Source organism: Bradyrhizobium sp. 157 (genome assembly GCF_023073815.1).
Lineage (GTDB): Bacteria > Pseudomonadota > Alphaproteobacteria > Rhizobiales > Xanthobacteraceae > Bradyrhizobium.
In genome coordinates this window covers 1-54,825 of the sequence record NZ_JADPKF010000044.1, presented here as the reverse complement: position 1 = coordinate 54,825, position 54,825 = coordinate 1, and the positions used below count along the sequence as shown (strand labels likewise).

The following is a 54,825-nucleotide window of genomic DNA, read 5'->3' as shown; positions in this document are numbered from 1 at the left end:
GGGTCATGGCAGCCTCTTGCGGCATCGTGTTTGACGACTGTCTCGTCTTCCGGGCCGGCAGGCTCTTGCCGAAGCCCTTGCGGCTATCTACCTCTCGCGAGGGCTTTTTCACAAGAGGCAGAACCGCCATGTTGGACGCCGCCGTCAAGGCGCTTTCGCAGATACTGTCGCCGCCGATGCGCACCATCCTGTGGCGCTCGATCGGGCTGGCGCTGGTGCTGATTACGGTACTGGCGATCGGCTTGCAGCGCGCATTGAGCTGGTTTGCTGAGTACGGCGAAGTCTGGGCCGAGGCGATGCTCGGCCCGGGCTTCCACACGACGCTCAACATCCTTTCCTGGATCATCTCGATCGCGGCCGGCCTTGGCGTCGTGCTCGGCGGGATCTTCTTGATGCCGGCGGTCACCTCGCTGATCGCGAGCGTGTTTGTCGATGACGTCGCCGAGCATGTCGAGCGCAAGCATTATCCAGCCGAGCGTCCCGGCGACGCGCTGCCGCTCGGCGTCGCGATCCCCGAGGGCATCAAGACCGCGCTGCTCACCATTCTGGTCTATCTGATCGCCCTGCCCTTCGTGCTGTTCGCAGGCGCAGGTTTTCTCATTTTCTTCATCGCCACCGCCTGGCTTTTGGGCCGCGAATATTTCGAACTCGCCGCGATGCGCTTCCGCTCGCCGGCGGAAGCCAAGGCGATGCGCAAGGACCATGCGGCGACCGTGTTCACCGCGGGCCTGTTCATCGCCGCCTTCGTGTCGATCCCGATCGTCAATCTGGCGACGCCGCTATTCGGCATGGCCTTCATGGTCCACATGCACAAACGCCTGTCCGGCCCACGCCCCGAACTGATCGAACCGGCGCGGAAGATGCCGGTGGCTTAAAGGGTCCAAGTCCATCATTGCGAGCGAAGCGAAGCAATCCACGTCTCCGCGCGGGGATAGATGGATTGCTTCGCTTCGCTCGCAATGACGCTTGGCTCACACCGTCTTTTCCGGCCACCGACACAGATCGTTGATCAAGCAGACCTCGCAGCGCGGCTTGCGGGCGAGGCAGGTATAGCGCCCGTGCAGGATCAGCCAGTGATGGGCGTGCCGCATGAATTCCGGCGGAATCACCTTTTCCAGCCCGAGCTCGACTTCGAGCGGCGTGTTGCCGGACGCGAGCCCGGTACGATTGCCAACGCGGAACACATGCGTATCGACTGCCATGGTGTGTTCGCCATAGGCCATGTTGAGCACGACATTGGCGGTCTTGCGCCCGGCGCCGGGAAGCGACTCGATTTCAGCGCGGGTGCGCGGCACCTCGCCGCCGAATTCATCGATCAGCTTTTGCGATAGCGCGATGACGTTTTTCGCCTTGTTGCGATAGAGCCCGATGGTCCTGATGTAGTCGCGCACCTTGTCTTCGCCGAGCGCCAGCATCTTCTCCGGCGTATCGGCCACTGCAAACAGCGCGCGCGTCGCCTTGTTGACGCCGGCGTCGGTCGCCTGCGCCGATAGCACCACCGCCACCAGCAGCGTGTAGGGGTTGAGATGTTCGAGCTCGCCCTTCGGCTCCGGATTGGCCTTGCGAAATCGGCTGAAGGCTTCGTGGATCTCGGCCGGCGTCCAGGGTTTCGGCTTCGGTGCCCTTTTCGTCCGCGCCGGCAACGTCTTGGCGGCCTTCTTCGCCGGTCTATTCGGCACCGATGGAACACGGGCTTTTTTGGCGCCGGAAGCGCGGATGATTTTGGCCATGATCGGGGATATACTGATACGCGATGACCGCAGGCAACGACTTTGATCCGGCGCTTGACCAGCCGACACTGTTTTCGGCGCGGGTGACGCCGCATCGCTCGCTGAACCGCACCGGGTTTTTGGTGCTGATGATTTTCATCAGCGGCGTGAGCTTTGTCGCCGGCATCGCATTTTTGCTGATGGGCGCCTGGCCAGTGGTCGGTTTTTTCGGCCTTGATTTGCTGGTGATCTACTGGGCGTTCCGGATCAATTTTCGCAGCGCTGATGCCACCGAGGACATCATGGTGACGCCAACGGAGTTGCGCGTCCGGCGGGTCAGCCATCGCGGCCATCTGATGGAATGGTCGTGCAATCCGCTTTGGGTGCAGTTAGAGCAGACCGGCGACCCGGAATTCGGCATCGAGCGGCTTTACCTGGTCTCTCGCGGCCGCCGGATGTCGATCGGCCAAGTTCTGGGACCCGACGAAAAAGCTAGCTTTGCCAAAGCCTTATTGGCCGCGCTACAGGTCGCCAAGCGCGGGCCGACCTATAATCCGGTGGCTTGAGGTGCTTGTCGGAAATCGGGTGGTTTGGAGGCCGCATGCGCCCTAAATCAGACCCCATGATGATATCAGCCATACATGACCAGCGCCTGGCCAAGCCGGGCCACCAGAGCGCCGCGCTGCGCGATTACGATTCGGTGCGCCGCGCCATCGCGTTCATCTCGGAGCATTGGCGCACGCAGCCGACCATTGAGGCGATGGCGGATGCCGCCGCCGTGACGCCGGACGAACTGCACCATCTATTCCGCCGCTGGGCCGGACTGACGCCGAAGGCGTTTATGCAGGCGCTTACTCTGGACCATGCGAAGGGCTTGTTGCGCGATTCCGCGAGCGTGCTTGATGCGGCGCTCGACTCGGGGTTGTCTGGCCCGGGGCGGCTGCATGATCTCTTCGTCACCCATGAAGCGATGTCTCCGGGCGAGTGGAAGAATGGCGGCGCCGGCATGACGCTGAGTTACGGGTTCCATGCTTCGCCGTTCGGCACGGCCATCGTGATCGCGAGCGAGCGAGGCCTTGCGGGGCTCGCCTTCGCGGATCCCGGCGACGAGCCGACAGCGTTCGCCGACATGAAGCGGCGCTGGCCGAATGCGACCTATGTCGAGGACCATGACGGCACCGTCGGCCTCGCGCAACGCATCTTCGATACGCGGCTGTGGCGGCCGGATCAGCCGCTGCGCGTGGTGCTGATCGGCACCGATTTCGAGGTGCGGGTGTGGGAGACGCTATTGAAGATCCCGATGGGCCGCGCGGTCTGTTATTCCGACATCGCCACCAAGATCAAAAGCCCGAAAGCCTCGCGCGCGGTCGGCGCAGCGGTCGGCCGCAACCCGGTATCGTTCGTGGTGCCCTGCCATCGCGCCCTCGGCAAAGGCGGCGCGCTCACCGGGTATCACTGGGGCATCACCCGCAAGCAGGCGATGCTCGGCTGGGAAGCGGGGCAAGTCGGATTGCATTAGCGATCAAGGCGCACCCAAGCCAATTCCCGTCACCCTGAGGAGGCTGCAAGGCGGCCGTCTCGAAGGGCGACGGGCCCGGCCGCTCATCCTTCGAGGCTCGCTAGTGCTCGCACCTCAGGATGACGGGTCGAAGTGTGCTCACGCCGCCAGATCGAGCTTCGACGCGACCGTCGAATCGGCATTGAGCCGGTAGATCACCGGCGCGCCGGTTGCGAGTTCGCGCTTCAATATCTGCTCGGGCGTCAACTTCTCCAGCACCATGATCAGCGCGCGCAGCGAGTTGCCGTGGGCGGCGACCAGCGTGCGCTCGCCTCGCAGCACGCCAGGCAGAATCTCCTGCACGTAGTACGGCAGCGCGCGCGCCAGCGTGTCCTTGAGGCTTTCGCCGCCGGGCGGCGGCACGTCATAAGAGCGGCGCCAGATCAAGACCTGCTCCTCACCCCATTTCTTGCGGGCGTCATCCTTGTTGAGTCCCGAGAGGTCGCCGTAGTCGCGTTCGTTAAGCGCCAGATCGCATTTGGTCGGCAATCCGGTCTGGCCGATCTCCGCCAGCGCCAGGTCGAGCGTGCGCTGCGCCCGCTTCAGCACCGAGGTAAAGGCGACATCGAACGTCAGTCCCTGCGCCTTCAGCTTGCGGCCGGCGTCTTTTGCCTCGGAGATACCGAGTTCGGAGAGATCAGGATCCTTCCAGCCGGTGAACAGGTTCTTCAAATTCCAGTCGCTCTGGCCGTGCCGCACGAGCACGAGAAGACGATCGCTCATTCCAGATTTCCGTTTTTCGATGGTTAGAAGTCGGCCAACCCGAGCACGTCGGCCATCGTGTAGAAGCCGGGCCCCTTGCCCCGCGCCCACAGCGCCGCCTTGACGGCGCCCTGCGCAAACATGGTCCGGTCCTCGGCGCGGTGGGTCAGTTCGATCCGCTCCATGGGCCCTGCGAAGATCACAGAATGATCGCCGGTGACGGTGCCGCCGCGTAGCGAAGCGAAGCCGATGTCGCCCGGCCGCCGCGCGCCGGTATGCCCGTCGCGGCCGCGCGCGGAGCGGGCGTGCAGATCGACGCCGCGGCCGGCGGCGGCGGCTTCACCGAGCAGGAAGGCCGTGCCCGATGGCGCGTCGATCTTGGCCTTGTGGTGCATCTCGACGATTTCGATGTCAAAACTTTCGTCCAACGACTGCGCGACACGCTTGACCAGCGCGGCGAGCAGATTGATGCCGAGGCTCATATTACCGGACTGCACCACCACCGCACGCGAGGTGACGCTCTTGATGACCGCCATGTCTGATGCCGACAGGCCGGTGGTTCCGACGATGTGCACCAAGCCGCGTTCGGCGGCGATCGCGACATTGGCGATGGTGGCGGCGGGCACGGTGAAATCCAGAATGCCGTCGGCATTAGCGGACAATTTCCAGAGGTCCGCCGACAACTCGACGCCATTGGCCGGCAGGCCGGCGAGCACGCCGGCATCCTTGCCCAGAAGTTCCGAGCCCGGCGCTTCCAGCGCCCCGACCAGGACCGCACCCGGCGTTTCCGAAATGACGCGCACCAGCGCACGGCCCATCCGGCCGCCGGCCCCCGCAACGATCAATCGCATATCGGCCATGGCTTTTACCTCTGCACGCCCTATAGCGGGACGAGGCCGTTCCGGCAACCAATCAGAGCCCCATCGGCCGTCATGGCCGGGTCAAGCCAGCCATGACCGAGAAAGATGCTTCCCCGCCGCGCTCAGGGCTGCGGGCCGTCATAGCCCTCGATGACGATGAGGTCCGCAATCGAGTGCGGCTGCCGCACCTTGATGTTGGCCTGGTAGTCCGGCGAATTGTAGCAGGCCAGCGCCTTCTCATAGCTGTCGAATTCGATCACGACATTGCGCGAGCGGCATTGGCCTTCGACCGCGGTGAACTTGCCGCCGCGCACGATGAAGCGCCCGCCGAATTTCTGGAAGATGGCCGGGTTGGCCGCCATATAGGGTTTGTAGCCCTCATCATTGTGAACGTCGACGCGTCCGATCCAGTATCCTTTGGCCATCTCAATCTCCTTCTTGTTGTTACGTGATCGCCTGCTCGATTTCCGTCTGAATGGCATCCGCAGCAAGCCTGGGATCGGCGGCTTCCGTGATCGGCCGTCCGACCACCAGATAGTCTGCACCCGCGGCAATCGCCCTGGCCGGCGTCATGATGCGCTTCTGGTCGCCGGTCGCAGCGCCCGCCGGGCGAATACCCGGCGTCACCAGATGCATCTGGTGACCGACGATCTTGCGCAACGCGGCTGCCTCTTCCGGCGAGCTGACGAGGCCATCGACGCCGAGCACCTGCGCCTGCTGGGCGCGCGCTTCCACCAGGTCGGAAACGTTGAGACGATAGCCGGCGGCATGCAGGTCGCCGTCGTCATAAGAGGTCAGCACGGTGACGGCAAGAATTTTCAAGCCTGATCCCGCGCGCGCCTCGACCGCGGCCTTCATGGTCTGCGGATAGGCGTGCACGGTGAGGAACGTCGCGCCCAATTTTGCCACGCTCTCCACGCCGCGCGCCACCGTATTGCCGATGTCGTGCAGCTTGAGATCGACAAAAACCTTCTTGCCTGACTTTGCCAGTTGCTGCGCCAGCGGCAATCCGCCGGCATAGGCGAGCTGATAGCCGATCTTGTAGAAACTCACGCTGTCGCCGAGCCGCGCGATCAACGCTTCCGCTTCAGTCACCCCGGGCAGGTCGAGCGCGACGATCAGCCGATCCTTCGGCGCGATACTGGCTGGCTGCATGTCACCTCACATCATGCGTTGGGAAACGTCGATCAACTGCCGCACCAGCGCTTTCAGCCCCTCGGCATCAGCAGCATTCTTCAGGCGGTCCATCTCGTCATAGGCATCGTCGGCGAACGCCAGCGCGAGCTGGTTCGGTATCACGGTTGCATGACACGCCGACAGGATCAGCCGCAGCGCGGCCAGCGCGCGGGCGCCGCCGAGCCGGTTGCCGGAGGCCGACGCAATCGCAAACACCCGATCGCGAAACACCTGGCTGCGGGTCTCGTGTGCGTCCTGCACCCGGCTTACCCAGTCGATGGTGTTTTTCACCAGTGCCGGCACCGAGGAATTGTATTCCGGCGTGACGATCAGCACGCCATGATGGGCTGCCATCATTCGCTTCAGGTTGACCGCGTGTTTCGGCACGCCCGATTTCGCCTGCAGGTCGCCGTCATAGATCGGCAGCGGAAAGTCGGCGAGCGAGATCCGCGTTACGTCGGCGCCGGCCAGCGCCAGTTCATGCGCGGCGACGGCCGCCAGCCTCGCATTGAGCGAGCCTGACCGTAGCGATCCCGGGATCACGAGGATTTTCAGCGCGGACATATCTTAGAAATCGCACTCGGGTCTAACCGGCCGCGCGAGAGCAGGCGGCTTAGCCCTTGCGATACACCCAGACCCGGGCGGGCGGAAGGTTCATCCAGATCCGCTCGGAAGCTTCTGTGGACACGCCCGGCAGCGATTTCGGGATCGGCGGCGCGACCGAATAGGTGAACTGCACGAAGGGTGCGCCGGGCGCGAGCGCCATGAAGGCGTCGCGGATCAGTTTCAGGCGCGTCAGCATCGGTTTGGTCACGAGCGGCAGGCCCGAAATGACGGCGGAGGCCGGCGCGTCCAGCACGCCCTCAAGCGAGGTGCGCAGCGCATACGCATCGCCCTGCACCACCTTGGCCTGGGGATAACGGTCACGCAGCAGCGCGCAGAAGCCGGGATTGTATTCGACCAGCACGAGCCGCCTCTGATCGACACCATGTTCGATCAGCGCATTGGTGATCGCGCCGGTCCCGGGTCCAAGTTCGATGACCGGTCCTTCGGACAAGACGTCGACATATTGCGCCATGGTCCGGGCGAGCATCTTGCTCGACGGCATCACCGCGCCCATGTGCAGCGGCTTTTCGATCCATGAACGGAGGAAGCGAACCTCATCGTCGAGACGGAGAGGCTTCTTCAACGCACGCACGGACGATTGCAAAGGCATGTCGCTACCAGGCGGGACCCCGCTGACGCGCGGGATGTCAGAAAACAGTCACAAACACGTATAGGTCGACGGGGGTATGGTCAAGCCAAACGGTGATGCGCCAGACGCGCCAAAGTGCCCGCGACCCGGCGATAACACCCTGTGCAAGCTGAATGAATCATGACTGCCGGGCGAGACCTGCACTCGCCCGGGCGACGTGCATGCGGTTCAGGAGCCAACGCGGTTGCCGAAGAAGTCCTTGACCTTGGTGAAGAAGCCCACCGCCTCCGGCTGGGTTGCCCCGGAGGACAACTTTTCAAACTCGGCGAGCAGTTCCTGCTGCTTCTTGGTCAGATTTTGCGGCGTTTCGACCATGACCTGGACATACATGTCGCCGGTCTGGCGCGAGCGGAGCACCGGCATGCCCTTTGATGCAATGCGGAAACGGCGGCCGGACTGCGTTCCCGCCGGCACCTTCACCTTGGTCTTGCCCTTGTCGATGGTGGGCACCTCGAATTCGCCGCCGAGTGCGGCTGCGACCATCGAGATCGGAACCCGACAGTGCAAATCGGCGCCGTCGCGTTGGAAGAATTCGTGGGTGGCCAGCGACAAGAAAATGTAGAGGTCGCCGGGCGGGCCGCCGCGGACGCCAGCCTCGCCTTCGCCGGCCAGCCGGATACGCGTGCCGTCCTCGACGCCCGGCGGAATGTTGACCGACAACGTCCGGTCGCGCGTCACCCGTCCCGTGCCTGAGCAATTCGGGCAGGCGTCCTCGATCATCTGGCCGCGGCCCTGACAGCCAGGGCAGGTCCGCTCCAGCGTGAAGAAGCCCTGAGCCTGACGCACGCGGCCGGCGCCGCCGCACATCGCGCAGGTCTTCGGCTTGGTGCCGGCCTTCGCGCCGGTGCCCGAACAAGGCTCGCAGGTGACCGAGACCGGAATTTCGATCTGCGCGGTCTTGCCGAGGTAGGCTTCCTCCAGCGTGATTTCCATGTTGTAGCGCAGGTCGGCGCCGCGCTCGCGTCCGCCGCCGCGTCCGCGCTGCCCGGCCATGCCGAACAGGTCTTCGAAAATATCTGAAAACGACGAGGCGAAGCCGGCGCCGAAGCCAGGACCGCCGCCGCCCATGCCCTGCTCGAACGCGGCGTGGCCGTAGCGGTCATAGGCGGCGCGCTTGTCGCCGTCTTTGAGGACTTCGTAGGCCTCGTTGATTTCCTTGAACTTCATCTCGCTGGTGGCATCGCCCGGATTCCTGTCCGGATGCCATTTCATCGCCAGCTTGCGGAATGCCGCCTTCAGCTTGGACTCGTCCGCGTTCCGATCGACTTCCAGGGTTTCGTAATAGCAGCGCTTGGTGGACATCAGTCAAACCCGCCCGAATTCGTCTTCATGCCGAAGGCACCCTCGATCGAAAAAAGATGCAGCCATCGGCTTAAAGAAAAATGACCCTCACCCATCGAACGCAGCGCTCGCGCTCTTTGGAGGAGGGTCATGATCGAAAGCCCGTTTTAAGCCGACTTCTTGTTGTTCTTGTCGTCGTCGACCTCGGTGAACTCCGCGTCGACCACGTCATCCTTGGCGGCATCCCGCTTGGCATCCGCCTCGGCCTGCTGCTTGTACATGGCCTCGCCGAGCTTCATCGAAGCCTGCGCCAGCGTGTTGGTCTTGGCCTTGATGGCCTCGGCGTCGTCGCCCTTCAGCGCTTCCTTCAAATCGCTGACGGCGTCCTCGATGGCGCGGCGCTCTGAGTCTTCCACCTTCGAACCGTGCTCGGCCAGCGCCTTCTCGGTGGAATGCACCAGCGCGTCGGCATGGTTCTTGGCGTCGACCGCCTCGCGTCGCTTCTTGTCCTCGGCCGCGTTGGCCTCGGCGTCCTTGACCATCTTCTGGATGTCGGCTTCGGAGAGGCCGCCGGACGCCTGAATCCGGATCTGCTGCTCCTTGCCGGTCGCCTTGTCCCTGGCCGAGACGTTGACGATGCCGTTGGCGTCGATGTCGAAGGTGACCTCGATCTGCGGCATGCCGCGCGGCGCCGGCGGAATGCCCATCAGGTCGAACTGACCGAGCACCTTGTTGTCGGCCGCCATTTCACGCTCGCCCTGGAAGACGCGGATGGTGACCGCATTCTGGTTGTCCTCGGCGGTCGAGAACACCTGGCTCTTCTTGGTCGGGATCGTGGTGTTGCGGTCGATGATGCGGGTGAACACGCCACCCAGCGTCTCGATGCCGAGCGACAGCGGCGTCACGTCGAGCAGCAGCACGTCCTTGACGTCGCCCTGCAGCACGCCCGCTTGAATGGCCGCACCGATGGCAACGACTTCGTCCGGGTTGACGCCCTTGTGCGGCTCCTTGCCGAACAACTGCTTCACGACCTCCTGGACCTTCGGCATGCGGGTCATGCCGCCGACCAGCACCACTTCACCGATTTCGGCGGCGGTCAGGCCCGCGTCCTTTAGCGCCTTGCGGCAGGGCTCGATGGTCTTCTGAACGAGATCGTCGACCAGCGCCTCGAACTTGGCGCGGGTCAATTTCATCGTCAGATGCTTCGGCCCGGTCTGGTCCGCCGTGATGAACGGCAGGTTGATTTCGGTCTGCGTCGTCGACGACAGCTCGATCTTGGCCTTTTCGGCGGCCTCTTTCAGGCGCTGCAAGGCAAGCTTGTCGCTACGCAGGTTGATGCCCTGCTCCTTCTGGAATTCGTCGGCGAGATAACCGACCAGGCGCATGTCGAAATCTTCACCGCCGAGGAAGGTGTCGCCGTTGGTGGACTTCACTTCGAACACGCCGTCGCCGATCTCGAGAATCGAGATATCGAAGGTGCCGCCGCCGAGGTCGTACACGGCGATGGTGCCCGCCTTCGTCTTGTCGAGACCGTAGGCCAGCGCTGCCGCTGTCGGCTCGTTGATAATGCGCAGCACTTCGAGACCGGCGATCTTGCCGGCATCCTTGGTGGCTTGGCGCTGCGCGTCGTTGAAGTAGGCGGGAACGGTGATGACGGCCTGCTCGACTTTTTGGCCGAGATGGGCTTCCGCGGTCTCCTTCATCTTCTGCAGGATGAAGGCCGAGACCTGCGAGGGCGAGTAGGTCTTGCCGTCGGCTTCGACCCAGGCGTCGCCGTTCGATGCCTTGACGATCTTGTAGGGGACGAGCTTCTTGTCCTTCTCGACCATCGGATCGTCGTAGCGGCGGCCGATCAGGCGCTTCACCGCAAAGAACGTCCGCTCGGGATTGGTCACCGCCTGGCGCTTTGCGGGCTGGCCGACGAGGCGCTCGCCGTCATCGGTGACGGCAACGATCGAAGGCGTGGTGCGCATGCCCTCCGCGTTCTCGATGACTCTTGCAGTCTTGCCATCCATTACGGCGACACACGAATTCGTGGTGCCGAGATCGATCCCAATGACCTTTCCCATGGTCCTCATATCCTTCTTTTTGCGGCAGGTTGGCTGGGCCCTGGACGGCGCACCTAACCGAACCCCCAACGTTCAAATACTCGCGATATTGCGACGGTGAGCCTCATATAGGAGGGGGGGTTGTGCCTGCAAGGACCGAGCGCAAGCTTAGGGCCTGAAAAGGCTGGCGTTTGAAAGATTGTGCCGCCCAGGGCCGGGCCCCGCGCCGCGACCGGCGTTAAGAAATCGGCAACCCGTTCATCGGTGACGCCTCGAAGCGTTGCACAGCGATACCGCAGCATCCTCACGGCGTGGACCGGCCGCCGTGAGAGGGGACGCGGTATTTGGCCGCTGGAAGCGCCCAAAAAAGAGCTCGGAGACCGGGCAGAATGCCGCGAAAGGCCGACATATGGGAGCGTGACGGGGGAACGGACGCCCGCCCTGCCCTGTTGCAGGGACATCAAAACCGCTAAAAGCGGGCCGAACGGAACGACCCAGTCGCGCCCGAGCCCAGATTCCATCAGCTCCACCGTCCGATCACTGAACGGCCCCATGCAAACCCGGTAGACCTCCATGAAGCTGCTTCGATATTTTGCTGCGGTTGCCCTCCTCGTTGCCGCCACCTCCTCCGCCTTCGCTGCGGACCCGGTTTTCCCGCCAGGCGCCAGGGTCGGCATGACGCCGTTGGTCGGCCTCAACAAGGCCAGGGCGTTCACGGGATTCGAGACCGAAGACCAGGGCGTCAAGGTCCTGGTCGCCGACCTGCCCGCCGAGGCCTATGGCGAGGTCGCCAATGCCTTCAAGGCCAATCCCGGCGGCACTGGCGGCATCAAGCCGGAGAGCATCGAGACCAAGGCGGGGCTCGCCTACTACACCGTCGAGAACGCCAAGGACGGCGCCACCAACGTGCGCCGCTATTCCATGATCCTGCCCGGCCCCACCTTCTCCGGCTACGTCGCCGTGCAGGTGCCGGAGAACGCCTCGAAGATCTATACCGACGATGCCGTGCGCCAGATGTTCGCGTCGGCGGTAATCCGCAACGAAGTTCCTGTCGAGGAACAGCTCGGGATGATGCCGTTCAAGATCAGCGAGCTATCGAGCTTCAAGAACGTCCGTACGCTGGCGCCGGGCGCTGCCCTCATTCTCTCCGACAGCGACGAAAAGAAAGGCTTCGAGGTCGCGCCCTTCATGATCATCGGCCTGATCGGCTCGACGGCGGCATCGCCTGACGATCGCGGCCGCTTTGCCCAGCAGATCGCGACCACCATTCCCGGCGTACGCGACGGCAGGATCACGATGTCGGAGCCGGTCCGCATCGATGGCCAGCCCGGCTACGAGACACGGATCGACGCCGTGAGCGGCAAGGACAACACGCCCGTTACGATCGTCCAATGGCTGCGGTTCGGCTCCCAGACCTCGATGCGCATCATCGGCTCTACGCCGCGCGACGAATGGACCAAGGCATTTCCGCGCTTCCGCGCCGTGCGCGACGGTATTCATCCGCGGACCTGATCGCGAATTCGGAAAAGCGCGCCCTGATATTCAGAACGCGCCGAAATTTCGGGCTTTCGTTCGTACACCAATGGAACTAGCCTTCCCCTGTCGGTTCACGACAAGGGAGACGCGCTATGCTTTCTCGCAGGCTGGTTCTGACAGGCTTTGGCGCGGCATCCGTCGTCGCCCTCGTTCCAACGGCGCTGTGGGCGGCGCCGATAAAGCCAGACGACGCTTCCGCGCTGCTCGTCATCGACGTGCAAAACTGTTTCCTGCCGGGCGGCAGCCTCGCCGTGAAAGACGGCGAGCAGGTGGTGCCCATCATCAACCGCATCGCCAAGGGCTTTGCCAATGTGGTGATGACGCAGGACTGGCACACCGCGGGCCACGTCTCGTTCGCCTCCACCCATTCCGGCAAAAAGCCGTTCGAGACGGTGAACCTTCGCTATGGCAAGCAGGTGCTGTGGCCGGATCATTGCGTGCAGGGCACCGAGGGCGCCTCGCTGTCAAAAGACCTCGCGATCCCGCATGCCGGCCTCATCATCCGCAAGGGTTTTCACAAGGACGTCGACAGCTATTCGGCCTTCACCGAGGCCGACGGCAAGACCACAACAGGGCTCGCTGCGTACCTGAAGGCGCGCAAGGTGAAGCGGGTTTTCCTCGCCGGCCTCGCGACCGACTTCTGCGTGGCATGGAGCGCGCTGGATGCACGCAAGGCGGGCTTCGCGACCTATGTGATCGAGGACGCCTGCCGCGGCATCGACACCCAGGGCTCGCTCGCCAAGGCCTGGGCCGACATGACCAAGGCCGGCGTAAAGCGCATTCAGTCGAGCGATATCGCGGCCTAGCGCGTTCGTCTTGCCGGGTTCAGAGGTTTGGGATGTCAGGTCCAGCGTCTCCACTCGCGTTCGAGATGATTCGCCGTGCGCCATCGCAGCGCATGACAGGCCTGATCACCGGCATGACGGGCTATCGCGAAACCGCGCGCGGCCGATTTTTCCAGCGCGAGACCGCAGGTCTGGTAGTGCCGCTAATCATCAGCTTCGGCACGCCGTTCCTGATCGCGCTCGGGCGCGAGCCTGACACCGCCGATCGGCAGCCGAGCTTCGCCGCCGGGCTTTATGCCGGGCCGGTTCATATCGAATCCGATGGCGGCGCTGAATGCGTGCAGGTGGACTTCACGCCACTCGGCGCCTATCGCTTCTTTGGCGGCGCTGTCGTCGATCTCGCCGCGCGCATGGTCGGCATCGGCGACGTGCTGGGGCCCGAGGGACGGCACCTGCGCGATCGGCTCGGTGCTATATCCCGCTGGCAGGATCGTTTCGATCTGGTCGAGGATTTTGTTGCAGGCCGTGCCAGCCATCGGCCTTCGCCCGAGATCACATTTGCCTATAGACGGCTCGCACGCAGCGCGGGCGGCGTGCGCATCACTGCGCTTGCAAGAGAGATCGGCTGGAGCCGCAAGCATTTGGTCGATCGCTTCCGAGCGGAAATTGGTCTAGCGCCGAAGCCGGTCGCCCGCATCATGCGCTTCCATCAAACCTGCCGGCTCGCGCAGACGGGAGCGGCAAGCGGTTGGGCAGGGATTGCGGCCGAATGCGGCTATGCCGACCAGGCGCATCTCGTCCGCGAATTTTCAGTCCTTGCCGGCGAACCGCCAACGGCCTGGGCCCACCGGCTGGCGCTGACTGATAGCCGCCTGCTGCGCCCGCTGGACGCGTAGCCGGTCAGGTAACAAATCTTCAAGCCGACGCACCTCACCTCGCGATATTGGCGAGGTAACGCAATGCAGGGAGTTGCCCGTGACCAGTCCAAGCAAAAGCGAAGCGCCGCGCCTTTATCCGACGATGCGCTGCCGGGATGCCGAAGCGATGATCCGCTGGCTCAAGGAAGTTGTTGGTTTCACCGAACGCGCCGTCTACCGGAACGGCGGCACGATTCATCACGCCGAGCTTGCCTTCGGGCCCTCGATCCTGATGCTCGGCCAAAGCAGGGAGGACGAATACGGCAAGCTCGTCGGCGATGTCGGCGGCCGTCGCACGGACGCGCTGTATGTCGCGGTCGACGATCCCGACGCTCTGCATGCGAAGGTCAAAGCCTCCGGCGCCATCATCGAAATGGACCTGCGCGACACCGATTATGGTAGCCGCGACTTCGCCTGCCGGGATCCGGAAGGCAATCTCTGGAGTTTTGGGACCTACCGGCCGAAGGCAGACGAGAGGCCGCTGTAAGCATAGGCCAGCGTCAACCGCTTCGGTGATACTCCGTAGACCCTCATCCCTGCGCGAGCGCAATTGCGCTCGTCGCTGGAGAAGCGCGCCTGCGCGCGTCTCGAAGGATGAAGGCCGAGATTCCGCAGTGGGACCTTCATGGTTCTCCCGGCGATGCGAAGCATCGTCCGGAGACGGCGCTTCCGCGCCTCCTCACCATAAGGGTCTATTTATGCCGCGCTGTTCGGCTCATTGTTGGCCGCCGGCGCGGCCTTGGCGCCGCCCTTCGAGACGCCGACGAGTGCCGGGCGCAGCACGCGCTCGCCGATCATGAAGCCGGCCTGTACGACCTGAACCACCGTACCTGCGGGAACGGACGGATCGGGCACTTCGTACATCGCCTGCTGGAAATTCGGATCGAACTTCTCGCCCGACGGATCGAACTTCTTGACGCCGTTCTTCTCCAGCGTGTTGAGCAGCGAGCGCTCGGTCAGCTCGACGCCTTCGATGAAAGCCTTCAGCGCCGGATCGGCGCTGGCCTTGGTCTCGGCCGGCATGGCATCAAGCGCGCGCTGCAGATTGTCGGCGATCTCCAGAATGTCGCGGGCGAAGCCGGTAATGCCGTAGGCGCGCGCGTCGGCGACTTCCTTGGCGGTGCGCTTGCGCAGGTTTTCCATCTCCGCCAGCGTGCGCAGCATCTTGTCGCGCGCTTCCGCCGCTTCCTTCGTCAACGCCTCGACCGATCCTTCCTCGGGATCGTCGGGCATGATGTAGGGTTTTGAGACCACGGGCTCGCCGGTCTGGTTGGCCGGGTTCACCGCGTCGTCACTCGGCCGGTTGGGATCGGTCATAAGACTGCCTTCTCAAAAAACGGTTCTGGTCGATGGGGATTTGCTGAGCGGGATATCGTGCTTTAGGGGCCGAAAATCAAGCGCTCCATAGCGTTTTCGAGCGAAGTGGACACCGGTTCGCGTGAAGAAAGCGCGTCAAAACGACAAAGCCAGGATTGGGGTCGATTCGTGGCGGATCAGCCGCCCAGCATCCGGCTGACAATGCGGGCGGCATAATCCACCGTCGGAATTACCCGCGCATAGTTCAGCCGGGTCGGCCCGATCACGCCGAGAACGCCGACAATGCGGCGCGAAGCGTCGCTATAGGGTGCGATGATGGTCGAGGAACCAGACAGCGAGAACAGCTTGTTCTCCGATCCGATGAAGATCCGCACGCCTTCGGCGCGCTCGGCCCGGCCCAACAGGTCGATCACGCCGCGCTTGGTCTCGAGATCGTCGAACAGCGACTTGACGCGTTCGAGATCTTCCAGCGCGTGCAAATCTTCCAGCAGGTTGGCATGCCCGCGCACGATCAACTGCCGGTCTTCGTTTTCGCCGCCCGACCAGCTCGCAATACCCGCCTCGATCACCTTCTGCGTCAATTGATCGAGCTCTATGCGGCTCTGCGCCATCGCGGTTTCGAGTTCGAGCCGCGCTTCAGCGAGTGTTCGGCCGCGAATTCGCGCATTGAGAAAATTGCTCGCCTCCGTCAGCGCCGAGGAAGGCACGCCGGGCGGCAGCGTCAGCACGCGGTTTTCGACCTGGCCGTCTTCGCCAACCAGCACGACCAGCGCGCGCTCCGGCTCCAGCCGGACGAATTCGATGTGTTTCAGCCGTGAATTGGATTTGGCGGTCAGCACCACCGCGGCCGCACGGGTCAGGCCGGACAGCCGCGTCAGCGCCTCGCCGAGCGCCGCCTCGACCGACTGCGCCCGCCCGACGGAGGCAAGCTGGCTCTGGATCGATTCCCGTTCAGGTTCGGTGAGGTCGCCGACCTGCATCAAGGCGTCGACGAAGAAGCGCAGGCCGAGTTCGGTGGGCAGGCGGCCGGCCGAGGTATGCGGCGCGTAGATCAGGCCGAGCGCTTCGAGGTCCGACATCACATTGCGTACGGACGCCGGCGACAGCGGCACCGCGATCAGGCGCGAAATGTTGCGCGAACCGACGGGTTCGCCGGTCGCAAGATAGCTCTCGACGATTTGACGAAAAATGTCGCGCGAGCGCTCGTTGAGCTGGGCGAGCCCCGCATGCGGCGCGATCAGGCCAATCGGATCGTGTTGGGCCACTGTTAACTCCCTGATCCCCCTAATTTGTCGATCCGGCGCGCCGATGACAAGCGTCCGCTTCGCATAGCGTTTCGAGCGAAGTGGCCGCCGGTTCGCGTAGAGAAAACGCGTCGAAACAACAAAGGTAGAGGTTCGGTTTTGATTGATCAGAACCGAACCTCTACCCCGAAACAAGGCAAAAACCCTTGCCGCTGCCCGTTCCCCCTCCTACAAGCACCGCGAACGAATTTTCGCTCGATTTTGGAAGGATTCCCCATGCGGCCGAGCCGCCGTGCGCCCGATCAGTTGCGCCCCGTGTCGCTGGAACGCGGCGTGGTCAAATATGCCGAAGGTTCCTGCATGGTGAAGTTTGGCGACACCCATGTGCTGGTCACGGCCACCCTGGAAGAACGGCTGCCGCCCTGGTTGAAGGGCCAGGGCCGCGGCTGGGTCACCGCCGAATACGGCATGCTGCCGCGCGCCACATTGGAGCGTACCCGCCGCGAGGCCGCCGCCGGCAAGCAGGGCGGCCGCACCGTCGAGATCCAGCGGCTGATCGGCCGCTCCCTGCGTGCAGCCGTCGACCTCGAAGCGCTCGGCGAGCGCCAGATTACCGTCGATTGCGACGTGATCCAGGCCGATGGCGGCACCCGCACGGCCTCGATCACCGGCGCCTGGGTGGCGTTGGCCGACTGCATCGGTTGGATGAAGAACCGCAGCATGCTGAAAGCCAACGTGCTGCGCGACAATGTCGCCGCGATCTCCTGCGGCATCTATCAGGGCACGCCGGTGCTCGACCTCGACTATGCCGAGGATTCTGAGGCCGAGACCGATGCCAATTTCGTCATGACCGGCGACGGCCGCATCATCGAGGTGCAGGGCACCGCCGAGAAGACGCCGTTCTCTCAAGACGAGTTCCTCGCGCTGATGGAACTGGCGCGCAAGGGTGTCGCGCGTCTGGTGGACTTGCAGAAGCTGGCCGTCGCGTAGTCTGATCGCACATGCACCGTCGAATCACCGGCCGGCTCGTGATCGCGACCCACAATCCCGGCAAGCTTGCCGAGATGCGGGAATTGCTGGCGCCGCATGGCGTCGAGGCAATCTCCGCGGGTGAGCTGGGCCTGAGTGAACCGGAAGAGACCGGCAAGACGTTTCGGGCTAACGCCGCGATCAAGGCGATCGCGGCGGCGAAAGCAGCGCAATTGCCGGCCTTTGCCGATGATTCCGGCCTCGTGGTCGATGCGCTCGATGGCGCGCCCGGAATCTATTCGGCGCGCTGGGCCGGCGAGGGCAAAGATTTTATGGCGGCGATGACAAGGATCGAGCGCCTGTTGCAGGAGCGCGGCGCGACCACGCCCGAAAAGCGCAAGGCGCATTTCGTCTCGGCCCTGTGCGTCGCCTGGCCCGATGGCCACCGCGAAGAGGTCGAGGCCCGCACCGACGGAACCCTAGTCTGGCCGCCGCGCGGCACCGCCGGTTTCGGCTATGATCCGGCATTCCTGCCCGACGGGCATGCGCGGACCTTTGGCGAGATGACCTCGATCGAAAAGCACGGCCTGCCGCCGTTCGGACTTGGCCTGTCGCACCGGGCACGGGCCTTCGTCAAACTGGCGGAGATCTGCCTTGGCTAGTCGCGCGCGACCCCGCCCCAAAAATGCCTTCGGCGTCTACGTGCACTGGCCGTTCTGCCTGTCGAAATGCCCCTATTGCGATTTCAACAGCCACGTCCGCCACGCACCGATCGACGAACAACGCTTTGCACGCGCGTTTGCGCGCGAGATCGAAACCACGGCGGCGCGCGCACCGGGGCGGACCGTCACATCGATCTTTCTCGGCGGCGGCACGCCTTCGTTGATGCAGCCACAGACTGTCGGCGCGATTTTGGATGCGGTCGGAAAGCACTGGCGCGTCGCCGGCAATGTCGAGGTCACGCTCGAAGCCAACCCCACCAGCGTGGAAGCGACGCGGTTTCGCGGCTATCGCACAGCCGGCGTCAACCGCGTTTCGCTTGGCGTGCAGGCGCTCGACGACGCCTCGCTCAAAGCGCTCGGACGGCTGCATACCGCACGCGAGGCGCTCGATGCGGTCGCGATCGCGCGCACCGCATTCGATCGCTATTCATTCGACCTGATCTACGCCCGCCCCGACCAGACGCCGCAGATGTGGGCGGATGAACTGAAGTTCGCAATTTCTGAAGCCGCCGAGCATCTCTCGCTCTACCAGCTTACGATCGAGGAAGGCACGCCGTTCTTCGGCCTGCATGCGGCGGGCAAACTCAAGACACCGGACGAGGCGGTGGCGCGTGCGCTGTACGACGTGACGCAGGAAGTCTGCGCGCATCATGGCTTGCCGGCCTACGAGATTTCCAATCACGCCCGCGAAGGCGCGGAGTGCCAGCACAATCTCGTCTACTGGCGCGGCGAGGAATACGCCGGCATAGGTCCCGGCGCACATGGCCGCCTCGACATCGACGGCGCACGACACGCGACCGCGACCGAGAAGCGCCCGGAGGCCTGGCTGATGCGCGTCGAGGCCAACGGCCACGGCGTCGTCACCGACGACCACCTCAACAGCGAAGAACGCGCCGACGAATTTTTGCTGATGGGCTTGCGGCTCGCCGAAGGCATCGATCCCGAACGTTATGCGGCATTGTCAGGCCGCGCGCTCGATCCGAGCCGCATCGCCATCCTGCGTGCAGAAGGCGCGATCTCCGTCGACGCCGACGGCAGGCTGCGCGTGACGAAAGACGGCTTCCCGGTGCTGGACGCGGTGGTGGCGGATCTCGCCGCATAACAGCCGTCGTTCCTGCGAGCGCATGCTTTCGCAGGGGCGACGAAAGAGATCACGCCCCAAAACTCTTCGGCGATCCGGCGACCGGCGTGCTGCCGCCGCTGGCGACTTTCATCACCGCAAGGCCGCGCTCGTTGGTGCCGTCGGAGCGGAATCGAAACAGCCCGTCGATGCCGGCGAAACCGGACGGGTTGGTCAGCGTCTCCGACGCAAAGCGCTGGCCACCCTGCTGCTTCGACAGCGCAGCAACCAGCGCGACAGCATCATAAGCTAGCGTTGCGGTGCGAACAGGATCCGTGCCGTATTTGGCACGGTAGCGCTCCGAAAAGGCGCGGAAGCCCGACGGATCCGGCGCGGCATAGAGCCCACCCTGCAGCGTCGCGCTCGCATAGACGCGCGGATTGTCCCAGAGGCCGGTCCCGAGCAACTGGATGTTACGTAAATTTGCGCCCGCTGCAGTCAGCGAGTCCGCCGTCGCCACGACCGATTCGCCATCGTCGGCGATGAACAGCGCGTCCGCCGAGCCGAGCGACTGCGCCACCGTCCGCGCCGCGCCGGCGCGATCGGCGGTGTATTTCTCGAAGGCGACGATGCGGCCCTTGCGGCCAACCGCCTGCTTGAACGCCGCTTCCACCACATTGCCATAGGCGTTGTCGGGCAACAGCGCCGCAAACGATCGCTTTCCGATGCTGGCGGAATAATCCACGATCCGGTTCACGTCGGATTCGGGCAGGAAGCTCAGCAGATAAACGCCGCGTCCGGCGACGCTGGAATCGGTTGAGAACGCGATCACGGGAACGCTCCGCGCGCGCGTCAGTTGCGCGGTCGCCGGCACCGAAGCCGCGAACAGCGGGCCCAGAACGATTTCCACGCCCTCGCCGAGCGCCTGCTGGGTGACCTGCTGGGCACCCTGCGGACTGCCGCCGTCGTCCTTGATCAGAAGCTGGATGTTCGGATTCTGGAATTCCGCCAGCGCCATCTCGGCTGCGTTCTTCATCGACTGCGCGGCAACGCCGGCATTGCCGGCGGCCGAAAGCGGCAGGATGAGGCCGACCTTGACCTGCCCCGTGCCGACCGCAAGCGGCTGTTGCTGCGGGCCTGGGGGGCCCTCGGGCGCCGACGGGCCGAACGGGTTGGAAATCTGGCCGCCGCTGCAAGCAGCGAGCAATGGCGCGCCGAGAATGAGTCCGACCGCCGTCCGCCGGGTCGGTCCTGACGGCCGAGGATCCGACGATTCAGGCTTACGATTGAGCGGGCCTACCATCTTGTCTCTTCTCTTGACCGACCGCCGTCGGCCAGGATTCCGGCTTTCTGGGCCAAGGCACCTGAACCGCTACTGAACCCGAATGCGGGATTCTGCAATATTGTCGAGGATTAGTTAACCAAAACAAAAGCATTACGATCTCGCCGCACGTCGACGGCGGCAGGGAACTTCGGCTTTGCCGCCGCCCAGCCAGATATGGCGCTTGCACCAAGACCCCTTTAGATTGCGGTCATGCGCGCAAAGCCCCGTTCAAGCTACGGCTCCGATACCGAACCGGGTTCGGCCAACAGAACATTTTTGATTGGCGGCCACGTCCTGAATGCCCCGAAGCCGGTTCCCGGCCTTTATCTGGTGGCAACCCCGATCGGCAATCTCGGCGACATTACCTTGCGCGCGCTGGAGACCTTGGCCGGCGTCGACCTCATCGCCTGCGAGGACACCCGCATCACCCGCCGCCTGACCGAGCGCTATGCGATTTCGGCAGAACTCAAACCGTATCATGAGCACAACGCGGCGATGGCGCGGCCGAAAATCCTGGAGCGGCTGGCGCAGGGCGCTTCCATCGCGCTGGTGTCGGACGCCGGCACGCCCCTGATATCCGACCCCGGCTTCAAGCTGGTGCGCGAGGCCTCTGCCGCCGGCCATGCCGTAATCGCGGTGCCCGGTGCGTCCTCGGTCTTGACGGCGCTTTCGGTCGCGGCACTCCCGACCGACCGGTTTTATTTTGAGGGATTTCTGCCGGCCAGGCAAGTCTCGCGGCGGACGCGGCTGGCCGAACTGGCAAGGATCGACGCCACGCTGGTGATGTTCGAATCCGGCAACCGCGTGCAGGAAACGCTCGCTGACCTCGCCGAGATCATGCCCGGGCGCGACGCCGCGATCTGCCGCGAACTCACAAAGCTGCACGAGGACATCAAGCGTGCGCCCATCGCCGAACTGGCAAGGATGGCCGACACGCTGGAAACCCGCGGCGAGTTCGTGCTCGTGATCGGCCCGCCGCACAAGGACGCCGATGTCATGACGCAGCACGACCTCGACGACCTGCTGCGATCGTCGCTGGCGCGCGAAAGCGTCAAGGTCAGCGTCGCGCATGCGGTCGAGCTTTCGGGGCGCCCGCGCCGCGAAGTCTATGCCCGCGCGCTGGAGCTCGCGAAGGAAGCAAGAGGCGACGATGGCGAAGACTGACGGCACTACGCCGCCCGACGTCGGGCCAAAGCTCGCCGCGCCCGAGCGGGTCGCGGCCTTTCGTACCGGACTTTCCGCCGAAAGCCGCGCCGCCGCCTACCTGATGGCCAAGGGCTACCGCATTCTCGCAAAGCGCTTTCGCACGCCCTATGGCGAGATCGACCTGGTGGCGAGGAAGCGCAATCTCGTGGCTTTCGTCGAGGTCAAGGCGCGCGCCAGCCTCGATGATGCCGCCTATGCCGTGACGCCGCGCCAGCAGGCCCGCATCATCGACGCCGCCCAAGCCTGGTTGATGGCGCATCCCGAGCATGCCGAATTCGAGCTCCGTTTTGACGCCGTCCTGATTGCGCCGCGGCGTCTGCCACGCCATCTGTTAGCGGCATTCGACGCCAGCGCTTAAGATTCCCTCCAGAGACCCGGACCTCACTCATGAAACTGAATGTCGCCGTCCAGATGGACCCCATCGCGCGTATCAACATCCGCGGCGATTCAACCTTTGCGCTGCTTCTGGAAGCGCAAAAGCGCGGCCACAGCATTTCCTACTACACCCCGGACAAGCTCTCGCTCCGCGGCGAGGAGCTGGTGGCGCCGGTGCAGCACCTCATCGTGCGCGACGAGATTGGCGACCATTTCACGCTCGGCGAACCCAAGCGCGAGCCGCTCGAAGCCTTCGACGTCATCCTGCTGCGGCAGGACCCGCCCTTCGACCTGGCCTACATCACCTCGACGCATTTCCTCGAGCGCATTCACCCCAAGACGCTGGTGGTGAACAATCCGGCTTCCGTGCGCAACGCGCCGGAAAAACTGTTCGTGATGAACTTTTCGCAGCTAATGCCGCCGACGCTGATCTCGCGCGACCTCGACGAGATCAATTCGTTCCGCGACCAGCACGGCGCCGTGGTGATGAAGCCGCTGCACGGCCATGGCGGGGCCGCCGTGTTTCGCGTCATGCCGCAGGACATGAATTTTGGCTCGCTGTTCGACATGTTCTCGGTCACCTTCCGCGAGCCCTGGGTGATCCAGCGCTTCCTGCCCGAGGTGAAGCACGGCGATAAGCGCATCATCCTGGTCGACGGCGAATTCGCCGGCGCCGTCAACCGCGTCCCCGCCCCCGACGACCTCCGCTCCAACATGGTGCGCGGCGGCGCCGCGCAGGCGACCGAGCTTTCGCCGCGCGAGCGCGAGATTTGCGACACGCTGGGACCTGCGCTGCGCGAGCTCGGGCTATTGTTCGTCGGCATCGACGTGATCGACGGCAACCTCACCGAGATCAACGTGACGTCGCCGACCGGCATCCGCGCCATCCAGCGTCTCAACGGCCCGGATGTCGCTGCAAAAATCTGGGATACCATCGAGAAGAAGCGCGCCGGGAAATAACTTCCCCTCGCGACCTATCCAGCGACTCATGCGCAGCGCGCTCATACGCGACCGGACTTAGGCCGGATGAATTGCGTGCGCCTCCTGCCGGCCGGTTGGAACCGAGGAGAAGAGCCGTGGCGCCGTACTGCTGGGCCGAGAGCGGTCCCGCTGGGTTGCAGGACGCTATCGCCTTGTGATCCCATATTCTACCATCATGCGGCCATTCTTTGGGCAAGACTGCACGGAGCGCTGCCGGATGCTCGAACGGCCACGTTCGGATGACATTGGACGGAAAGGAAACGCCAATGAACTCCACACCTACACCGAAAGAAACAGAACCCCACGATGCCCTGGTCACGCGCGCCGATGAGCGGCTCGCGCACGCCCACGAACAGATCAAGAGCGCGGATGAGCAACTCGCGCGTCTAACTGAACAGCTTGCAAAAATGGAGCGCGAGGCCTCGCATTCGCCTTCGGCCGGATCTGGTCCGCGATCGCCCTCGGCCGAACCTGGCCCGCAATCATCGCCAGGAAGGCTGGCGCTCCGAACCCTCCTCGCCTTGCCCGTGGCGGCGTGCATCATTGTGTCCGCCCTGGTTTTGCAGGCGTCCTATGGCGACGGAGCCAAGCGGTGGGCGCCGCAGCTCGTTTCAACGCCATCATCGTCGCCGGAAGACCCGCCATCTCCCGCACAGCCCGCGCCGTCTACCGTTCAACTGGCCGCGACGGAGGCAGCACCACCGCAAGCATCACCACCGCAAATAATAACCTTGGCTCAGGCCGCGCCACCGCAAGACGCGGCGCCGCCAACTACCGCGCCGCCTCCCGACCAGACTCAGTTGCTGCAAACGATCGCGCGCGACCTCGCGAATCTGCAGCAAACCATCGAACAGCTCAAGGCGAACCAGCAACAAATGGTCAGCGACAATTCAAAAGCCATTGGGGAGCTGAAGGCGAGTCAGGAAGAGATGAAACGCGCGCTCGCGAAGGTATCCGAGCAGAACCCGCCGAAAACGTCAGCGCCTCCGACGCAGCCGGCTCCGATCTTGCGCAAACCAGAGCGGTCGCCGCCGCAAGCGAGAGCGCGGCCTCGATACCCAAGGGAGTGGATGTACGACTACTACGATTGGTAGCTGTCGATGCGGTAATCATCGAAATCCTCTCCTGCAACAACGCCTTTACGCGATACGGCGCACCGCGGGGCTGCGCGATGTCATCGTCGCGGTAGCTACGCAGTCTGTGTTGCCGGAAAGATCTGGGATACCATCGAGAACAAGCGCGGCCGCTAAATAACGCCGCATCGCGTCATCGCATTTTCACATCCCTGTTGTGCCGTCTCCGCCCACTTGCCAATTTCAGCGAGCGGGCGCAGCCTGCGCCTGCGGATGAATCCGTCCGGGCACGTACTGCAATCAGTAAATTAGTGGAGGAAGACGCATGACGACGAATTTTTCGCGACGGTCTTTGCTTGCGCTCGGCGCAGGACTCGGAATGGGTCTTGGCGCTTCAACGATGCTCGGCGGCAGCGCGCTGGCCAAGGCGCCGAAGCTCGGCACGCAGGCGCCCTACTGGCACCGCTTCATCCTCGGCGACGCCGAAGTGACCGTCGTCTCCGATGGCCCGCTTCCGCTCGGCGATCCCTCCGGCACGTTTACCGGCGTGCCGAAAGAGGAAGTGAAGAAGATGCTGTCCGACAACTTCCTCAATCCGGACAACGTCGTGCTCGAGCAGAACTCGCCGATCGTGAATACCGGCGACAGACTGATCCTGTTCGATACCGGCATGGGCACGTTAAAAGCATTTGGCCCGACCACCGGCCAGCAGCAGAAAAACATGATGGCGGCCGGCATCAAGCCGAGCGATATCGACGCCGTGGTGTGCTCGCACGCGCATATCGATCACATCGGCGGCCTGGTCGGCGCCGACGACAAGCCGCTATTCCCGAACGCGCAGGTCTACATCGCCCAGAGCGATTTCGATTTCTGGACCGATGAAGGCAAGCTCGGCAGTCCCTTAAAGGATTTTGTGATCCACGCCCGCAAGAATCTGCTGCCGGTACGCGACCGCATCGTCTTCATCAAGGACAACCAGGAATTCTTGCCCGGCGTCACCGCGCTCGCAGCGCCCGGCCACACCGTCGGCCACACCATCTACATGGTGAGCTCGAAGGGCAAATCGTTCTGCTTCCTCGGCGACCTCTCGCACCACGCGGTGCTCTTGCTGGAGAAACCGCGGATGGAATTCGCCTACGACAGCGACCCGAAGCAGGCGGCCGCCTCGCGGGTGAAGATGCTGGACATGCTGGCCGCCCAGAAGATCCCGGTCATGTCTTATCACTTCGCCTGGCCCGGCTACGGCCACGTCGCCAAGAACGGCGACGGTTTCAGGTATTACCCCGAGCCGATGAACATGCAGCTTTGAACGGCTCAGTCTTCCGGGGCGGCTGGTCCGCCCCGGACGTCGCCCGGCCAGCACGCAGCGCTAGGGATACGCCTTCGTTTGCGTAAGCCTTGATCAGCGAATCACGACGTAACGATCACGGAGTCTCCCATTGGCCGAACAACCGCCCGCCAAATCCGATCTCATCTATGAGGACACTGGAGCCATGGCTCCGGTGGTCTATTTCGACATCGTCGGTGCCTACGGCACCATGAACGGCGCGATCGAGGTCGAACTCGCGACTCGCATCCTGGTGCCGAAGCCGGATGGTTCGACCGAAGTGAAATTCATCTCCTCCGGCCGCATCCGCTGCAGCGCCAACGCGGCCGCCAATTTGCGCAACGGGCTGGATGCAGCGCTGAAGATGCTGGAGCAGCCGCAGGGTAGTGCGGCGGCGATTGCGGCGGGGAAGCTGAATTGAGCTCCCCAACCATGTCTTAGGAACCATCGCGCTTCGCCGAAATTGGTCTTTCCTCAGGGAGCAAAGCACCATGAAGCGGATCGCGATCATCCTGAGCGCACTGCTTGGCAGTTATGCGTTCGCCTTGGCACAAGGTTCCCCCAGCGGGCGAGGATCCACGACCGGCGATCCCGCCGCCAGTTCGGCAAACCCCCGCGCGGCGCCAACCGCAACCACCGGCTCGAGTACATCCAATCCCGGCGGTAGCGGAACGTCTACCTCAGGCAGGAGAGACGACAATGAGGATCAGGGCCGCGACAAGATGCCCGAGAGCGACATGAGCGTCCGGCCACAGGACCAGCAACCCAAGCCGAAGTAACATCTCGGCCGCTGGCAGCCAGTTTGGAGGCCCGGCAAATGACCAAAGATATCATAGTGATCGGCTCTGGGATGCTCGTCGTCTGGCTTGGCGTGTGGAGCGTACGGGGTAACCCCGAGAATGAGAGCCGTGCAAAGACAGACGCAGTGCGCGTTCTCGCCGACGATCCGGCGCTGAAGCTTGTTTCCGAGCAGAGCCCGTACATGCGAACGGAGCGCTAGCTGATAGGCAAGCGCCGGTCAAAATGTTGACGAGCGGTTGAGCACCGGTATGTCGATGCAGGACGTGCGCTGACACGCCTAGGCGCATAATGTTCTCGCAATGTTCTTGACTTGCCCTCCGGTTCCCCGCTACCTTCGATTGCGTCGCGGGGGGCAGCATGGTTGCGCGGGTATCTACCGTAGCTTTTGAGGGGATCGAGGCTCGCGCGGTCGACGTCCAGGTGCAGGTCGCGCCCGGGCTGCCGGCGTTTGCGATCGTGGGTCTGCCCGACAAGGCGGTCTCAGAGGCGCGCGAGCGGGTGCGCTCGGCGCTGATCGCCTCGGGGCTGGCCCTGCCGGCGCGGCGGATCATCGTCAATCTGGCGCCGGCCGATCTGCCGAAGGAAGGCAGCCATTACGATCTGCCGATCGCGCTCGGCCTGATGGCTGCGATCGGCGCGATTCCCCCCGATGCGCTCAACGGCTTTACCGTGCTCGGCGAACTCGGCCTCGACGGCTCGATCGCGCCCGTTGCAGGCGTGTTGCCGGCCGCGATCGGCGCGAACGCGCGCGAGGAGGGGCTGATTTGTCCCGCGGCGTGCGGAACGGAAGCGGCCTGGGCGAGCCCGGACATCCAGATCATCGCGGCCAAATCGCTGATCCAGATCGCCAACCATTTTAAAGGCACGCAGGTGCTGTCGCGGCCGCAGCCGAAAGTGCACGAGCCGGAAGCGACGCATCTGGACTTGCGCGATATCAAGGGCCAGGAGAGCGCCAAGCGCGCGCTGGAGATCGCCGCGGCAGGCGGACATCATTTGCTGATGATCGGCTCGCCCGGCGCAGGCAAGTCGATGCTGGCGGCGCGGCTGCCTTCGATCCTGCCGCCGCTGTCGCCATCCGAACTTCTGGAAGTGTCGATGATCGCCTCCGTCGCCGGCGAAATCCGCGACGGCGCGCTGACCGCGCGGCGGCCGTTCCGCGCACCGCATCATTCCGCCAGCATGGCTGCGCTGACCGGCGGCGGCCTGCGCGCAAAACCCGGCGAGATTTCGCTGGCGCATCAGGGCGTGTTGTTTCTCGACGAACTGCCGGAGTTCGATCCGCGCGTTCTCGACTCGCTGCGCCAGCCGCTGGAGAACGGCGAGGTCTCGGTCTCCCGCGCCAACCACCGCGTTACTTATCCGGCCCGCTTCATGCTAGTCGCGGCGATGAACCCGTGCCGCTGCGGCCAAGCCTACGATCCCGGCTATTCCTGCAGGCGCGCACCGGTCGACCGCTGCACGTCGGATTACCAGATGCGCATCTCCGGCCCGCTGATGGACCGCATCGACCTGCGCATCGAGGTGCCGGCGGTCACCGCCGCCGACCTGATCCTGCCGCCGCCTTCCGAAGGCTCGGCGGAAGTCGCAGCCCGCGTCGCCGCCGCGCGCGACATCCAGCTCGCGCGCTATGCGGCGGCCGGCATGCCGCATGTCCGCACCAATGCCGAAGCACCGGCCTCGCTTTTGGAAACGATCGCGCAGCCAGATGCACAAGGCCAAAAACTTTTGCGCGACGCCGCCGAAACCATGAAGCTGACCGCGCGCGGCTATCACCGCGTGCTGCGCGTCGCACGCACGCTCGCCGACCTCGATCGTGCGGAAAAGATCGGCCGGCTGCACCTGGCGGAGGCGCTTTCGTATCGTGCGCTGGCGGAGGATTTGCGAAGAGCGGCGTAGGTCCGCGGCCGCCGGCCGGCCAAGCGACGTCGGACCTCTCGTCCCACTCGCGACCAAGATAGTCCCCCGCCACAAAAAACAACTCGCGTCAACGCGGCGGTAATTAGTTTCCTTTACCCTCTGCCAACCATAAGTCCGATGTCGCGGGCTTATGGTGAGCGAGTAGCGTGTCATGTTGCGTTTGAATATCCTGGCCTCGGTGATTCCGCTGGCAATTGTCACCCTGTTCGCGCGCGGTGAATTTTTCGCCGGTCCGCGGCCCTGCATCGAAATATCAGGCACTTCCGTCCAGATCGCCACCCTCTCCTGGCAGCCGCACCGGCACGTCAGTTTCACCGGCGATCCAGGCCGCGCGACGGTGCGGGTCCAGATTACCGACAACGCGGAAACGGCCGACTTCACCGTGATCGACGATATCGAAACGGCCGAAGCCGGCGCCTGCGAGAGCAATGCGCCGCCGCTTCTGGTCGCCATCTCCCGCAATCCGTCAGGTTCCGATCCCGTGATCTATCTTTCCAGGGACGGACCGGCCGACTACCGCATCTTCGTGTCGTCGAAGAGCTTTTCGCTGCTCGATGCCGCCGCCCTGATCGTCGGCGCTCGCGGCGAGCGCCACCGCATCGAAGCGGTGTCGCTGTAGGTTTGGAGCATGGTCTTTTCGGAAAACCGGTTCCCACTTTTCCGGACCATGCTCGGTTAACCTTTCATTCACCCTGTTCTCATCGCGGCCCGTCATGCGCTGGGAGCCTCAAGCACTTTGCAACATCGGCGACGCATCGTCTGCCCGAGAGAGGCGGCGAAGCAGGCCGGTTCAATTCAAGCAGCAAGCTTAGGGTTATTGGCGATGGGGCGGACTTTCCGGATCAAACTTCGCTTTCGCCGCTTCGGCCGCCGTCATCCCTGGCTTACCTTCGCGCTGCGCTCCTTCATGATCTTCTCGGTCGTGTTCGGCGGGGCCTTTGGCTTCATCGCCGGAGCCAAGACAGAAAATTCCGGCTATGATCCGCACTCTTTCGCGATCGGCGTCGCCTTCCTGTTTGCGATCGCCTGCGTCGCGCTCGCCACCTTCAGCGTCCGGCTCCGCCTGCTGCGCAAGAAGATGCGCAAGGTCGCGCTGCATAACGAAGCGTTGGCCGACCGGAACTGGGAATTGCAGGAAGCCGAGCAGCGTACCCGGCGGCTGTTCGAATCGCAGGGCGACCTGATCGTTCTGCGCGACGGCGAAGGCCGCATCACCTACGCCAATGATGCCTATTGCGAGCTGGCGCAAATGCCGCGCGACGCGCTGATCGGCAGCCGCTTCACGCTTACCATTCTCGAACAGGGCGATACCGCGCTCGAACCGAACGGCACCCGCGTTCACGACCAGCGGATCGAGGGACCGCTCGGCCCGCGCTGGATCGCGTGGCGCGAAGGGCTCGTTCGCAACGACGCCGGAGAGCGAGCGGAAATGCAAAGCGTCGGCCGCGACGTTACCGACCGCACCGAGAGCGAACGCGCGCTGACCGAGGCCCGCGACCAGGCGGACGCGGCAAGCCGCGCCAAGTCGCGCTTCCTCGCTATGGCGAGCCACGAGATCCGCACGCCGCTCAACGGCATCATCGGCATGAGCGGCCTGTTGATGGATACGCCGCTGACGCCGGAACAGGCGACCTACGTCAAGGCGGTGAAGACCTCCGGCGACGCGCTGCTCTCGCTGATTGAGGAACTGCTGGATTATTCCAAGATCGAGGCCGGCAAGATCGCTCTAGAACATCGCCCGTTCGCGTTGTCGGGCCTGGTTGAGGATATCACCGAGTTGCTGGCGCCGCGTGCGGAAGCCAAGAAGATCGAGGTGGCCGCCTATGTCGACGAGCGGCTGCCGACGCACGTGATCGGCGACGCGGCGCGCTTGAGGCAGGTACTGCTCAACCTCGCCGGCAACGCGATCAAGTTCACCTCGACCGGCGGTGTCGCCCTGATCGTCGAGCCCGGTATCTGGCCCAATGAAATCAGCTTCCTGGTGCGCGACACCGGTATCGGCATCGCTCCCGAAGCGCGCGAGCGGATCTTTCGCGAGTTCGAGCAGGCCGACGACAAGATCGCTCGCAGCTACGGCGGCACCGGTCTCGGCCTCAGCATCTCTGACCGTATCGTCAAGCGCATGGGCGGCCGCATCACGCTGGAGAGCACGCCGGGCATCGGCTCGACATTCGAAGTGTCGCTTCCCCTTGCCGCCGCGGGCGGCGAACAAATCTCATTTGCGGCGCCGGATCTTTCCGGCCACTCGATCATGCTGGTCTCGCCGGCGAGCATCGAGGCCTCGCTGACCGCGCGACGGCTGCAGCGCTGGGGCGGGCAGACCTGCATGGTATCAGACATCAACGTCGCAGAGGCCCTGCTGCCCGAGCGCGCCTGGCACGCGGTGCTGATCGATCACACGCTGGGGCTGGCCGAAATCGAACGGCTTGGCGATGCCGCCCGCCTTCACGCCACCCAGCGCATCGTGATGTTCACGCCGGCGACGCGGCACGAAATGCAACCGTCCGCCACTTCCGCCCTCACCGGCTATCTGGTCAAGCCGCTGCGCGCGGCCTCGCTCGCGGCCCGCCTGACGGCTGCGCCTGAAGTGGCCGCGCCCAGTCTGGATCCGGCCATCGACCCGAGCGAGACGCCGGCCGCGCCGTCGGCCAAGGGCCTATCGATCCTGGTTGCCGAGGACAACCAGATCAATGCGCTGTTGATCCGATCGCTGCTCGGCCGGCTCGGCCATCACGCCGTCATCACCACCGATGGCGCCGAGGCGCTGGAGTCCTGGCTCTCGGCGAAATCCGCCGGCAGCCCCTACGATCTCGTCCTGATGGACATCCAGATGCCGCAGCTCAACGGCATCGAAACCACCAAGCGGATTCGTACCCTTGAATCCGGCGAGCCGGGCAGCCGGACGCCGATCCTTGCGCTCACCGCCAACACGCTGGTGGAAGATCGCTACGCCTGCTTCGAAGCCGGCATGGACGGATTCTTGATCAAGCCGCTCGACCGCGAAAAACTCGCCGAGGCGCTTGCCGGGCTCATCGCGTCACGGCACATGGCGGCGTGAGGCATTGAAGGATTTGTAGGGTGGGCAAAGCGACCCCGTCCGCCGTAGCTCAACGAGCGAAGGCGGAAGCGTGCCCACCATGTCAGCCACCGATCGGATAGATAGTGGGCACGGCGCAAGGGCGCATTTGCCCACCCTACGACACTACAGCCGCCGCAGCGCCACCGTCTCGACGAGGTGATCGGCGCGCTTTTTCAGGATCAGCGTCGCGCGCGGCCGGGTCGGCAAAATATTGTCCTCGAGATTGGCGAGGTTGGTGCGTTCCCAGATCGCGATCGCGGTCGCGGTGGCTTCCTCGTCGGAGAGCACCGCGTAGCGATGGAAGTAGGATTTGGGATCGTGGAACGCGGTGTCCCTGAGCGCAAGGAAACGGCGCACATACCATTCGCGCAGCACCGGCTCTTCGGCATCAATATAGACGGAGAAGTCGAAGAAGTCGGACACCACGGGCACCGCCTTGCCGTCGCGCGGCAGTCGGCCGGTCTGCAGCACGTTGACGCCCTCGACGATCAGGATGTCCGGGCGATCGACCTCGATCCACTCGTTCGGCACGATATCGTAGACCAGATGCGAATAGACCGGCGCGCGCACCGGCCGGCGGCCGGCCTTGATATCGGAAAGAAACGCCAGCAGCATCGGCAGGTCGTAGCTCTCGGGAAAGCCCTTCTTCTGCATCAACCCCTGCCGCTCGAGCACAGCATTGGGATACAGGAAGCCGTCTGTCGTCACCAGGTCGACCCTGGGCCGGGGCGACCAGCGCGCCAGCAGCGCCTGCAGCACGCGCGCGGTGGTCGATTTGCCGACCGCGACCGAACCGGCGACGCCGATGATGTAGGGCACCTTGCGGTCGCGGATGCCGAGGAACTGGCGCTGCGCCTGGTAGAGCCGGTGGGTCGCATCGACGTAAATCGACAACAGGCGCGACAGCGGCAGGTAGATGTCCTCGACCTCCTGCAGGTCGAGGCGATCGTGCATCGAGCGCAGCCGCTCGAATTCGCCCGGCTCCAGCGTCATCGGCGTGTCGTCGCGCAACCGCGCCCACTGCTCGCGCGTGAAGATGCGGTAGGGATTGTATTGTTGGTCGGGAGCCCGGATATCCATGCGCCGTCCTCTCGGTCAATCGCGCTTGCGCGACGCCTTCTCCTCAAGCCCGGACATCGACGTCCGCTGCGCCAGCGCGGCTTCGACCTCTTCGAGCTTCACGCCCCGCGACTTCAACAACACCAGCAAATGAAACAGCAGGTCGGCGCTTTCGGCAATCAGGTGGCTACGGTCGTTCTCGATCGCTGCGATCACGGTCTCGACCGCTTCCTCGCCCAGCTTCTTGGCGCAGTGCTCGGCGCCCCTGTCGAGCAATTTGCGGGTGTAGGACGCCTCTCCTCCCGATGCGGCCCGTGCATCGATGGTGGCGGCCAAATCGTGGATCGTGAAACGCGACATCAACCGAACTCAACACTCGCGCCCGACCAAAGTCCGGGTCGCCGTCCCGGACAAGGACTTAGCACTTTTGTGACATGGAGTCGTCAGGGATCGAGCCGCATCGGCAGCCCGGCGCGCACCATATGCTCCTTGGCTTGGCGTATGGTAAATTCGCCGAAGTGGAATATCGAGGCCGCCAGCACCGCGGTGGCGTGGCCCTGGCGGATGCCGTCGACAAGGTGGTCGAGATTGCCGACGCCGCCGGAGGCGATGACCGGTACGGGAACACTGTCGGCGACGGCCTGCGTCAGCGGCAGGTCGAAGCCCTGCCGCGTGCCGTCGCGGTCCATCGAGGTCAACAGGATCTCGCCGGCGCCGAGCGACACCACCTCCTGCGCGTATTCGATCGCGTCGATCCCGGTGGAGTTGCGCCCGCCATGGGTAAAAATCTCCCAGCGGTCCGAGCCGCCGCCGCGCTTGACCCGCTTGGCGTCGATCGCGACCACGATGCACTGCTCGCCGAATTTTTCCGCCGCCTGCTTGACGAATTCACGGTTAGAGACGGCGGCCGAGTTGATCGAGACCTTGTCGGCGCCGAAGCGCAGCAGCGTCTTGATATCCTCGATGGTGCGCACCCCGCCGCCGACCGTCAGCGGCATGAAACAGGCTTCCGCCGTGCGCCGCACCACATCCAGCATGGTGCCGCGGTTTTCGTGGGTGGCGGTGATGTCGAGGAAGCACAATTCGTCGGCGCCAGCGGCGTCATATGCAATCGCCGCCTCGACGGGATCGCCGGCGTCGCGCAGATCGACAAAATTGACGCCCTTGACCACCCGGCCGTCCTTGACGTCGAGACAGGGGATGACGCGGACCTTGAACATGCGAAATCTCCTAGGCCGCCGCGGCGCGCGCGTTGCGGATCAGCGTCAGGGCTGCGGCAGGATCGAGCCGGCCGTCATAGAGCGCGCGGCCGGCAATGGCGCCGGCGAGCTTTTTGGCGCGCGGCTCGAGCAGCGCCTTGACGTCCTCGATGGAAGCAAACCCGCCGGATGCGATCACGGGAATGGAAATGCGTTCTGCGAGCGCAATCGTGGCATCGAGGTTGAGGCCTTTCAACAAGCCGTCGCGCGCGATATCGGTGAAGATGATGGCCGCGACGCCGGCATCCTCGAACCGCTGCGCGATTTCGAGCGCAGTCACCTGCGAGGTCTCGGCCCAGCCTTCCACTGCAACCTTGCCGTCGCGCGCATCGAGTCCTACCGCGACGCGGCCGGGGAATTTTTTTGCCGCGCTCTTCACGAGTTCCGGATCGCGCACCGCCGCCGTGCCGATAATCACGCGCGCAATGCCCTTGTCGAGCCAGGCATCCACAGTCTTGAGATCACGGATGCCGCCGCCGAGCTGCACCGGCATGGTGACCGCCTTGAGCATCGCCTCGACCGCCCGCGCGTTCATCGGCTTGCCGGCAAAGGCACCGTCGAGATCTACGACGTGGAGATATTCAAACCCTTGCTCGGCAAAAGCGCGCGCCTGCGCCGCGGGATCGAGGTTGAACACGGTCGCGCGCGCCATGTCTCCCTGCTCGAGGCGCACGCATTGGCCGTTTTTCAGGTCGACGGCAGGAAAGAGGATCACGGCTTCCACTTCAAAAAGTTCGAGATCAGGGCCAGACCAAAACGCTGGCTCTTCTCGGGGTGAAACTGCGTGCCGATGGCGGTGTCCTTGCCGACGATCGCGGTCACCGGCCCGCCGTAATCGGCGCGTGCCAGCACGTCCGCTTCGTTCGACGCGTTGAGGTGATACGAATGCACGAAATAGGCATGGCGGCCCTTCGGCCCGAGCGGCAGGCGCTCCAGCACCGGGTGCTCGCGGATAGGGTCGAGCGTGTTCCAGCCCATGTGCGGAATTTTAAGATTTTCCTCGCGCGGGGAAATCTTCTCGACGTCGCCCTCGATCCAGTTGAAACCGTTGGTCGTGACGTGCTCCTTGCCGCGCGTCGCCATCAACTGCATGCCGACGCAGATCCCGAAGAACGGCCGCGCCTTGACGCGAACCGCTTCGGTCATGGCTTCCAGCATACCGTCCACGGCGTCGAGACCGCGGCGGCAATCGGCGAAGGCGCCGACGCCGGGCAGCACGATGCGATCGGCGCGGTACACGGTATCAGGATCGCGCGTCACCATGACCTTCTGCGGCTCTTCCATGCCCCGCGAGGCGCGCTCGAAGGCCTTTGCCGCCGAGTGAAGATTGCCGGAGCCGTAATCGATGATCGCAACGGTCATCGTGGCCCTCCCGGCTCCGGAAACAAACCGATGATTCCGCCTTGCGGCAACGGCGGCGGCGGTTTGGAGAACGACTGGCCCGGAATGTTGCGGGTTGGCGGCGGTGCGCCGCGATCGATCGCGTATTGGTCATTGGTGAAGCCACGCTGCCTAGCAGCCCAGCGCTCGAAGAAGCGGCGCTCAGCCGCTTCCTGGTCGTCGGCGACGACGACGTCTAGCTGGCGCCATTTGCGCCGAGATAGTGTCCAGCGCCGCAGGCTCGCCGCTTCGAGCCCCATCAGAATGGCGATCAGGACGTCAACGATGAAGATCGTGCCGCGGCTAGCGCCGAGCGCCGACATCCCGAGGTGGATCGCAATTATCAGAATGATCCAGCCGATCAATGCCAGCCAAAGCCGATGCCAAAGCAGCCAAATCACGCTCGCAACCGCAGCCCAGAAATGGAAGCCGTCGCGAACGAAGACGAATTTATCGGCTGCCGCCAAGTCGGCGCCGTCACCCACGGGGGCATGCACTGTATAAACCCGCATCGTAGCTCTCCGGCCGCGAGACGCGAACGAGAATCAGCCGCCGAGCTGACCCTTGGTGGAAGGCACTTCGCCCGCCGCGCGCGGATCGATCGCAACAGCGGCACGGAGCGCCCTCGCCAGACCCTTGAAACAGGATTCGGCGATATGATGGCTGTTCTCGCCATATAGGGTCTCGACGTGCAAAGTCACGCCGGCGTTGATGGTGAAGGCGTTGAACCATTCGCGCACCAGCTCGGTGTCGAACTGACCGACCTTGTCGCGCGGAAAATCGACCTTGAACACCAGCACCGGCCGGCCCGAAATATCGATCACGACGCGCGACAGCGTTTCGTCCATCGGCATGTGGATCGAGGCATAGCGCGTGATGCCGGCCATCGTGCCGAGCGCCTGCTTGACGGCCTGGCCCAGCGCGATGCCGACGTCCTCGGTGGTGTGGTGGTGGTCGACATGGAGATCGCCATCGGCCTTCACCGTGATATCGATGCGGGAATGCCGGGCCAGGAGATCGAGCATATGATCGAAAAAGCCGATGCCGGTCGAAACCTCGGACACGCCCGTGCCGTCGAGGTTTACCGCGACCTCGATGTCGGTTTCCTTGGTCTTGCGCTTGATGGACGCTGTGCGCATGAAAACTGCTTCCTTGGGCCTCTTGGGGCCGAAAACGCGGCTCTTTTAACAGGCGGATATCACCTTCGCTACTGCGGGATGACGTTTGAAGGGCTGAACTTCGGCCCATGGTGACCGGATTCGGGGTGAAACGGCGCGATTGTAACCCCTCCCCTCAACCCCTAAATCTGACGGGAACGAGGGCAATTCATGCAAGCATCTGAAAACAACCTGCCGATCTGGCACGGCACCACGATTTTGACGGTCCGCAAGGGCGGCAAGGTGGTAATCGGCGGCGATGGCCAGGTCTCGATCGGCCAGACCGTTATCAAGGCCAACGCCAAAAAGGTCCGGAAAATCGGCAAGGGCGACGTGATCGGCGGCTTCGCCGGGGCCACCGCCGACGCCTTTACCCTGTTCGAGCGGCTGGAGGGCAAGCTCGAGCAATATCCGGGGCAATTGACCCGGGCAGCCGTCGAACTCGCCAAGGACTGGCGGACCGACCGCTATCTGCGCCGCCTGGAGGCGATGATGATCGTCGCCGACAAGGACGTCTCGCTGGTCCTGACCGGGACCGGCGACGTGCTGGAGCCGGAAGCGGGCGTGATGGCGATCGGCTCTGGAGGCAATTATGCGCTGGCCGCCGCCCGCGCGCTCGTTGACACCGACAAGGACGCCGAAACCATCGTGCGCCGCGCGCTCGATATCGCCGCCGACATCTGCGTCTACACCAACCGGAACGTCACGATCGAAACGCTCTGAGGGGAGCCGCCGGTCCATGGCGCCCGAATATCTCTTCCGCCCGATGGTTGTGGCCGACCTGCCGTTGATCCGGCAGTGGCTCGCGCGGCCGCATGTGCGCGAATGGTGGGGCGATCCCTCTGAGCAATATGAACTGGTCAGCGGCGATCTCGATGAACCGGCGATGGATCAGTTCATCGTCTCGGCGGGAAGTAACGATTTCGGCTACCTGCAGTGCTATGAGCTGACGGCGTGGAATTCGGGCTTTGGCGAACATCCGCGCGGCACCCGCGGCATCGACCTTTTCATCGGCGAGCCGGGCATGATCGGGCGTGGCCATGGTTCGGCGTTCATCCGGGCCTTCGTCGAGGACCGGTTGAGGCGCGGCGCGCCACGCATCGTCACTGATCCCGATCCGGACAACGCCCGGGCTGTACGTGCCTATGCGAAGGCGGGCTTTGAAAAAGCTGGTATGGTCGATACTCCTGATGGTCCCGCCCTATTGATGGTCCGCAACGTATGACCTCCACCAGCAGTCTCGACAACGCTCCGGTCATCCGTGTGCTTTCGCCGTGGCATTGGACGTTGATCGCAGCCGCCATCCTCGCAGCGCAAGCTGCCATCCTGTACGGGATGGGGCGCCTGCCGATCTGTGCCTGCGGTTACGTCAAGCTCTGGCATGGCGTCGTGCTGAGTTCGGAAAACTCCCAGCACATCGCCGACTGGTATTCGTTATCGCATATCCTGCACGGTTTTTTGTTCTACGGCGCGGCCTTCCTCGCATTCCCGCGCTTGGCCTGGCAGGGCCGCCTGATACTCGCCATCCTGGTCGAAGGCGGCTGGGAACTGGTCGAGAATTCCGACTGGATCATCAACCGCTACCGCGCCGGCACGATCTCGCTGGATTACTTCGGCGATACCATCATCAATTCGATCTCCGATATGCTCTTCATGATCGGTGGCTTTCTGCTGGCGAGGAAACTTCCCGTGGCAGTCACCGTCGCTCTTGCGATGTTGTTCGAGCTGGTGATGACGCTCCATATTCGCGACAATCTGACGCTCAACATTATCATGCTGATTCACCCCTTCGAGACGATCAAGCTGTGGCAGGGTGGCCCGCCGATCATTTAGCAGCCTCGCGTACCCGCTTGCTCTCGCAACATTGGACACCTACCTAGGACCTATGACCGACTTTTCTCCCCGTGAAATCGTCTCCGAACTCGACCGCTTCATCGTCGGCCAAGCCGACGCCAAGCGCGCGGTATCGATCGCGCTGCGCAATCGCTGGCGACGGCTGAAGCTCACCGGCAATTTGCGCGAAGAAGTGCTGCCGAAAAACATCCTGATGATCGGGCCGACCGGCGTCGGCAAGACCGAGATCGCGCGGCGGCTGGCAAAGCTCGCCGGCGCGCCTTTCATCAAAGTCGAAGCCACGAAATTCACCGAAGTCGGTTATGTCGGCCGCGACGTCGAGCAGATCATCCGCGACCTCGTCGAGGTCGCAATCGTGCAGGTGCGCGAGCGCAAGCGCAAGGATGTGCAGGCCCGCGCGCAACTTGCCGCCGAGGAACGCGTGCTGGACGCGCTGGTCGGACCGGCCTCCAGCCCGGCAACCCGCGATTCCTTCCGCAAGAAACTGCGCGCCGGCGAGCTCAACGACAAGGAAATCGAGATCGAGACTCAATCCTCGGGCGGCATGCCGATGTTTGAGATTCCGGGGATGCCGGGCGCGCAGATGGGCGCGATCTCGATCGGCGACATTTTTGGCAAACTTGGTGGGCGAACCAAGACCCGCCGGCTGACGGTTGAAGGCTCGCACGAGATTCTCGTCAACGAAGAGTCCGACAAGCTGCTTGATAATGATCAGCTCGTGCTGGAAGCGATCGCGGCGGTCGAGAACAACGGCATCGTGTTCCTCGACGAGATCGACAAGATCTGCGTGCGCGAAAACCGTCTTGGCGGCGACGTCTCGCGCGAAGGCGTGCAGCGTGACCTGCTGCCGCTGATCGAAGGAACGACCGTCACGACCAAGCACGGCGCGGTCAAGACCGACCACATCCTGTTCATCGCCTCGGGCGCGTTTCATATCGCCAAGCCCTCGGATCTGTTGCCGGAATTGCAGGGCCGCCTGCCGATCCGCGTCGAACTGGAAGCACTGACCCGCGACGACATGCGCCGCATCCTGACCGAGCCGGAAGCGTCGCTGATCAAGCAATATGTCGCACTGATGCAGACAGAGGGCGTGACGCTCGATATCACCGATGGCGCGATCGATGCGCTGGCAGATATCGCCGTCGCCGTCAATTCGACGGTCGAAAACATCGGCGCGCGGCGGCTGCAGACAGTGATGGAACGCGTGCTCGACGAGATTTCATTCGCCGCGCCGGACCGCCATGGCGAGACCATCAAGGTCGATGCCGACTATGTGCAGAAGCATATCGGCGACCTCGCCAAGAACTCGGATCTGAGCCGGTTTATTTTGTAGCCGGCAACGTCCGCCGTTCGGGGCAAGCTTTCGCTGCAAAACGCTCAAGCGAGATTAGAAACGCGCCCGTCGCACCCGCACATACAGGGCACCCTCGCCACCATGGCCGATATGAGCTTCCTCGAAACCGACCACCAGCGCGCGGAATTCCGGTAGTCCAAGCCATTGCGGCACCTGACGGCGCAGCACACCGCGCTCGGAATCAGCACCCACCTTGCCCTTGCCGGTGATGACGAGCACGAAGCTCAGCCCGTCATGATGGGCGCGCTGCAGGAAGCCGAACAGCGCGCGATGCGCGCGTGTCTGCGTCATGCCGTGCAGGTCGAGCCTTGCGTCGATCTCCTTGCGACCACGTGACAGATGCGACCGCTCGCGACGGCCGATCGGCGCCAGCGGCGGGGGTTCCGGCTTTGAAGGCGCAACCATTCGCGACGGCGCCACATGCCTCGGTGAAGCGGCGGGTTTCGGAGCGATTTTGTGCTCGGTTTCCGCTGGAGCAGCCGACGGCTTCGGGACGCGGTGCCGCTTGCGCAACGGCTTGACCTGCTTGGCGACGCTCTCCCACAGCGCGCGCTCCTCTTCACTCAGGCCGCGCTTGCGGCGCGGCGGCTCCGGCAGGTCGGGAATCAAACTCGGCGACCGGCGTTTCATCGATGATGGCGATATCGGCGCAGATGACGCGGCTGCGGCTTTGCCGAAACCGCTTCAACGTTCGGCCGCGGTTCTGGAAGCGGTACTGGCTCTGCTACGGCAGCCTGGACGGCCGGAGCTGGCGAGGGCCCGGTTGCAGACGATGTCGTCGCCTGCATCGCGGGCTTGGCGTTGGTCGCCGCCGTAACATCGGATGGCTTTCCGGCATTCTTCGGATCCTTCAACGGATCGGTTTGCGGGAACAGTTTTGCGATCGTCTCCGACGGCCGCTCGTCCGGCACCGGCATCTTGCGGCCACGCGCCACCGGATCAAGGCTCTTCGGCACCAGGATCACGAAGCGGGCATTGTGGCGGAGGCGGCCGGACACCTTGCCGGCGTCGAGGCCGGCGCCGAAGTAGAGATCGGCGCGCGCGGGACCGACGATGGCGGAGCCGGTGTCCTGCGCAATCATCAGGCGGCGAAACGGTGTCTTCGATCGCTCCGATTCGATCGGCAGCTCGCCCTCGATGAAAAAAGGCGTGCCATAGACATGCAGTGATTTGTCGACCGCGATCGACCGACCCGGCGTCAACGGCACGCCCTGGGCGCCGACCGCCTCGTCCTTATCGGAAAGCTGCACCTCGCGGAAGAAGACGTAGGACTTGTTCTGCCGCCGCAGCTCGTCGGCCTCGTTGGGATTCTGCTCCATCCAGTCCCGGATCTTCTGCATCGACATCTGATCCTTGGGGATGATGTTGCGCTCAATCAGGATGCGGCCGACCGGCGTATAGGGGAAGCCGTTGTGTGCATCGTAATTGATGCGAAGGGTAGAGCCGTCGTCGAGGCTGACCCGCGCCGAGCCCTGGATCTGCGAGAACAGCAGGTCGGTCTGGTCCTTCAGCCAGCAGATTTCGAGGCCGCGGCCGGCAATCGCGCCATCCTCTATTTCGGCGCGATCGTAGTAAGGCACCAGCTTGCGGCGGCCGATCTTGCGAAACACCTGGCCCTTGTTCGGCAGGCCGGCCGAGCTCTGTGTGGTCCCACGAACGAACAGGTTCGACGGCCGGCGATAGACCGGCACTTTGTAGACCTCGTTCTCGGTCCGTGAGCCGTCGACGATGGGTTCGTAATAGCCGGTAACAAAGCCCTCGCCTTCGCCAAGCCGCGAAATGCGCAAGGGAAGAAAGTGCTCCTCGAAGAAGGCCCTCGCCTTCACGCCATCGGATAGTTCGAGGCCTCTGGCGATGCGGCAGGGATCGCGGAGCGACGCGCCGAGTGCCTTTGGATCGGCGGGCGGCTTTTGCTGCGCCGCTATCGGCCTGCAGCTCGTGCGAAATGCCTTGTAGGCGGCGAGATGATCGTCCTCTCTCCAGCCCGCGATCTCGGACCAGGCGACCGGCGCATATTGGCCGCCGCTAATCTGAAACGGGAATTCGAGCGGTGGGTATGGCAGATGGCGGACGGGCTGCGGATGCGAAGGCTTTTGCGAACGCGAATGGCGCACTGCTGCGGCATCCGATGGTGCGATCGAGCACGCCAAAGCGAGCACGCCCAACGCAAGCCCCGCGAGGCTTCGCGTCTTAGCCCGCGCTTCCGGTGCCAACCAGCTTCCAGTTCGGATCGCGAGAACTCGTATCGCGGGCGAAAGTCCAGACATCGGTGATATCGGCGACCTTATCGGGGTTGCCATCGACAATGGCGCCGGTCTTGTCGCGTGTCACCGAAATCATCTGCGACACGAAGCGAACCGTCAGTTGCGCCGCGCGGTCGCGGGCTTCCGCACTCACCAGCTCGGCCTTGTCGATCGAAACAAACCGCGTTTCGGTTTTCTGCTCGTGCTTCTCGCGATCCTTTATCACGGCCTCGAAGCTCTCATAGACTTCGCTCGACAAGAGATCCTTCAGCGCTCGGCGGTCGCCATTGGCGAAGGCCAGCACGATCATCTCGTAGGCGCTGCGAGCGCCGGAGAGAAAGTGTCGGGGATCGAATGAGGAGTCCTGGGCGGTAATGGCGTCAAGGCCTGCGGCGAGCGGCGTGCCCGGCTCGGCAATGCCTTTCCAGCGATCGGCCGGCGCAATATCGGCATTCGGCGCCAGTGGCGCCTGATCAATGACGGTGCCCGGCATGGGAACGACGTTGTTGTCCTGCGTACGCTGCACGACGTTGGGAGCGGCGCGATCATAGGGCGGTCGTTCGCTCCCGGTGCGCTGTCCGAGGACGCTGCGCAGGCGCAGGAAGATGAAGACCGCCAGCGCCAGGAAGATGATGGTGTAAATATCCACGTCGTATTCGCTTTCTGGTTCCAACGCCGGCAACGGGCCCGGCGGTCGAGCGTTCCCTGGTGAGAAGCTCTCTTATGAGATTTCCCTGAGAACGGCAGAGATTACATCACCGATCGAGACTGCAGCATGTAGGCATGAAACTGCGCCCGGCCAATGGCGCGTTTTGGCGCGGGCTAATTGTAGCGCGTTTTGGTGGCGAGGGGAAACCCGATCGTGGCCGGAAATCACGCGCATTCAATTATTTAGGGCACATTTCGCGCGGCTGGCGGGGCGGTATTAGGCATATCCGCCACAATTGGCGGCCGCGCAGGTCTGCCGCCGAGCCGTCGTCCTTGTGGAGTGAGCCGGGGCTATGATAGCCACTCGCCCGGAAAACGCATTCTCAGACGAACCCGGGCCGCGCTCGCGAGCGCTTCAGGAGAGATTTCATGACCAACGGCAACGGCGCGCCTCCCGAACAGGCCCCTCCCCAGCTCAACGTGCTGGCCCAGTACACCAAGGACCTGTCGTTCGAGAATCCGAACGCGCCCTCCTCGCTGCAGCCGCAACAGCAGCAGCCGGCAATCAACATTCAGATTAATGTTTCGGCGAATAATCTCGCGCAAAACGAGTTCGAAGTGACGCTCTCGATCGAGGGCAAGGCTGAAAATGCCGGCAAGGTGATGTTCAGCTTCGAACTCGCCTATGCGGGCGTGTTCCGCATCGTCAACGTGCCGCAGGAACAGCTTCATCCGCTAGTCATGATCGAATGCCCGCGGCTGTTGTTCCCGTTCGCGCGCGAGATCATCGCAACCGCGGTACGCGACGGTGGCTTCCCGCCCTTGATGCTCGATCCCGTCGATTTCGTCGGCCTGTACCGCCAGAATATGGAACGGCAGGCTGCGGCGCAGGCCGCTTCCGGCGCGAAGCCGAGCTAAAACAAGCGGCGGCTCGTCCGCCGCTAGACCGCTGCCGGTAGAAAATCGTTCCAGATCGGCTTGTCGCCCAATGTAGCGATAAAGGCGCGATGGGCCTCGCGCTCTTCGTCGGTGATTCGCGGCGCCAGCGGTATTTCGCGCTGCCGGCGTGGCGTATCACCGATTCCGCTGGTTACCGTGATGCGGGTTTCCGACGCCAGAATCAGTTGCGACTGCCGCGCTCCTATCAGGTCGATATAGACCTCGGCCAATAGCTCGGCGTCGAGCAGCGCGCCGTGCTTGGTGCGGCGGGAATTGTCGATCGCATAGCGCGAGCAGAGATCGTCCAGCCGGTTCGACACGCCGGGATGCTTGCGGCGCGCCAATAGCAGCGTGTCCACCAACCGATCGCGCAAGATCGGCTGCCGCTTGATGCGGTCAAGCTCGGCATTGATGAAGCTGATGTCGAACGAGGCGTTGTGGATCACCAGCGGCGCGTCGCCGATGAACTCCAGGAACTCCTCGACCACTTCGGTGAACAGCGGCTTGCTCGCAAGGAACTCGGTCGACAGGCCGTGCACGGCAAAGGCTTCGGCCGGCATGTCGCGCTCGGGATTGATGTAGCGGTGAAACGTCTGTCCCGTCGGCATGCGGTTGAAAATCTCGATGCAGCCGATTTCGACCAGCCGATCACCGCGCAGCGGATCGAGGCCTGTGGTTTCGGTATCGAGAACGATTTCGCGCATGGATGTGAGAGACCGAAAGCTTCGGCGAATCAGGTTCGCCGTAGCGGCATCTTAACCACCTCGGCCAGAATGTCGCGGATCCGTGCGCGCACCGGGTCCAGCCCATGCGAGGTATCCACCACGAAATCCGCGCGCTTGCGCTTTTCGGCATCGGGCAACTGCCGCGCCAGAATGGCGTCGAGCGCCTCCGATGTCATGGTGCCGCGCGCCAAAATTCGCTCGCGCTGGGTTTTCGGATCGGTCGTGACCACGACCACCGCATCGACGCGTTTCTCGCCGCCGGTTTCGAACAACAGCGGGATGTCCATCACGACAACCGGCGCGCCGGACCGCTCGGCCTCATCGAGGAATTTCTGGCGGGACGCGCCGAGCATTGGGTGAACGATCTGCTCGAGCTGCTTTATGGCAGCAGGGTCATGCACCACTTTGGCGGACAATTTGGCGCGATCGACCTTGCCCTCCACCGTCGTGCCGGGAAACGCGGCTTCGATCGCGGGCGCCGCCTCGCCTTCATAAATTTTGTGAACGGCTGCGTCGGCGTCGTAAACCGGCACGCCCGCCTCGGTGAACAGTTTTGCGGTGGTGGATTTCCCCATCCCGATCGAGCCGGTGAGTCCCAGAATCCGCATCAGATCGCCGTTACCAAAGTAATGATTCTACACATTGAGCAAACCCTCGCCGCGCAGGAACGCCAGTAGCGGCAACAGCGGCAGGCCGAGAATGGTGAAATGGTCCCCTTCGATCCGTTCGAACAGATGCACCCCTAGCCCTTCAAGCTGATAAGCGCCGACGCTGGTGGTGACCGCCTGCCCGGCCTGATCCAGGTAGGCTTCGATCTCGCTCTCGCCCAAGCGCCGCATCGTCATTCTGGCAATGCTCACGTCGGAAAACACTATCTTGCCGTCACGGGCAACCGCAACGGCGGAGTGCAGCTCGTGCGTCTGGCCGGCGAGCAGCCGCAATTGATCTGCGGCCTGTGCGCGGCCAGCCGGCTTGCTGAACAGCCGGTTTCCCAAAGCCAGCGTCTGATCGGCGCCGACAACGTAACGTCCGGGATTTTTCAAGGATACGAACCACGCCTTCTCGCGCGCCAAGAGGCCGGCGATTTCACCGGGTGCGGAAAGGCCTGAGTTCTTCTGCACGGATCGTTCGTCAATATCGGCAGGAACGGCGTCGAACGAAATGCCGGCATTGGCAAGCAGCATCTGCCGCGCGCGGCTTTGCGAGGCGAGAATCAGCGGATATTGTCCACGCCATATGGTCATCTCGGCTGCGTCACTCGGCAAGCCGCTGCCGCTGTCGATCGGTGAACAATTTTAGCACCGCCGCCGCGGTTTCCTCGATCGAACGCCGTGTCACGTCGAGCTGCGCCCAACTGAATCTGGCGCTCAGCTTTCGAGCATAGGCTACTTCATCGGCCACCGCCTGACGATCGATGTAATCGTCGTTGGGGGTATCGGCGCCCATGCTCAGCAAGCGATTTTGCCGGACCTGGATCAACCGTTCCGGCGTCGCATGAAGGCTGACGACCAACGGCTTTTTCAGTGTCTCCAGTTGGTGCGGCAGCGGAATGCCCGGGACCAGCGGCACGTTCGCGGTACGGACGCCGCGGTTGGCGAGATAGATCGACGTCGGCGTCTTCGAGGTGCGTGATACGCCGACGAGTACGACATCCGCCTCTTCCAGGCCTTCGACGTGCTGCCCGTCGTCATGCATCATGGTGTAGTTCAAGGCGTCGATGCGCTTGAAATACTCCGCGTTCAGAACGTGCTGGGCGCCTACCCTGCCCGTCGTCGCCGCGCCCAAATAAGCCTCGAACAACTGCATCACCGGACCAATGATGGAGAGGCTCGGTATGTTGATGTCTCTGCACTTGGCTTCCAGCCGGGCGACCAGATCCTTTTCCAGCAACGTAAAGAGCACGATGCCCGGTGCTTCCTCGATCTCGTCGAGCACGCGGTCGAGCTGCTTTTGGCTACGCACCAACGGATAGACATGTTCGACCGCGGTCACGTTGGCATATTGCGCGGCGACCGCGCGCGCCACCGTGATCAGCGTTTCGCCGGTCGAGTCCGAGACCAGATGAAGATGAAAATAGTTGCCGGTCGTGGGCACCAGAACCCCTGTGTATTCCTGTGAATCCTGTGGAGTTTAACCGAGATATCGGGCCCTGGATCGGCGCCTCCGGGAAAACCCTTGATTTCTTCACAGGGCCTCACGCGAGGACAAGTCCACCGCCTCGCGACCATGATAGTGAGAAGATGTGGATTTGTCTCTTGATAAGCTGACCACAAAACATCGCAAGCGATTGATGCACGTGGTGTTATCTGGATGATCCAGTGTTCGATCCGAATTAGTGATGGATGTGAACAAGCCTCGCAAAGAAACTGGACGGTTTTGTATGAGTCCAAATCACCGTCACTTAGACTCAAACCTAAGATTCTAAAATTATTAGTTTAGAGAAGCGGTGCTTTGCGGATATGTCTTGCGTCCCATGCTGGCGGAGTTTCTTCGCAACGCGTGAGAAGATCGGAACGTTCCGGGGATCAGGGCGGCTGCAATGTACGAGTGGATCACGATCACGGCCTACCCGTGGATCAAGGCGCTGCATGTGATTGCCGTCATCTCGTGGATGGCCGGCATGCTCTATCTGCCGCGGCTGTTTGTCTATCATTGCGAAGCCGAGGTCGGATCGAAGCAGTCCGAAACCTTCAAGGTGATGGAATGGCGCCTGCTGAAGGTGATCATCAACCCCGCGATGGCCATCACTTGGCTGGCCGGGCTCTATATGGCCTGGAGCGGACATTGGTACACGTCCGGCTGGTTTCACGCCAAACTGACGCTGGTGCTCATCCTGTCGGGTCTCCACGGCTTTTTTTCCCGCTGGGTTAAGGATTTCGCCGCCGACCGGAATACCAGAAGCCAGAGATTCTATCGTATTATCAATGAGGTACCGACCATTCTGATGATCTTTATCGTCATCCTGGTGATCGTGAAGCCGTTCTAGGCGCCTTTTCGTGGGTCGGTCGGTTTCTCACCTGCTTGCGAAGCGGCGGCCGATTTTCTATATTATCGAAATCCCACCCCACGCAGGCGGATGTGGCTGCGTTCCGGCTCCTTCAACGGACCGGCCGCCGCATCAGGTTTGAAGCCTCACCGGCGCTTTCCTTGCTTAGACCTGCGGACCTTCCATTTTTCGTGTCCGGCTTTTCCCAAAGCCAGCTTCGCACCCTTCTTAAAATACACTCCACAGGACCACCCCAATGCGGGAAATGAAACTCCAAGACCTCAAATCGAAAACGCCGGCCGAACTCGTCACGTTCGCCGAAGAGAGCGGGGTCGAGAACGCCAGCACCATGCGCAAGCAGGAGCTGATGTTCGCCATTCTCAAGCAGCTCGCGATTCAGGAAATCGACATTATCGGCGAAGGCGTCGTCGAGGTTCTCTCCGACGGCTTCGGCTTCCTGCGCTCGCCCGACGCTAACTACCTGCCCGGCCCCGACGATATCTACGTCTCGCCCTCGCAGATCCGCCGCTTCGGTCTTCGCACCGGCGACACCATCGAAGGCCATATCCGCAGCCCGAAGGAAGGCGAACGCTACTTCGCGCTGTTGAAGGTCAACACGCTTAATTTCGAAGATCCGGAAAAATCGAAGCACAAGGTCAATTTCGACAATTTGACGCCGCTGTTTCCGGATCAGCGCTTCCGTCTCGAGCTCGAAGACCCGACGCGAAAAGACCTTTCCGCAAGGGTGATCGATATCGTCGCCCCGATCGGCAAGGGCCAGCGCGCCCTGATCGTGGCGCCGCCGCGCACCGGCAAAACCGTGCTGATGCAGAACATCGCGCACTCCATCACGGCCAATCATCCGGAGTGTTATCTGATCGTGCTTCTGATCGACGAGCGTCCGGAAGAAGTCACGGACATGCAGCGCTCGGTGAAGGGCGAGGTGGTGTCGTCGACGTTCGACGAGCCGGCGGTGCGCCACGTCCAGGTCGCCGAGATGGTGATCGAGAAAGCCAAGCGCCTGGTCGAGCACGGCCGCGACGTGGTCATTCTCCTCGACTCGATCACGCGTCTGGGCCGCGCCTACAACACCGTGGTGCCGTCATCCGGTAAGGTGCTGACCGGCGGTGTCGATGCCAACGCGTTGCAGCGGCCGAAGCGATTCTTCGGCGCGGCGCGCAACATCGAGGAGGGCGGTTCGCTCACGATCATTGCGACCGCGCTGGTCGACACCGGCAGCCGCATGGACGAAGTCATCTTCGAAGAATTCAAGGGCACCGGTAACTCCGAACTGATCCTCGACCGTAAGGTCTCGGACAAGCGGACCTTCCCGGCGATCGACATCTCGCGCTCCGGCACCCGCAAGGAAGAGCTGATCACCGATCCGCAGCTCCTGAAGAAGATGTACGTGCTGCGCCGGATCCTCAATCCGATGGGCACCATGGACGCGATCGACTTCCTGCTCGACAAGCTTCGCAACACCAAGAACAACTCCGAGTTCTTCGACTCCATGAATACCTGAGCCATCAATCAGGCCAAGGGAAGGGCGCCTCGCACCGTGGGGCGCCCTTTTTGCTGCGGTCGTTGCTGCGGTGCGAATGCAGCATGGGAAATCGGTCTTAGCGGTTGGTTAACCATTTAAAGCATTGAATTTTATATAGTTTGTATAGGTCCGGGCGCTGGGTGAGGGCGCCTCGCCAGATGTTGCAGCATTCCTGCCGCATCCGTCCGCAGCAGGCGAGCGGTATGGCTCGCGCGTTCAAGCCCCAAATTGAATGGCGTTGCCTTTTCAAAACCACCCGCACAAATAGGCCATGCATCCGCGGGATCAGACCATTTTTGCACTGTCGTCGGGCCGGCCACCGAGCGCGATTGCCCTGGTACGCGTTTCGGGTCCGCAGGCCGGGAAGGTCGTGACGGCACTGGTCGGCAAATTGCCGGCGCCGCGAATGGCCACGCGAGCGCTCCTCCATGATGTCGGCCAGCAGCCGATCGACGATGCGGTGGTGTTGTGGTTTCCGGGTCCCGCCAGTGCGACCGGAGAAGACGTCGCGGAATTTCACGTCCATGGCGGGCGCGCGGTGCTGGCTGCTTTGTTCGCGGCGCTGTCCGCATTCGAAAACGTTCGACCGGCCGAGCCCGGCGAATTTACCCGGCGTGCTTTCGAGAACGGCAAGCTCGATCTGACTGAGGCGGAAGGCCTAGACGATCTCATCCATGCCGATACCGATCGGCAGCGGCGCCAGGCGCTGCGCCAATTGAAGGGATTGCTCGGCGACAGAGCACGCGACTGGCGCGCACGGATCATCGAAGCATCTGCGTTGATCGAGGCCGGGATCGATTTCTCAGACGAGGGCGACATACCGGCAGAATTGATCGCGCCGGCGTTGGCGAAGGTCGAAGCGCTGTTGGCCGAGATCGAGGAGGTTCTGGCGGGGCAGGGGCGGAGTGAGCGGCTTCGCGATGGGCTCATCGTGGCAATCGCCGGACCGCCGAATGTCGGCAAGTCGACGCTGATGAATCAGCTCGCGCGCCGGGAGGTCGCGATCGTCTCGCCGCACGCCGGCACCACGCGCGATATCATTGAGGTGCAGCTCGATCTCGATGGCTATCCGGTAACCGTTATCGATACCGCCGGGATTCGAGAGACGGACGATCCGGTCGAGCAGGAGGGGGTTCGTCGCGCCCGGGCCCGCGCTGCGGATGCGGATCTTGTGCTGTGGCTTGCCGACTCGCCGAGGGCAGCGATCGACCACGATTGGGATGCGCCAGTTTGGCGCGTGCGAAACAAAATCGATCTCGAGGATGCGACTCGGCCATTGGCCGAGGCCGAGAAACCAGGCCAACGAAGTTTCCAGATTTCGGCGAGCCGGGGCGACGGGCTGCCGGAGTTGATTGGCGCTCTGGTCGGTTTCGCCCAAAGTTACTTTGGCAGCAGCGAGGCGGGCCTGATCGGACGGACGCGGCAGCGGAAGCTATTGGAAGATGCCGCCGTGGCGTTGCGCCGTTGCTTGGCGGTGGTTGGGCAGGGTGAGGAACTGGCGGCCGAAGAATTGCGCGTTGCAGCCCATTCGTTCGGACGGCTCTTGGGGCGTGTGGATGTCGAAGACATCCTCGACGTCATTTTCCGGGAGTTCTGCGTAGGCAAGTGACACTTCTCTGCCCGTCTGTTTCACGTGAAACGATTGCCCGGTTCCGGCATGTTTCACGTGAAACATCCACGCCCTTGTCAATCGAGCTCTTCCGCGTTTTCCAACTCCGCGTTAGAAGTCGGCCCATGATTTTCCAAGCAGAGTCCTTCGACGTCATTGTTATTGGCGGCGGCCACGCCGGCTGCGAGGCCGCGAGCGCGGCCGCGCGGATGGGTGCGAAGACTGCCTTGGTGACCCATCGTTTTGTGACCATCGGGGCGATGTCCTGCAATCCCGCGATCGGCGGCCTCGGCAAGGGCCATCTGGTGCGCGAAGTCGATGCTCTCGATGGCCTGATGGGCCGGGTGGCCGACGCTGGCGGGATCCAGTTTCGGATGCTGAATCGCCGCAAGGGTCCGGCCGTCCGCGGACCCCGCGCCCAAGCAGATCGCAAGCTTTATGCTGCGGCCATGCAGTTTGCGATCCGCGAGACCGCCAATCTCAGCGTGATCGAGGGCGAGGCGGACGAGTTGATCGTCTCGAACGGCAGGGTCTCCGGAATTCACTTGGTCGAAGGAAGGCAGCTTTCGGCAGGCGCTGTGGTTATCACGACCGGGACCTTTTTGCGCGGGCTCATCCATCTCGGCGAAAAGAATTGGCCGGCGGGTAGGGTCGGGGAGGCGCCTGCGATGGGGCTGTCGGCCTCGTTCGAGCGCGCTGGCTTTACACTTGGGCGGTTGAAGACCGGCACGCCGCCGCGGCTCGATGGCACGACCATCGACTGGTCAGCGGTTGAAATGCAGCCTGGCGACGATCCGCCGGAGCCGTTCTCTGTCATGACCGGTCGGATCACGACGCCGCAGATCCAGTGCGGGATAACCCGGACGACCCCGGTCACCCATGAGGTGATCCGGGCCAATGTGCATCGCTCGCCGATGTATTCCGGGCAGATCAAGAGCAGCGGCCCGCGCTATTGTCCCTCGATCGAGGACAAGATTGTCCGGTTCGGCGATCGCGATGGTCACCAGATCTTCCTGGAGCCGGAGGGGCTCGACGACCCCACGGTCTACCCCAACGGCATCTCGACCTCGCTACCGGAAGAAGTCCAGCTCGCGATCCTCGCGACCATTCCCGGGCTTGAACGGGTGAAGATGGTCCGGCCGGGTTACGCCATCGAATACGACCACGTCGATCCGCGCGAGCTGGAGCCGACGCTGCAGACCAAGCGCCTGCCGGGTCTTTTCCTGGCCGGGCAGATCAACGGGACGACCGGTTACGAAGAGGCTGCGGCCCAGGGAATCGTTGCCGGTCTGAACGCTGCGCTGATGGCGGGCGGCGCCGGTCCGATCGTGTTCGATCGCGCTGACGGTTATCTCGGGGTGATGATTGATGACCTCGTGACCCGCGGCATCACCGAGCCATATCGGATGTTTACCTCGCGCGCCGAATACCGCCTGACGCTCCGAGCCGACAATGCGGACCAGCGTCTGACGGACAAGGGTATTGCCTTGGGCTGCGTAGGGCAGGCACGCTCGCATCACCATCGCGACAAGATGGCAGCGCTGGATACGGCCAAGGCTTTGGCCAAGTCACTGACGATCACTCCGAACGAAGCGGCCAGGCATGGCCTTGCGCTCAACCGGGACGGACAGCGCCGCTCGGCTTTCGAGTTGCTGGCCTATCCGGAGATCGAGTGGACGACCGTGCGCGGTATCTGGCCGGAGCTCTCGGGTATTGATCCTGCCATCGCTGGGCACCTTGAGATCGACGCCAAATATGATGTCTATCTCAAGCGCCAGACCGCCGATGTCGATGCCTTCCGGAGAGATGAGGGGTTGGTCTTGACCGGCATCGATTATGCGAACGTGCCCGGGCTTTCCAATGAAGCGCGCTCCAAGCTGAAAGCGGCGCAGCCGCGGACAGTAGGGCAGGCGGGTCGGCTCGACGGTCTGACGCCGGCGGCCCTGGGTATCTTGGCGGCCTATCTGCGTCGCGAGGCGCGGCGGAAAAGCGCGAAGGCGCTAGCGTAAAGAATCTGTTTCACGTGAAACGTCGATGTAGGATGGGTAAAGCGGAGCGATACCCATAGCCGGATGCTCCGGCAATTGATGAGTATCCCTACGCTCCATCCATCCCGCGATTGCCGCGTTCAGCGAGATCATGATGGCGAAGGCCGCCGCTCCCAGCTTCTCTCAAGCCCTGCCCTCCGATAAGGCCGCAGCCCTGGCCCGCACCCCCGTTTCACGTGAAACAGAGGTGCGGCTAAATCACTACGTCGAGCTTCTCATCGAATGGCAGGCCAAAACAAATCTCGTGGCGCCGTCGACACTTCCGAATCTCTGGACGCGGCACATCTCCGATTCGCTGCAACTCCTCAATCTAGCGCCGGCCGCAAAGACCTGGGTGGATCTCGGCAGCGGTGGAGGCTTTCCTGGCGTGGTGCTCGCCTGCGCGTTGGCCGAGACTCCGGGCGCCAACGTCCATTTGGTCGAGCGCAACGCCAAAAAGGCGGCCTTTCTGCGCGAGGCAGTCCGCGTGACATCCGCTGCTGCGACCGTGCATTTGGCGGGAATCGGGGATATTGTGGATAGAATCGGTGGCCGCGTCGATTGCGTCACCGCGCGGGCGCTGGCTCCGTTACATCAGCTTGTCGGTTTCGCGGAGCCGTTTGTGAGAGAAGGCGCAAAAGCTTTGTTTCTCAAGGGTCAAGATGTAGAGGCCGAATTGACCGAGACCACCAAATATTGGAATATTGAACCGCGATTCCATTCCAGCCGAACGGGCGGGCACGGCTGGATCGTCGAACTCGATCGCATCGAGCGGCGCAACCCCTCCGCGATCACACATGGCGATCGGGCATGACCGAATTAGATGAATTATATCAAGAGAATAGGGAACCAACTCCGCCGCCTCATCCACGCATCCTGTCGCTCGCCAACCAGAAGGGCGGCGTCGGGAAGACTACCACAGCGATCAATCTCGGCACTGCACTCGCCGCGATTGGCGAGCGTGTGCTGATCGTCGACCTCGATCCGCAGGGCAACGCCTCGACGGGCCTCGGCATCGATCGCCGCAACCGCAACTGCTCGACCTACGACGTGCTGATCGGTGAAGCGCCGTTGCGCGATGCCGTGGTTGCCACCGCGGTGCCGCGGCTGCACATCGCCTCCTCGACAATGGATCTGTCGGGGCTCGAACTCGAACTCGGCGCCACGCCGGGCCGCGCGTTCCGGCTGCGCGACGCGATCGCGGCGCTGAACAAGAACGCCGCGCCCGACACCGACTACACCTATGTGCTGATCGATTGCCCGCCGTCGCTCAATCTTCTCACCGTCAACGCAATGGCGGCGTCGGACGCGATCCTGGTGCCGCTGCAGTGTGAGTTCTTCGCGCTGGAAGGTCTGTCGCAATTGCTGCAGACGGTGGAGCAGGTGCGCTCGACGCTCAATCCGAACCTGTCGATCCACGGCATCGTGCTGACAATGTTCGACTCGCGCAACAATTTGTCAAACCAGGTGGTCGCCGACGTCAGGCAGTTCATGGGCTCCAAGGTCTACGACACCATGATCCCGCGCAACGTCCGCATCTCCGAGGCGCCGTCCTACGGCAAGCCGGTCTTGGTCTACGACCTCAAATGCGTCGGCAGCGAAGCGTATCTCAAGCTTGCAACGGAAGTGATCCAGCGCGAGCGCGAGCTGAGGACGCATTGAAGGATCGTAGGGTGGGCAAAGCGCAGCGTGCCCACCAGTGTTTCCGTGGGTGGACGATGGTGGGCACGGCGCAAACGCGCCTTTGCCCACCCTACGATTTCACCCAACCGAGCAATCGAATTCTGTAGTGGAGTAGCCAAGTGAATCCTAGGGAGTTGGCGGCGATGGCCGACGAAACGCGTTCGCGACTGGGTCGCGGTCTCGCAAGTCTGATCGGGGATGTCGGCGGCGAGGCCGCGCATGTCGAACGGCCGCGCAACCAGCGCAAGGTGCCGATCGAATTCTTGAAACCAAATCCGCGCAACCCGCGCCGGACGTTTTCCGATGCCGAACTCGGCGAGCTCGCTTCCTCTGTCAAGCAGCACGGCGTAATCCAGCCGATCGTGGTGCGGCCGGTGAAAGGGGCGCAGGACCGCTACGAGATCATCGCCGGCGAACGGCGCTGGCGCGCCGCGCAACTCGCCAGCCTGCATGAGGTGCCGATCGTCCCCATCGACGTCAGCGACAGCGACGCGCTCGAGATCATGATCGTCGAGAACGTGCAGCGCGAAGACCTCAATGCGATGGAAGAGGCGCAAGGCTATCACGCGCTGGCCGACGAATTCAAACGCAGCCAGGAAGACATCGCCAAGGAAGTCGGCAAGAGCCGCAGCCACGTAGCCAACATGATGCGGCTGACGAAACTGCCGACGGAAGTGCAGGCCCTTATCGCGAGCGGCGAATTGTCGGCCGGTCACGCCCGCGCGCTGATCAGCGTGCCCGATCCGCTGGCGGCCGCCAAGCGCATCGTCGCCGAAGGCCTCAACGTGCGTCAGACCGAGGCGCTCGCCCATGAAGAGGGCGTGCCGGAGCGCAAGCCGCAGAAGGCGAGGGGCGGCGGCAAGACCAAGGATCCCGACACCATCGCATTGGAGAAGCGCGTCAGCGACGCGCTCGGGCTCACCGTGACCGTCAACCACCGCGACCCCGGCGGCTCCGTCCAGATCAGCTACCGCAACCTCGAGCAACTCGATGAGGTGATGCGAAGACTGGAGAGGGGCGGCTGATAGGGTCCCTCTACGTCATGTATGGACGGCCCCCTCTCGGCAAGGGCTTTTTGGTGCTTCGGCAACGGATCGGGGAGCGGTCATGTATACGGCCTCGAGAAGCGGCCATTGA

Annotated in this window: 60 protein-coding genes (1 of these 60 only partly in view); 33 read left to right on the top strand and 27 right to left on the bottom strand. The window is 63.3% G+C overall.

Annotated elements, in window-relative coordinates; translation table 11 throughout:
• Positions 1–7, bottom strand: the beginning of a protein-coding gene (locus IVA95_RS10195) for a hydroxymethylglutaryl-CoA lyase (protein WP_247510354.1). Its footprint begins 938 nt before the window's first position; 7 of the gene's 945 nt are visible here — the first part of the coding sequence; it begins with the start codon at positions 5–7; its stop codon lies off the left edge, out of view.
• A gap of 121 nt (positions 8–128) precedes the next feature.
• Between IVA95_RS10195 and IVA95_RS10190 the strand changes: the two genes are divergently transcribed.
• Positions 129–875: a sulfate transporter family protein gene (locus IVA95_RS10190; protein WP_247510353.1), complete on the top strand. Its 747-nt coding sequence runs from the start codon at positions 129–131 to the stop codon at positions 873–875.
• Between the two features lie 96 nt (positions 876–971).
• On the opposite strand, the gene nth is transcribed toward IVA95_RS10190, so the two are convergent.
• The gene (gene nth / locus IVA95_RS10185) at positions 972–1,730 is read right to left on the bottom strand and encodes an endonuclease III (RefSeq protein ID WP_247510352.1); all 759 of its coding nucleotides are present in this window, start codon (positions 1,728–1,730) and stop codon (positions 972–974) included.
• Between the two features lie 23 nt (positions 1,731–1,753).
• Between nth and IVA95_RS10180 the strand changes: the two genes are divergently transcribed.
• Both IVA95_RS10180 and IVA95_RS10175 read left to right on the top strand, forming a co-directional pair.
• Positions 1,754–2,275, top strand: a complete 522-nt coding sequence (locus IVA95_RS10180; protein ID WP_247510351.1) for a DUF2244 domain-containing protein — start codon at positions 1,754–1,756, stop codon at positions 2,273–2,275.
• 56 nt (positions 2,276–2,331) lie between these two features.
• On the top strand, positions 2,332–3,228 hold the full coding sequence (locus tag IVA95_RS10175; protein ID WP_247510356.1) for a bifunctional helix-turn-helix domain-containing protein/methylated-DNA--[protein]-cysteine S-methyltransferase: 897 nt from the start codon (positions 2,332–2,334) through the stop codon (positions 3,226–3,228).
• Between the two features lie 138 nt (positions 3,229–3,366).
• Here IVA95_RS10175 and IVA95_RS10170 read toward each other — a convergent pair whose 3' ends face one another.
• From IVA95_RS10170 to dnaK, 8 genes are all read right to left on the bottom strand, one after another.
• Entirely contained in the window at positions 3,367–3,990 is a 624-nt protein-coding gene (locus tag IVA95_RS10170) for a 2,3-bisphosphoglycerate-dependent phosphoglycerate mutase (protein WP_247510350.1), read from the bottom strand.
• A 23-nt stretch (positions 3,991–4,013) separates the two neighbouring features.
• Complete coding sequence (dapB, locus tag IVA95_RS10165) at positions 4,014–4,829, bottom strand: 4-hydroxy-tetrahydrodipicolinate reductase (protein WP_247510349.1); 816 nt, start codon at positions 4,827–4,829, stop codon at positions 4,014–4,016.
• Positions 4,830–4,951: 122 nt separating this feature from the next.
• Positions 4,952–5,254, bottom strand: a complete 303-nt coding sequence (locus IVA95_RS10160) for a DUF1330 domain-containing protein (RefSeq protein WP_247510348.1) — start codon at positions 5,252–5,254, stop codon at positions 4,952–4,954.
• A gap of 19 nt (positions 5,255–5,273) precedes the next feature.
• Positions 5,274–5,984, bottom strand: a complete 711-nt coding sequence (pyrF, locus tag IVA95_RS10155; protein ID WP_247510347.1) for an orotidine-5'-phosphate decarboxylase — start codon at positions 5,982–5,984, stop codon at positions 5,274–5,276.
• Between the two features lie 6 nt (positions 5,985–5,990).
• Entirely contained in the window at positions 5,991–6,569 is a 579-nt protein-coding gene (locus tag IVA95_RS10150; protein ID WP_247510346.1) for an NAD(P)H-dependent oxidoreductase, read from the bottom strand.
• Between the two features lie 49 nt (positions 6,570–6,618).
• Positions 6,619–7,221 carry an rRNA adenine N-6-methyltransferase family protein gene (locus tag IVA95_RS10145; protein WP_213252555.1) on the bottom strand — a complete coding sequence of 201 codons (603 nt, stop codon included), beginning with the start codon at positions 7,219–7,221 and terminating at the stop codon, positions 6,619–6,621.
• Between the two features lie 207 nt (positions 7,222–7,428).
• Positions 7,429–8,562 (bottom strand): molecular chaperone DnaJ, encoded by a 1,134-nt coding sequence (gene dnaJ, locus IVA95_RS10140; RefSeq protein ID WP_213252556.1) that lies wholly within the window; start codon positions 8,560–8,562, stop codon positions 7,429–7,431.
• A gap of 146 nt (positions 8,563–8,708) precedes the next feature.
• Positions 8,709–10,610, bottom strand: coding sequence for a molecular chaperone DnaK (gene dnaK / locus IVA95_RS10135; RefSeq protein ID WP_213252557.1), 1,902 nt, complete (start codon positions 10,608–10,610; stop codon positions 8,709–8,711).
• A 552-nt stretch (positions 10,611–11,162) separates the two neighbouring features.
• Between dnaK and IVA95_RS10130 the strand changes: the two genes are divergently transcribed.
• From IVA95_RS10130 to IVA95_RS10115, 4 genes are all read left to right on the top strand, one after another.
• A complete protein-coding gene (locus tag IVA95_RS10130) occupies positions 11,163–12,101 on the top strand; it encodes a hypothetical protein (protein ID WP_247510345.1) in 939 nt (312 codons plus the stop codon).
• 116 nt (positions 12,102–12,217) lie between these two features.
• On the top strand, positions 12,218–12,931 hold the full coding sequence (gene pncA, locus IVA95_RS10125; RefSeq protein ID WP_247510344.1) for a bifunctional nicotinamidase/pyrazinamidase: 714 nt from the start codon (positions 12,218–12,220) through the stop codon (positions 12,929–12,931).
• Between the two features lie 32 nt (positions 12,932–12,963).
• Positions 12,964–13,806: an AraC family transcriptional regulator gene (locus tag IVA95_RS10120; protein ID WP_247510343.1), complete on the top strand. Its 843-nt coding sequence runs from the start codon at positions 12,964–12,966 to the stop codon at positions 13,804–13,806.
• Positions 13,807–13,885: 79 nt separating this feature from the next.
• Positions 13,886–14,314 (top strand): VOC family protein, encoded by a 429-nt coding sequence (locus IVA95_RS10115; RefSeq protein ID WP_247510342.1) that lies wholly within the window; start codon positions 13,886–13,888, stop codon positions 14,312–14,314.
• Between the two features lie 209 nt (positions 14,315–14,523).
• Here the strand turns inward: IVA95_RS10115 and grpE are convergent, their stop codons facing one another.
• Both grpE and hrcA read right to left on the bottom strand, forming a co-directional pair.
• On the bottom strand, positions 14,524–15,144 hold the full coding sequence (gene grpE, locus IVA95_RS10110) for a nucleotide exchange factor GrpE (protein WP_247510341.1): 621 nt from the start codon (positions 15,142–15,144) through the stop codon (positions 14,524–14,526).
• 176 nt (positions 15,145–15,320) lie between these two features.
• Positions 15,321–16,409: a heat-inducible transcriptional repressor HrcA gene (hrcA, locus tag IVA95_RS10105; protein ID WP_247510340.1), complete on the bottom strand. Its 1,089-nt coding sequence runs from the start codon at positions 16,407–16,409 to the stop codon at positions 15,321–15,323.
• Positions 16,410–16,664: 255 nt separating this feature from the next.
• Between hrcA and rph the strand changes: the two genes are divergently transcribed.
• The 3 genes from rph to hemW are packed head-to-tail and all read left to right on the top strand — an operon-like array spanning position 16,665 to position 19,181.
• Entirely contained in the window at positions 16,665–17,378 is a 714-nt protein-coding gene (gene rph, locus IVA95_RS10100; protein ID WP_247510339.1) for a ribonuclease PH, read from the top strand.
• A gap of 11 nt (positions 17,379–17,389) precedes the next feature.
• Positions 17,390–18,019 (top strand): RdgB/HAM1 family non-canonical purine NTP pyrophosphatase, encoded by a 630-nt coding sequence (gene rdgB / locus IVA95_RS10095; RefSeq protein ID WP_247510338.1) that lies wholly within the window; start codon positions 17,390–17,392, stop codon positions 18,017–18,019.
• A complete protein-coding gene (gene hemW, locus IVA95_RS10090; RefSeq protein WP_247510337.1) occupies positions 18,012–19,181 on the top strand; it encodes a radical SAM family heme chaperone HemW in 1,170 nt (389 codons plus the stop codon). Before rdgB ends, hemW begins: the two co-directional genes overlap by 8 nt.
• 49 nt (positions 19,182–19,230) lie before the next feature.
• On the opposite strand, the gene IVA95_RS10085 is transcribed toward hemW, so the two are convergent.
• On the bottom strand, positions 19,231–20,442 hold the full coding sequence (locus IVA95_RS10085; RefSeq protein WP_247510336.1) for a penicillin-binding protein activator: 1,212 nt from the start codon (positions 20,440–20,442) through the stop codon (positions 19,231–19,233).
• Positions 20,443–20,673: 231 nt separating this feature from the next.
• Here IVA95_RS10085 and rsmI point away from each other — a divergent pair, with 231 nt between their 5' ends.
• From rsmI to IVA95_RS10030, 11 genes are all read left to right on the top strand, one after another.
• Positions 20,674–21,627: a 16S rRNA (cytidine(1402)-2'-O)-methyltransferase gene (gene rsmI / locus IVA95_RS10080; RefSeq protein ID WP_247510335.1), complete on the top strand. Its 954-nt coding sequence runs from the start codon at positions 20,674–20,676 to the stop codon at positions 21,625–21,627.
• Complete coding sequence (locus tag IVA95_RS10075) at positions 21,614–22,027, top strand: YraN family protein (RefSeq protein ID WP_247510334.1); 414 nt, start codon at positions 21,614–21,616, stop codon at positions 22,025–22,027. Before rsmI ends, IVA95_RS10075 begins: the two co-directional genes overlap by 14 nt.
• A 29-nt stretch (positions 22,028–22,056) precedes the next feature.
• The gene (gene gshB / locus IVA95_RS10070) at positions 22,057–23,004 is read left to right on the top strand and encodes a glutathione synthase (RefSeq protein ID WP_247510333.1); all 948 of its coding nucleotides are present in this window, start codon (positions 22,057–22,059) and stop codon (positions 23,002–23,004) included.
• 287 nt (positions 23,005–23,291) lie between these two features.
• Positions 23,292–24,119 (top strand): hypothetical protein, encoded by an 828-nt coding sequence (locus tag IVA95_RS10065; RefSeq protein WP_247510332.1) that lies wholly within the window; start codon positions 23,292–23,294, stop codon positions 24,117–24,119.
• 304 nt (positions 24,120–24,423) lie between these two features.
• Positions 24,424–25,407 carry an MBL fold metallo-hydrolase gene (locus IVA95_RS10060; protein WP_247510331.1) on the top strand — a complete coding sequence of 328 codons (984 nt, stop codon included), beginning with the start codon at positions 24,424–24,426 and terminating at the stop codon, positions 25,405–25,407.
• A gap of 130 nt (positions 25,408–25,537) precedes the next feature.
• Positions 25,538–25,846 carry a hypothetical protein gene (locus IVA95_RS10055; RefSeq protein WP_247510330.1) on the top strand — a complete coding sequence of 103 codons (309 nt, stop codon included), beginning with the start codon at positions 25,538–25,540 and terminating at the stop codon, positions 25,844–25,846.
• Positions 25,847–25,916: 70 nt separating this feature from the next.
• Entirely contained in the window at positions 25,917–26,204 is a 288-nt protein-coding gene (locus IVA95_RS10050; RefSeq protein WP_247510329.1) for a hypothetical protein, read from the top strand.
• A gap of 38 nt (positions 26,205–26,242) precedes the next feature.
• Positions 26,243–26,425: a hypothetical protein gene (locus IVA95_RS10045; RefSeq protein ID WP_247510328.1), complete on the top strand. Its 183-nt coding sequence runs from the start codon at positions 26,243–26,245 to the stop codon at positions 26,423–26,425.
• A 158-nt stretch (positions 26,426–26,583) separates the two neighbouring features.
• Positions 26,584–28,122, top strand: a complete 1,539-nt coding sequence (locus tag IVA95_RS10040; protein ID WP_247510327.1) for a YifB family Mg chelatase-like AAA ATPase — start codon at positions 26,584–26,586, stop codon at positions 28,120–28,122.
• 172 nt (positions 28,123–28,294) lie between these two features.
• On the top strand, positions 28,295–28,762 hold the full coding sequence (locus IVA95_RS10035; RefSeq protein WP_247510326.1) for a hypothetical protein: 468 nt from the start codon (positions 28,295–28,297) through the stop codon (positions 28,760–28,762).
• 204 nt (positions 28,763–28,966) lie between these two features.
• A complete protein-coding gene (locus IVA95_RS10030) occupies positions 28,967–31,201 on the top strand; it encodes an ATP-binding protein (RefSeq protein ID WP_247510325.1) in 2,235 nt (744 codons plus the stop codon).
• 144 nt (positions 31,202–31,345) lie between these two features.
• Here IVA95_RS10030 and coaA read toward each other — a convergent pair whose 3' ends face one another.
• The 7 genes from coaA to hisB all read right to left on the bottom strand — a co-directional run bounded on the left by coaA (position 31,346) and on the right by hisB (position 36,059).
• Positions 31,346–32,302, bottom strand: a complete 957-nt coding sequence (coaA, locus tag IVA95_RS10025) for a type I pantothenate kinase (protein ID WP_213252575.1) — start codon at positions 32,300–32,302, stop codon at positions 31,346–31,348.
• A gap of 15 nt (positions 32,303–32,317) precedes the next feature.
• On the bottom strand, positions 32,318–32,641 hold the full coding sequence (locus IVA95_RS10020; RefSeq protein WP_213252577.1) for a phosphoribosyl-ATP diphosphatase: 324 nt from the start codon (positions 32,639–32,641) through the stop codon (positions 32,318–32,320).
• An 83-nt stretch (positions 32,642–32,724) separates the two neighbouring features.
• Positions 32,725–33,501: an imidazole glycerol phosphate synthase subunit HisF gene (gene hisF, locus IVA95_RS10015; protein WP_213252578.1), complete on the bottom strand. Its 777-nt coding sequence runs from the start codon at positions 33,499–33,501 to the stop codon at positions 32,725–32,727.
• A gap of 10 nt (positions 33,502–33,511) precedes the next feature.
• Positions 33,512–34,264 (bottom strand): 1-(5-phosphoribosyl)-5-[(5-phosphoribosylamino)methylideneamino]imidazole-4-carboxamide isomerase, encoded by a 753-nt coding sequence (hisA, locus tag IVA95_RS10010; protein WP_247510324.1) that lies wholly within the window; start codon positions 34,262–34,264, stop codon positions 33,512–33,514.
• Positions 34,252–34,902 (bottom strand): imidazole glycerol phosphate synthase subunit HisH, encoded by a 651-nt coding sequence (hisH, locus tag IVA95_RS10005; protein WP_247510323.1) that lies wholly within the window; start codon positions 34,900–34,902, stop codon positions 34,252–34,254. Before hisH ends, hisA begins: the two co-directional genes overlap by 13 nt.
• On the bottom strand, positions 34,899–35,432 hold the full coding sequence (locus IVA95_RS10000) for a DUF2628 domain-containing protein (RefSeq protein WP_247510322.1): 534 nt from the start codon (positions 35,430–35,432) through the stop codon (positions 34,899–34,901). The genes hisH and IVA95_RS10000 overlap by 4 nt, the downstream gene beginning before the upstream one ends.
• Positions 35,433–35,465: 33 nt before the next feature.
• Complete coding sequence (hisB, locus tag IVA95_RS09995; protein ID WP_213252582.1) at positions 35,466–36,059, bottom strand: imidazoleglycerol-phosphate dehydratase HisB; 594 nt, start codon at positions 36,057–36,059, stop codon at positions 35,466–35,468.
• Positions 36,060–36,248: 189 nt separating this feature from the next.
• Between hisB and hslV the strand changes: the two genes are divergently transcribed.
• From hslV to hslU, 4 genes are read left to right on the top strand one after another with little or no spacing between them, the layout of a single operon-like run.
• Positions 36,249–36,800, top strand: a complete 552-nt coding sequence (gene hslV / locus IVA95_RS09990; protein ID WP_247510321.1) for an ATP-dependent protease subunit HslV — start codon at positions 36,249–36,251, stop codon at positions 36,798–36,800.
• A 16-nt stretch (positions 36,801–36,816) separates the two neighbouring features.
• A complete protein-coding gene (locus tag IVA95_RS09985) occupies positions 36,817–37,302 on the top strand; it encodes a GNAT family N-acetyltransferase (protein ID WP_247510320.1) in 486 nt (161 codons plus the stop codon).
• Complete coding sequence (locus tag IVA95_RS09980) at positions 37,299–37,910, top strand: DUF2585 domain-containing protein (protein WP_247510319.1); 612 nt, start codon at positions 37,299–37,301, stop codon at positions 37,908–37,910. The genes IVA95_RS09985 and IVA95_RS09980 overlap by 4 nt, the downstream gene beginning before the upstream one ends.
• A 52-nt stretch (positions 37,911–37,962) precedes the next feature.
• Positions 37,963–39,264: an ATP-dependent protease ATPase subunit HslU gene (gene hslU / locus IVA95_RS09975; protein ID WP_213252587.1), complete on the top strand. Its 1,302-nt coding sequence runs from the start codon at positions 37,963–37,965 to the stop codon at positions 39,262–39,264.
• 54 nt (positions 39,265–39,318) lie between these two features.
• Here the strand turns inward: hslU and IVA95_RS09970 are convergent, their stop codons facing one another.
• From IVA95_RS09970 to IVA95_RS09960, 3 genes are read right to left on the bottom strand one after another with little or no spacing between them, the layout of a single operon-like run.
• Positions 39,319–39,915 carry a Smr/MutS family protein gene (locus IVA95_RS09970; protein WP_247510318.1) on the bottom strand — a complete coding sequence of 199 codons (597 nt, stop codon included), beginning with the start codon at positions 39,913–39,915 and terminating at the stop codon, positions 39,319–39,321.
• The gene (locus IVA95_RS09965) at positions 39,912–41,585 is read right to left on the bottom strand and encodes an MltA domain-containing protein (RefSeq protein WP_247510317.1); all 1,674 of its coding nucleotides are present in this window, start codon (positions 41,583–41,585) and stop codon (positions 39,912–39,914) included. The genes IVA95_RS09970 and IVA95_RS09965 overlap by 4 nt, the downstream gene beginning before the upstream one ends.
• Positions 41,476–42,177: a Tim44/TimA family putative adaptor protein gene (locus tag IVA95_RS09960; RefSeq protein ID WP_213252591.1), complete on the bottom strand. Its 702-nt coding sequence runs from the start codon at positions 42,175–42,177 to the stop codon at positions 41,476–41,478. Before IVA95_RS09960 ends, IVA95_RS09965 begins: the two co-directional genes overlap by 110 nt.
• A 428-nt stretch (positions 42,178–42,605) precedes the next feature.
• Between IVA95_RS09960 and secB the strand changes: the two genes are divergently transcribed.
• On the top strand, positions 42,606–43,094 hold the full coding sequence (gene secB / locus IVA95_RS09955) for a protein-export chaperone SecB (protein WP_247510316.1): 489 nt from the start codon (positions 42,606–42,608) through the stop codon (positions 43,092–43,094).
• Positions 43,095–43,117: 23 nt separating this feature from the next.
• Here secB and dnaQ read toward each other — a convergent pair whose 3' ends face one another.
• Genes dnaQ through IVA95_RS09935 form a run of 4 tightly spaced genes read right to left on the bottom strand, consistent with a single transcriptional unit; the run spans position 43,118 to position 45,934 of the window.
• Positions 43,118–43,849, bottom strand: coding sequence for a DNA polymerase III subunit epsilon (dnaQ, locus tag IVA95_RS09950; protein ID WP_312018040.1), 732 nt, complete (start codon positions 43,847–43,849; stop codon positions 43,118–43,120).
• Positions 43,849–44,448 carry a dephospho-CoA kinase gene (gene coaE / locus IVA95_RS09945; RefSeq protein ID WP_247510315.1) on the bottom strand — a complete coding sequence of 200 codons (600 nt, stop codon included), beginning with the start codon at positions 44,446–44,448 and terminating at the stop codon, positions 43,849–43,851. Before coaE ends, dnaQ begins: the two co-directional genes overlap by 1 nt.
• Positions 44,449–44,475: 27 nt before the next feature.
• Positions 44,476–45,084, bottom strand: a complete 609-nt coding sequence (locus IVA95_RS09940) for a Maf family protein (protein ID WP_247510314.1) — start codon at positions 45,082–45,084, stop codon at positions 44,476–44,478.
• Between the two features lie 10 nt (positions 45,085–45,094).
• Positions 45,095–45,934: a pyruvate, water dikinase regulatory protein gene (locus IVA95_RS09935; RefSeq protein WP_247510313.1), complete on the bottom strand. Its 840-nt coding sequence runs from the start codon at positions 45,932–45,934 to the stop codon at positions 45,095–45,097.
• Between the two features lie 445 nt (positions 45,935–46,379).
• On the opposite strand from IVA95_RS09935, the gene hemJ reads away from it, so the two are divergent.
• From hemJ to IVA95_RS09900, 7 genes are all read left to right on the top strand, one after another.
• Entirely contained in the window at positions 46,380–46,826 is a 447-nt protein-coding gene (gene hemJ / locus IVA95_RS09930; RefSeq protein ID WP_247510312.1) for a protoporphyrinogen oxidase HemJ, read from the top strand.
• A gap of 256 nt (positions 46,827–47,082) precedes the next feature.
• The gene (gene rho / locus IVA95_RS09925) at positions 47,083–48,348 is read left to right on the top strand and encodes a transcription termination factor Rho (protein ID WP_057834504.1); all 1,266 of its coding nucleotides are present in this window, start codon (positions 47,083–47,085) and stop codon (positions 48,346–48,348) included.
• 292 nt (positions 48,349–48,640) lie between these two features.
• A complete protein-coding gene (gene mnmE / locus IVA95_RS09920) occupies positions 48,641–49,978 on the top strand; it encodes a tRNA uridine-5-carboxymethylaminomethyl(34) synthesis GTPase MnmE (RefSeq protein ID WP_247510311.1) in 1,338 nt (445 codons plus the stop codon).
• A gap of 125 nt (positions 49,979–50,103) precedes the next feature.
• Positions 50,104–51,987, top strand: a complete 1,884-nt coding sequence (gene mnmG / locus IVA95_RS09915) for a tRNA uridine-5-carboxymethylaminomethyl(34) synthesis enzyme MnmG (protein WP_247510310.1) — start codon at positions 50,104–50,106, stop codon at positions 51,985–51,987.
• A 133-nt stretch (positions 51,988–52,120) separates the two neighbouring features.
• On the top strand, positions 52,121–52,819 hold the full coding sequence (rsmG, locus tag IVA95_RS09910) for a 16S rRNA (guanine(527)-N(7))-methyltransferase RsmG (RefSeq protein ID WP_247510309.1): 699 nt from the start codon (positions 52,121–52,123) through the stop codon (positions 52,817–52,819).
• The gene (locus tag IVA95_RS09905; protein WP_247510308.1) at positions 52,816–53,667 is read left to right on the top strand and encodes a ParA family protein; all 852 of its coding nucleotides are present in this window, start codon (positions 52,816–52,818) and stop codon (positions 53,665–53,667) included. The genes rsmG and IVA95_RS09905 overlap by 4 nt, the downstream gene beginning before the upstream one ends.
• A 164-nt stretch (positions 53,668–53,831) precedes the next feature.
• Positions 53,832–54,713, top strand: a complete 882-nt coding sequence (locus IVA95_RS09900; protein ID WP_247510307.1) for a ParB/RepB/Spo0J family partition protein — start codon at positions 53,832–53,834, stop codon at positions 54,711–54,713.
• Positions 54,714–54,825: the final 112 nt, after the last annotated feature.

What these genes read in the sequence shown, in the direction of transcription:
- IVA95_RS10190 (WP_247510353.1), top strand. Translation starts at nt 129, where the DNA reads ATGTTGGACGCCGCCGTCAAGGCGCTTTCGCAGATACTGTCGCCGCCG.
- nth (WP_247510352.1), bottom strand. Translation starts at nt 1,730, where the DNA reads ATGGCCAAAATCATCCGCGCTTCCGGCGCCAAAAAAGCCCGTGTTCCA.
- IVA95_RS10180 (WP_247510351.1), top strand. Translation starts at nt 1,754, where the DNA reads ATGACCGCAGGCAACGACTTTGATCCGGCGCTTGACCAGCCGACACTG.
- IVA95_RS10175 (WP_247510356.1), top strand. Translation starts at nt 2,332, where the DNA reads ATGATGATATCAGCCATACATGACCAGCGCCTGGCCAAGCCGGGCCAC.
- IVA95_RS10170 (WP_247510350.1), bottom strand. Translation starts at nt 3,990, where the DNA reads ATGAGCGATCGTCTTCTCGTGCTCGTGCGGCACGGCCAGAGCGACTGG.
- dapB (WP_247510349.1), bottom strand. Translation starts at nt 4,829, where the DNA reads ATGGCCGATATGCGATTGATCGTTGCGGGGGCCGGCGGCCGGATGGGC.
- IVA95_RS10160 (WP_247510348.1), bottom strand. Translation starts at nt 5,254, where the DNA reads ATGGCCAAAGGATACTGGATCGGACGCGTCGACGTTCACAATGATGAG.
- pyrF (WP_247510347.1), bottom strand. Translation starts at nt 5,984, where the DNA reads ATGCAGCCAGCCAGTATCGCGCCGAAGGATCGGCTGATCGTCGCGCTC.
- IVA95_RS10150 (WP_247510346.1), bottom strand. Translation starts at nt 6,569, where the DNA reads ATGTCCGCGCTGAAAATCCTCGTGATCCCGGGATCGCTACGGTCAGGC.
- IVA95_RS10145 (WP_213252555.1), bottom strand. Translation starts at nt 7,221, where the DNA reads ATGCCTTTGCAATCGTCCGTGCGTGCGTTGAAGAAGCCTCTCCGTCTC.
- dnaJ (WP_213252556.1), bottom strand. Translation starts at nt 8,562, where the DNA reads ATGTCCACCAAGCGCTGCTATTACGAAACCCTGGAAGTCGATCGGAAC.
- dnaK (WP_213252557.1), bottom strand. Translation starts at nt 10,610, where the DNA reads ATGGGAAAGGTCATTGGGATCGATCTCGGCACCACGAATTCGTGTGTC.
- IVA95_RS10130 (WP_247510345.1), top strand. Translation starts at nt 11,163, where the DNA reads ATGAAGCTGCTTCGATATTTTGCTGCGGTTGCCCTCCTCGTTGCCGCC.
- pncA (WP_247510344.1), top strand. Translation starts at nt 12,218, where the DNA reads ATGCTTTCTCGCAGGCTGGTTCTGACAGGCTTTGGCGCGGCATCCGTC.
- IVA95_RS10120 (WP_247510343.1), top strand. Translation starts at nt 12,964, where the DNA reads ATGTCAGGTCCAGCGTCTCCACTCGCGTTCGAGATGATTCGCCGTGCG.
- grpE (WP_247510341.1), bottom strand. Translation starts at nt 15,144, where the DNA reads ATGACCGATCCCAACCGGCCGAGTGACGACGCGGTGAACCCGGCCAAC.
- rph (WP_247510339.1), top strand. Translation starts at nt 16,665, where the DNA reads ATGCGGCCGAGCCGCCGTGCGCCCGATCAGTTGCGCCCCGTGTCGCTG.
- rdgB (WP_247510338.1), top strand. Translation starts at nt 17,390, where the DNA reads ATGCACCGTCGAATCACCGGCCGGCTCGTGATCGCGACCCACAATCCC.
- IVA95_RS10085 (WP_247510336.1), bottom strand. Translation starts at nt 20,442, where the DNA reads ATGGTAGGCCCGCTCAATCGTAAGCCTGAATCGTCGGATCCTCGGCCG.
- rsmI (WP_247510335.1), top strand. Translation starts at nt 20,674, where the DNA reads ATGCGCGCAAAGCCCCGTTCAAGCTACGGCTCCGATACCGAACCGGGT.
- IVA95_RS10075 (WP_247510334.1), top strand. Translation starts at nt 21,614, where the DNA reads ATGGCGAAGACTGACGGCACTACGCCGCCCGACGTCGGGCCAAAGCTC.
- gshB (WP_247510333.1), top strand. Translation starts at nt 22,057, where the DNA reads ATGAAACTGAATGTCGCCGTCCAGATGGACCCCATCGCGCGTATCAAC.
- IVA95_RS10065 (WP_247510332.1), top strand. Translation starts at nt 23,292, where the DNA reads ATGAACTCCACACCTACACCGAAAGAAACAGAACCCCACGATGCCCTG.
- IVA95_RS10060 (WP_247510331.1), top strand. Translation starts at nt 24,424, where the DNA reads ATGACGACGAATTTTTCGCGACGGTCTTTGCTTGCGCTCGGCGCAGGA.
- IVA95_RS10050 (WP_247510329.1), top strand. Translation starts at nt 25,917, where the DNA reads ATGAAGCGGATCGCGATCATCCTGAGCGCACTGCTTGGCAGTTATGCG.
- IVA95_RS10045 (WP_247510328.1), top strand. Translation starts at nt 26,243, where the DNA reads ATGACCAAAGATATCATAGTGATCGGCTCTGGGATGCTCGTCGTCTGG.
- IVA95_RS10040 (WP_247510327.1), top strand. Translation starts at nt 26,584, where the DNA reads ATGGTTGCGCGGGTATCTACCGTAGCTTTTGAGGGGATCGAGGCTCGC.
- IVA95_RS10035 (WP_247510326.1), top strand. Translation starts at nt 28,295, where the DNA reads ATGTTGCGTTTGAATATCCTGGCCTCGGTGATTCCGCTGGCAATTGTC.
- IVA95_RS10030 (WP_247510325.1), top strand. Translation starts at nt 28,967, where the DNA reads ATGGGGCGGACTTTCCGGATCAAACTTCGCTTTCGCCGCTTCGGCCGC.
- coaA (WP_213252575.1), bottom strand. Translation starts at nt 32,302, where the DNA reads ATGGATATCCGGGCTCCCGACCAACAATACAATCCCTACCGCATCTTC.
- IVA95_RS10020 (WP_213252577.1), bottom strand. Translation starts at nt 32,641, where the DNA reads ATGTCGCGTTTCACGATCCACGATTTGGCCGCCACCATCGATGCACGG.
- hisF (WP_213252578.1), bottom strand. Translation starts at nt 33,501, where the DNA reads ATGTTCAAGGTCCGCGTCATCCCCTGTCTCGACGTCAAGGACGGCCGG.
- hisH (WP_247510323.1), bottom strand. Translation starts at nt 34,902, where the DNA reads ATGACCGTTGCGATCATCGATTACGGCTCCGGCAATCTTCACTCGGCG.
- IVA95_RS10000 (WP_247510322.1), bottom strand. Translation starts at nt 35,432, where the DNA reads ATGCGGGTTTATACAGTGCATGCCCCCGTGGGTGACGGCGCCGACTTG.
- hisB (WP_213252582.1), bottom strand. Translation starts at nt 36,059, where the DNA reads ATGCGCACAGCGTCCATCAAGCGCAAGACCAAGGAAACCGACATCGAG.
- hslV (WP_247510321.1), top strand. Translation starts at nt 36,249, where the DNA reads ATGCAAGCATCTGAAAACAACCTGCCGATCTGGCACGGCACCACGATT.
- IVA95_RS09985 (WP_247510320.1), top strand. Translation starts at nt 36,817, where the DNA reads ATGGCGCCCGAATATCTCTTCCGCCCGATGGTTGTGGCCGACCTGCCG.
- IVA95_RS09980 (WP_247510319.1), top strand. Translation starts at nt 37,299, where the DNA reads ATGACCTCCACCAGCAGTCTCGACAACGCTCCGGTCATCCGTGTGCTT.
- hslU (WP_213252587.1), top strand. Translation starts at nt 37,963, where the DNA reads ATGACCGACTTTTCTCCCCGTGAAATCGTCTCCGAACTCGACCGCTTC.
- IVA95_RS09970 (WP_247510318.1), bottom strand. Translation starts at nt 39,915, where the DNA reads ATGAAACGCCGGTCGCCGAGTTTGATTCCCGACCTGCCGGAGCCGCCG.
- IVA95_RS09965 (WP_247510317.1), bottom strand. Translation starts at nt 41,585, where the DNA reads ATGGCAACCCCGATAAGGTCGCCGATATCACCGATGTCTGGACTTTCG.
- secB (WP_247510316.1), top strand. Translation starts at nt 42,606, where the DNA reads ATGACCAACGGCAACGGCGCGCCTCCCGAACAGGCCCCTCCCCAGCTC.
- coaE (WP_247510315.1), bottom strand. Translation starts at nt 44,448, where the DNA reads ATGCGGATTCTGGGACTCACCGGCTCGATCGGGATGGGGAAATCCACC.
- IVA95_RS09940 (WP_247510314.1), bottom strand. Translation starts at nt 45,084, where the DNA reads ATGACCATATGGCGTGGACAATATCCGCTGATTCTCGCCTCGCAAAGC.
- hemJ (WP_247510312.1), top strand. Translation starts at nt 46,380, where the DNA reads ATGTACGAGTGGATCACGATCACGGCCTACCCGTGGATCAAGGCGCTG.
- rho (WP_057834504.1), top strand. Translation starts at nt 47,083, where the DNA reads ATGCGGGAAATGAAACTCCAAGACCTCAAATCGAAAACGCCGGCCGAA.
- mnmE (WP_247510311.1), top strand. Translation starts at nt 48,641, where the DNA reads ATGCATCCGCGGGATCAGACCATTTTTGCACTGTCGTCGGGCCGGCCA.
- mnmG (WP_247510310.1), top strand. Translation starts at nt 50,104, where the DNA reads ATGATTTTCCAAGCAGAGTCCTTCGACGTCATTGTTATTGGCGGCGGC.
- rsmG (WP_247510309.1), top strand. Translation starts at nt 52,121, where the DNA reads ATGGCGAAGGCCGCCGCTCCCAGCTTCTCTCAAGCCCTGCCCTCCGAT.
- IVA95_RS09905 (WP_247510308.1), top strand. Translation starts at nt 52,816, where the DNA reads ATGACCGAATTAGATGAATTATATCAAGAGAATAGGGAACCAACTCCG.
- IVA95_RS09900 (WP_247510307.1), top strand. Translation starts at nt 53,832, where the DNA reads ATGGCCGACGAAACGCGTTCGCGACTGGGTCGCGGTCTCGCAAGTCTG.